General features: G+C 61.4%; 45 protein-coding genes and 1 pseudogene (1 of these 46 cut by a window edge). 28 read left to right on the top strand and 18 right to left on the bottom strand.

The window, feature by feature from the left end:
* Positions 1 to 88 precede the first annotated feature (88 nt).
* The gene (prmB, locus tag QF043_RS07805) at positions 89 to 997 is read right to left on the bottom strand and encodes a 50S ribosomal protein L3 N(5)-glutamine methyltransferase (RefSeq protein ID WP_058420625.1); all 909 of its coding nucleotides are present in this window, start codon (positions 995 to 997) and stop codon (positions 89 to 91) included.
* 240 nt (positions 998 to 1,237) lie between these two features.
* Between prmB and QF043_RS07800 the strand changes: the two genes are divergently transcribed.
* The 3 genes from QF043_RS07800 (at position 1,238) to QF043_RS07790 (ending at position 2,918) form a co-directional block, all read left to right on the top strand.
* Positions 1,238 to 1,828: a cysteine hydrolase family protein gene (locus QF043_RS07800; protein ID WP_307418044.1), complete on the top strand. Its 591-nt coding sequence runs from the start codon at positions 1,238 to 1,240 to the stop codon at positions 1,826 to 1,828.
* A 136-nt stretch (positions 1,829 to 1,964) separates the two neighbouring features.
* A complete protein-coding gene (locus tag QF043_RS07795; RefSeq protein WP_307418043.1) occupies positions 1,965 to 2,285 on the top strand; it encodes a hypothetical protein in 321 nt (106 codons plus the stop codon).
* A gap of 75 nt (positions 2,286 to 2,360) precedes the next feature.
* The gene (locus QF043_RS07790; protein WP_017137833.1) at positions 2,361 to 2,918 is read left to right on the top strand and encodes a Smr/MutS family protein; all 558 of its coding nucleotides are present in this window, start codon (positions 2,361 to 2,363) and stop codon (positions 2,916 to 2,918) included.
* Positions 2,919 to 2,964: 46 nt separating this feature from the next.
* Here the strand turns inward: QF043_RS07790 and QF043_RS07785 are convergent, their stop codons facing one another.
* Together QF043_RS07785 and QF043_RS07780 are read right to left on the bottom strand one after the other, a co-directional pair.
* Positions 2,965 to 3,153, bottom strand: a complete 189-nt coding sequence (locus QF043_RS07785; RefSeq protein WP_307418042.1) for a hypothetical protein — start codon at positions 3,151 to 3,153, stop codon at positions 2,965 to 2,967.
* A pseudogene (locus tag QF043_RS07780) lies at positions 3,150 to 3,880 on the bottom strand (zeta toxin family protein). The gene QF043_RS07785 and the pseudogene QF043_RS07780 overlap by 4 nt, the downstream one beginning before the upstream one ends.
* 176 nt (positions 3,881 to 4,056) lie before the next feature.
* Here QF043_RS07780 and folE point away from each other — a divergent pair.
* A complete protein-coding gene (gene folE / locus QF043_RS07775; RefSeq protein ID WP_019826593.1) occupies positions 4,057 to 4,602 on the top strand; it encodes a GTP cyclohydrolase I FolE in 546 nt (181 codons plus the stop codon).
* Positions 4,603 to 4,703: 101 nt separating this feature from the next.
* Complete coding sequence (locus tag QF043_RS07770) at positions 4,704 to 5,075, top strand: glutathione S-transferase N-terminal domain-containing protein (RefSeq protein WP_017137834.1); 372 nt, start codon at positions 4,704 to 4,706, stop codon at positions 5,073 to 5,075.
* A gap of 122 nt (positions 5,076 to 5,197) precedes the next feature.
* Here the strand turns inward: QF043_RS07770 and QF043_RS07765 are convergent, their stop codons facing one another.
* Genes QF043_RS07765 through QF043_RS07755 form a run of 3 tightly spaced genes read right to left on the bottom strand, consistent with a single transcriptional unit; the run spans position 5,198 to position 8,125 of the window.
* Entirely contained in the window at positions 5,198 to 5,512 is a 315-nt protein-coding gene (locus QF043_RS07765) for a hypothetical protein (protein WP_307418040.1), read from the bottom strand.
* Positions 5,509 to 6,831, bottom strand: coding sequence for an acyclic terpene utilization AtuA family protein (locus tag QF043_RS07760; protein WP_307418039.1), 1,323 nt, complete (start codon positions 6,829 to 6,831; stop codon positions 5,509 to 5,511). Before QF043_RS07760 ends, QF043_RS07765 begins: the two co-directional genes overlap by 4 nt.
* A 1-nt stretch (position 6,832) precedes the next feature.
* Complete coding sequence (locus QF043_RS07755) at positions 6,833 to 8,125, bottom strand: CitMHS family transporter (protein WP_138814543.1); 1,293 nt, start codon at positions 8,123 to 8,125, stop codon at positions 6,833 to 6,835.
* Positions 8,126 to 8,236: 111 nt separating this feature from the next.
* Here QF043_RS07755 and QF043_RS07750 point away from each other — a divergent pair, with 111 nt between their 5' ends.
* Positions 8,237 to 9,133: a LysR family transcriptional regulator gene (locus QF043_RS07750; protein WP_307418038.1), complete on the top strand. Its 897-nt coding sequence runs from the start codon at positions 8,237 to 8,239 to the stop codon at positions 9,131 to 9,133.
* A 69-nt stretch (positions 9,134 to 9,202) separates the two neighbouring features.
* On the opposite strand, the gene QF043_RS07745 is transcribed toward QF043_RS07750, so the two are convergent.
* Both QF043_RS07745 and QF043_RS07740 read right to left on the bottom strand, forming a co-directional pair.
* On the bottom strand, positions 9,203 to 9,805 hold the full coding sequence (locus QF043_RS07745) for a glutathione S-transferase family protein (protein WP_056861112.1): 603 nt from the start codon (positions 9,803 to 9,805) through the stop codon (positions 9,203 to 9,205).
* A gap of 10 nt (positions 9,806 to 9,815) precedes the next feature.
* On the bottom strand, positions 9,816 to 10,982 hold the full coding sequence (locus QF043_RS07740; protein ID WP_307418037.1) for a PLP-dependent aminotransferase family protein: 1,167 nt from the start codon (positions 10,980 to 10,982) through the stop codon (positions 9,816 to 9,818).
* Positions 10,983 to 11,063: 81 nt separating this feature from the next.
* Between QF043_RS07740 and QF043_RS07735 the strand changes: the two genes are divergently transcribed.
* The 3 genes from QF043_RS07735 to QF043_RS07725 all read left to right on the top strand — a co-directional run bounded on the left by QF043_RS07735 (position 11,064) and on the right by QF043_RS07725 (position 13,924).
* The gene (locus QF043_RS07735) at positions 11,064 to 11,498 is read left to right on the top strand and encodes a MarR family winged helix-turn-helix transcriptional regulator (RefSeq protein ID WP_307418036.1); all 435 of its coding nucleotides are present in this window, start codon (positions 11,064 to 11,066) and stop codon (positions 11,496 to 11,498) included.
* 386 nt (positions 11,499 to 11,884) lie between these two features.
* Positions 11,885 to 13,231 carry an NCS2 family permease gene (locus QF043_RS07730; RefSeq protein ID WP_017137842.1) on the top strand — a complete coding sequence of 449 codons (1,347 nt, stop codon included), beginning with the start codon at positions 11,885 to 11,887 and terminating at the stop codon, positions 13,229 to 13,231.
* Between the two features lie 66 nt (positions 13,232 to 13,297).
* Entirely contained in the window at positions 13,298 to 13,924 is a 627-nt protein-coding gene (locus QF043_RS07725; protein WP_307418035.1) for a LysE family translocator, read from the top strand.
* Here the strand turns inward: QF043_RS07725 and QF043_RS07720 are convergent.
* Together QF043_RS07720 and uraH are read right to left on the bottom strand one after the other, a co-directional pair.
* On the bottom strand, positions 13,914 to 19,148 hold the full coding sequence (locus QF043_RS07720; RefSeq protein ID WP_307418034.1) for a dermonecrotic toxin domain-containing protein: 5,235 nt from the start codon (positions 19,146 to 19,148) through the stop codon (positions 13,914 to 13,916). The genes QF043_RS07725 and QF043_RS07720 overlap by 11 nt on opposite strands.
* Positions 19,149 to 19,311: 163 nt before the next feature.
* Entirely contained in the window at positions 19,312 to 19,665 is a 354-nt protein-coding gene (uraH, locus tag QF043_RS07715; protein ID WP_307418033.1) for a hydroxyisourate hydrolase, read from the bottom strand.
* Positions 19,666 to 20,055: 390 nt separating this feature from the next.
* Between uraH and puuE the strand changes: the two genes are divergently transcribed.
* The 8 genes from puuE (at position 20,056) to QF043_RS07675 (ending at position 27,317) form a co-directional block, all read left to right on the top strand.
* Positions 20,056 to 20,982, top strand: coding sequence for an allantoinase PuuE (puuE, locus tag QF043_RS07710; RefSeq protein WP_307418032.1), 927 nt, complete (start codon positions 20,056 to 20,058; stop codon positions 20,980 to 20,982).
* The gene (uraD, locus tag QF043_RS07705) at positions 20,979 to 21,494 is read left to right on the top strand and encodes a 2-oxo-4-hydroxy-4-carboxy-5-ureidoimidazoline decarboxylase (RefSeq protein ID WP_307418031.1); all 516 of its coding nucleotides are present in this window, start codon (positions 20,979 to 20,981) and stop codon (positions 21,492 to 21,494) included. The genes puuE and uraD overlap by 4 nt, the downstream gene beginning before the upstream one ends.
* Positions 21,495 to 21,573: 79 nt before the next feature.
* Complete coding sequence (gene alc, locus QF043_RS07700) at positions 21,574 to 22,569, top strand: allantoicase (protein WP_307418030.1); 996 nt, start codon at positions 21,574 to 21,576, stop codon at positions 22,567 to 22,569.
* A 126-nt stretch (positions 22,570 to 22,695) separates the two neighbouring features.
* Positions 22,696 to 23,199 carry an ureidoglycolate lyase gene (locus QF043_RS07695; protein WP_056861103.1) on the top strand — a complete coding sequence of 168 codons (504 nt, stop codon included), beginning with the start codon at positions 22,696 to 22,698 and terminating at the stop codon, positions 23,197 to 23,199.
* A gap of 51 nt (positions 23,200 to 23,250) precedes the next feature.
* Entirely contained in the window at positions 23,251 to 24,558 is a 1,308-nt protein-coding gene (locus QF043_RS07690) for a urate hydroxylase PuuD (RefSeq protein ID WP_307418029.1), read from the top strand.
* 181 nt (positions 24,559 to 24,739) lie between these two features.
* Positions 24,740 to 26,086 carry a nucleobase:cation symporter-2 family protein gene (locus tag QF043_RS07685; protein ID WP_307418028.1) on the top strand — a complete coding sequence of 449 codons (1,347 nt, stop codon included), beginning with the start codon at positions 24,740 to 24,742 and terminating at the stop codon, positions 26,084 to 26,086.
* Between the two features lie 53 nt (positions 26,087 to 26,139).
* Positions 26,140 to 26,508: a hypothetical protein gene (locus QF043_RS07680; protein ID WP_305454564.1), complete on the top strand. Its 369-nt coding sequence runs from the start codon at positions 26,140 to 26,142 to the stop codon at positions 26,506 to 26,508.
* Positions 26,509 to 26,531: 23 nt separating this feature from the next.
* Complete coding sequence (locus tag QF043_RS07675; protein WP_017137852.1) at positions 26,532 to 27,317, top strand: outer membrane protein OmpK; 786 nt, start codon at positions 26,532 to 26,534, stop codon at positions 27,315 to 27,317.
* 109 nt (positions 27,318 to 27,426) lie between these two features.
* Here QF043_RS07675 and QF043_RS07670 read toward each other — a convergent pair whose 3' ends face one another.
* Both QF043_RS07670 and QF043_RS07665 read right to left on the bottom strand, forming a co-directional pair.
* A complete protein-coding gene (locus QF043_RS07670; protein WP_307418027.1) occupies positions 27,427 to 28,557 on the bottom strand; it encodes a patatin-like phospholipase family protein in 1,131 nt (376 codons plus the stop codon).
* Between the two features lie 29 nt (positions 28,558 to 28,586).
* A complete protein-coding gene (locus QF043_RS07665; protein WP_307418026.1) occupies positions 28,587 to 29,522 on the bottom strand; it encodes a lipid A biosynthesis lauroyl acyltransferase in 936 nt (311 codons plus the stop codon).
* 118 nt (positions 29,523 to 29,640) lie between these two features.
* Between QF043_RS07665 and minC the strand changes: the two genes are divergently transcribed.
* The 8 genes from minC to QF043_RS07625 all read left to right on the top strand — a co-directional run bounded on the left by minC (position 29,641) and on the right by QF043_RS07625 (position 37,857).
* Complete coding sequence (minC, locus tag QF043_RS07660; RefSeq protein WP_056861098.1) at positions 29,641 to 30,378, top strand: septum site-determining protein MinC; 738 nt, start codon at positions 29,641 to 29,643, stop codon at positions 30,376 to 30,378.
* A 200-nt stretch (positions 30,379 to 30,578) separates the two neighbouring features.
* Entirely contained in the window at positions 30,579 to 31,391 is an 813-nt protein-coding gene (gene minD, locus QF043_RS07655; protein ID WP_056861097.1) for a septum site-determining protein MinD, read from the top strand.
* A gap of 3 nt (positions 31,392 to 31,394) precedes the next feature.
* Positions 31,395 to 31,649 carry a cell division topological specificity factor MinE gene (gene minE / locus QF043_RS07650; RefSeq protein ID WP_003175252.1) on the top strand — a complete coding sequence of 85 codons (255 nt, stop codon included), beginning with the start codon at positions 31,395 to 31,397 and terminating at the stop codon, positions 31,647 to 31,649.
* Between the two features lie 95 nt (positions 31,650 to 31,744).
* The gene (locus QF043_RS07645) at positions 31,745 to 32,380 is read left to right on the top strand and encodes an RluA family pseudouridine synthase (protein WP_056861096.1); all 636 of its coding nucleotides are present in this window, start codon (positions 31,745 to 31,747) and stop codon (positions 32,378 to 32,380) included.
* A 188-nt stretch (positions 32,381 to 32,568) separates the two neighbouring features.
* Positions 32,569 to 33,858 carry a M18 family aminopeptidase gene (locus tag QF043_RS07640; RefSeq protein WP_017137857.1) on the top strand — a complete coding sequence of 430 codons (1,290 nt, stop codon included), beginning with the start codon at positions 32,569 to 32,571 and terminating at the stop codon, positions 33,856 to 33,858.
* A 209-nt stretch (positions 33,859 to 34,067) separates the two neighbouring features.
* Positions 34,068 to 34,244 (top strand): hypothetical protein, encoded by a 177-nt coding sequence (locus tag QF043_RS07635; protein WP_164488409.1) that lies wholly within the window; start codon positions 34,068 to 34,070, stop codon positions 34,242 to 34,244.
* 72 nt (positions 34,245 to 34,316) lie between these two features.
* Positions 34,317 to 36,482, top strand: coding sequence for a mechanosensitive ion channel family protein (locus QF043_RS07630; RefSeq protein WP_307418025.1), 2,166 nt, complete (start codon positions 34,317 to 34,319; stop codon positions 36,480 to 36,482).
* 16 nt (positions 36,483 to 36,498) lie between these two features.
* On the top strand, positions 36,499 to 37,857 hold the full coding sequence (locus QF043_RS07625; protein ID WP_307418024.1) for an amidohydrolase: 1,359 nt from the start codon (positions 36,499 to 36,501) through the stop codon (positions 37,855 to 37,857).
* 143 nt (positions 37,858 to 38,000) lie between these two features.
* On the opposite strand, the gene QF043_RS07620 is transcribed toward QF043_RS07625, so the two are convergent.
* The 5 genes from QF043_RS07620 to QF043_RS07600 form a co-directional block, all read right to left on the bottom strand.
* Positions 38,001 to 38,225: an MbtH family protein gene (locus tag QF043_RS07620; RefSeq protein ID WP_056861093.1), complete on the bottom strand. Its 225-nt coding sequence runs from the start codon at positions 38,223 to 38,225 to the stop codon at positions 38,001 to 38,003.
* Between the two features lie 82 nt (positions 38,226 to 38,307).
* A complete protein-coding gene (locus tag QF043_RS07615; RefSeq protein ID WP_307418023.1) occupies positions 38,308 to 39,720 on the bottom strand; it encodes an aspartate aminotransferase family protein in 1,413 nt (470 codons plus the stop codon).
* A gap of 175 nt (positions 39,721 to 39,895) precedes the next feature.
* Entirely contained in the window at positions 39,896 to 40,666 is a 771-nt protein-coding gene (locus tag QF043_RS07610; protein ID WP_307418022.1) for an N-acetylmuramoyl-L-alanine amidase, read from the bottom strand.
* A 123-nt stretch (positions 40,667 to 40,789) separates the two neighbouring features.
* On the bottom strand, positions 40,790 to 42,112 hold the full coding sequence (locus tag QF043_RS07605; protein WP_307418021.1) for an ATP-binding protein: 1,323 nt from the start codon (positions 42,110 to 42,112) through the stop codon (positions 40,790 to 40,792).
* Positions 42,112 to 42,792 (bottom strand): response regulator transcription factor, encoded by a 681-nt coding sequence (locus tag QF043_RS07600; RefSeq protein WP_017134987.1) that lies wholly within the window; start codon positions 42,790 to 42,792, stop codon positions 42,112 to 42,114. Before QF043_RS07600 ends, QF043_RS07605 begins: the two co-directional genes overlap by 1 nt.
* A 163-nt stretch (positions 42,793 to 42,955) precedes the next feature.
* Between QF043_RS07600 and dsbD the strand changes: the two genes are divergently transcribed.
* Genes dsbD through dsbG form a run of 3 tightly spaced genes read left to right on the top strand, consistent with a single transcriptional unit; the run spans position 42,956 to position 46,271 of the window.
* A complete protein-coding gene (gene dsbD, locus QF043_RS07595) occupies positions 42,956 to 44,683 on the top strand; it encodes a protein-disulfide reductase DsbD (protein ID WP_307418020.1) in 1,728 nt (575 codons plus the stop codon).
* The gene (locus tag QF043_RS07590) at positions 44,683 to 45,534 is read left to right on the top strand and encodes a TlpA disulfide reductase family protein (protein WP_307418019.1); all 852 of its coding nucleotides are present in this window, start codon (positions 44,683 to 44,685) and stop codon (positions 45,532 to 45,534) included. The genes dsbD and QF043_RS07590 overlap by 1 nt, the downstream gene beginning before the upstream one ends.
* A complete protein-coding gene (gene dsbG / locus QF043_RS07585; protein ID WP_307418018.1) occupies positions 45,510 to 46,271 on the top strand; it encodes a thiol:disulfide interchange protein DsbG in 762 nt (253 codons plus the stop codon). Before QF043_RS07590 ends, dsbG begins: the two co-directional genes overlap by 25 nt.
* 115 nt (positions 46,272 to 46,386) lie before the next feature.
* Here the strand turns inward: dsbG and QF043_RS07580 are convergent, their stop codons facing one another.
* Positions 46,387 to 57,671, bottom strand: the 3' portion of a protein-coding gene (locus QF043_RS07580; protein ID WP_307418017.1) for a non-ribosomal peptide synthetase. 1,606 nt of this gene lie beyond the right edge of the window; the window shows 11,285 of its 12,891 coding nt (coding positions 1,607–12,891); the start codon falls outside the window, past its right edge — the gene reads right to left on this strand; it ends in the stop codon at positions 46,387 to 46,389.

Here is a 57,671-nt window from a genome sequence, read left to right as displayed (position 1 = left end):
CATCGCTGCGATAGCGGTGTGTCAGTTGCCACCGCTATCGCAGGCAAGCCAGCTCCCACACTGACCGCGTTCCTATTGTGGAATGAAGTTAAACCCGCGCCGCAAACACCGCCTGATGCGCCCGGCACTGCTCAGCCGTCAGCATGAACACACCGTGCCCGCCGCGTTGGAAGTCCAGCCAGGCAAAGTCGACTTCCGGGTACAGCGCTTCGACGTGCACCTGGCTGTTGCCGACCTCAACAATCAGCAAGCCCTTCTCGGTCAGGTGGTCGGCGGCCTCGGCCAGCATGCGCCGCACCAGGTTCAAACCATCGTCGCCGCAGGCCAGGCCCAGTTCCGGTTCGTGCTGGTATTCGTCCGGCATGTCGGCGAAGTCTTCGGCATCCACATAGGGCGGGTTGGACACGATCAAGTCGAAACGCTGGCCCGGCAGGCCATCGAAGCCGTCGCCCTGCACGGTGTAGACGCGCTCATCAACACCATGACGTTCAATGTTCTGGTTAGCCACTTCCAGCGCTTCAAAGGACAAGTCGCCCAGCACCACTTCAGCGTCCTGGAACTCGTAGGCACAGGCGATGCCGATGCAACCGGAGCCGGTGCACAGGTCGAGAATGCGCGCCGGCGGTTGGGCCAGCCACGGCTCGAAGCGGTTTTCGATCAACTCGCCGATCGGTGAACGCGGGATCAACACGCGCTCGTCGACGATAAACGACATGCCGCAGAACCAGGCTTCCTTCAACAGGTAGGCAGTAGGAACACGCTCGTGGATACGCTTGTGCAGCAAGCGCTGCACGTGGGCGACTTCCTCTTCTTCGAGGTTGCAGTCCAGGTAGCTGTCGGCAATTTCCCATGGCAGATGCAAGGCGCCGAGCACCAATTGCCGGGCTTCGTCCCAGGCGTTGTCGGTGCCATGCCCGAAAAACAGGTCTTCCCCATGGAAACGGCTGACAGCCCAACGGATGTGGTCGCGCAACGTGCGCAGGCGAGAGGTAATCACGGGGGCAAGCTCCTGGAAAAAACGACTGGCGATTCTAACAGCCTTCGCCTGTACCGACGATGTACGAAACCCCTTCACCATCCGTCGGATTTCATTCAAATTGCCATCATTGCGCTAAACAAGCCCACCTCTTGACATGGCTGCACGTCAACAACGGCGTACCTTACGATGGTAGCGATTCACAGAACCGCTCAGCCAGTGGACAATGTGACAAAAGCCCCACTCACAGGAGCCCCCAGAATGTCCGTTCCAAAGACGATGTTTCAACTCAGCGGTCGCGGTTACGCAGCAGCCAACCTGAACCATGCGACCCTCGTGATCATCGACGCCCAGAAGGAATACCTCAGCGGCCCACTCGCCCTGTCCGGCATGGGCGCGGCGGTCGACAATATCAAGCAGTTGGTCGCGGCAGCACGTAACGCCGGGCGACCGATCGTGCATGTGCGTCACCTTGGCACCGTCGGTGGCCTGTTCGACCCGCAAGGCGAACGCGGCGAATTCATTCCTGGCCTGGAACCCCAAGGCGATGAAACCATCATCGGCAAATTGCTGCCGAGCGCGTTCCATGGCACGGGCCTGGAGAAACACCTGCAAGACCTCGGCTCCCTGGACTTGATCGTCTGCGGTTTCATGAGCCACTCCAGCGTCAGCACCAGCGTGCGCGCCGCCAAGAACCTGGGCTTTCGCTGCACCCTGGTGGAAGACGCGTGCGCCACTCGTGACCTGCCTTACAAAGGTGGGATCCTGAGCGCCGAACACGTGCAGCATACCGAGATGGCCATCATGGCTGACAACTTCGCCACCCTCGCGTTGACCAAAGATCTGATCTGATCGCCCTTGAGATGAGCGGCGTATTTATTGCCCCGCTCATCCACAAACCCCTCTCATTTGGCGCATTTACCGCTGCTGTCGGAACAACCTGTGTATCTTCCGGTCGAAGGGCCGATACCCTGGAGGAAAGGTCGGAATGAAGATATCCGATGGTTTTGACGCTCGTCGCTTGCGCCCCAAGGGCCCGAGCAATTGGCGTCTGCGCCTGGTAGCCGGCTTTGCCGCGTTGCTGGCGATTGTAGGTTTGCTGTTGGCCGGCGCTGGTGGCGCCGGCCTGTTTGGTCATTCGCCGGCCCTTGGCGAGTTGAATGCCAGCCCCGGTGGCTCAGCTATCCTGGTGGTGATCGGGCTGCTGGTGCTGTGGTTGGGCGTGTGGTTGTGGCGTCGCAGCCGTCGGAAAATGCGTCAGCCACTGTCACTGAACATCGCTTCGCACCTGATGAAAAAGCACGACTGATGGCGCTTGGATAGCGTTTCCTGCGCCCTGGCCGCCGCGATTTAGGTAAACTGCCCGCCCTTCGCGGAGGCTGACATGCAAGACGACGATTTTTCCCTGTTCAAAAACGAGCTGCGCGGCGTCAAGCCGATCAAGCATGATCGTGCCGACACCGGCAAACCCAAGGCCGACCGGGCGCAGATCGCCAAGCTGCGCCAGGCCGCGACCGTACGCACCGACGCCACCACCGTGGACGGCCTGTCGGACCAGTTCGTGATCGATGTAGGCCCGGAAGATGAGCTGATGTGGGCCCGCGACGGCGTGCAGGAAAGCCAGATGCGCAAGCTCAAGATCGGCCAGATCCCGTTCGAAGGCAGCCTCGACCTGCACGGCATGAACGTGGAAAAAGCCCGCGAAACCCTCTGGGCCTTCCTGGCCGAAGCGACCAAATTCGAAATCCGCTGCGTGCGCGTCACCCACGGCAAGGCCGTGCGCCTGGACGGCAAGCGCCCCATGATCAAGAGCCACGTCAACACCTGGCTGCGCCAGCATGCCCAGGTACTCGGCTTTACCTCCTGCCAGGCCCGCCACGGCGGCGCCGGTGCGGTGTATGTGATGCTCAAGCGCACCATGATGGAAGGGCGTGACGAGTAAGCAAAAAAAGCCCAGCAAACAAGCTGGGCTATTGAGCATCATCGCTTCAGTCGTCGAAATGCTCTTTCGCTTTTTTCTCTCTCGCTTGCGAGATCATTGCCCTCTGCAACGTAATCGCGGTGTCGGCAGCGCATCGATAGACCGCACGACGCTCCTCAACGGAACCACTTCGGAAAAAATCTGACATGGCCGTCGATGAATACTTTTCTATAACGTCCTTAACTTCGCCTTTCATAAGGCTACTCCGATCAAAATTTGCTCAAGCTCATCAGGATGGTAGGGCTGCCTGACGAGTTCGTCAATTTCGTCAGCCGATAGGTCGATACCAATTTGCGACTCGCCTGCGTCGGTGTCTTTGATAAGCACATCTACTTGCAGCGCCCCGATAAATTCACGTTTCAGTCGGCATACCGTCGCTTTCGACGCATAAAACTGACGAATGAACTCTTTGCACGGGATATTTCGACCTTCAACAGCTTCACGCGCCAGTACGAATTCCCAAGCCAGTTCAGGTTTTTGGTAAACGTAGATGACTTGTACAGACCTGTTTTCCTTACCGAGGGCTCGCTGGATGTTTTTTCGAGCCACAGCAAAATTCGCCAGTGTTCCATCCAACAAGAAGGACTGGCGCTGCTGATAAACCAAGTCGACAGTCCGCTCGACCATAGCGGTTACGCCACGTTGAAAAAGGCTGGAATTTCGTCCCGTATACTCAGGAAAGTATTCCCTGAAATCATCAGGGTCGATACGTAACGCACGGGATCCCCCTCCTCCATCAAACGAATAAATGATTTTGAGACTTCTGTCTTGCCCGCCCCAGGAGAACCCGCCATGAATACCGAGACCGGATAATTTTCGCCCGGGTAATTAGCCAGACATGCCAGCTCACGTGCAATCCTGGTTCGATTTGCCTTGGCAAAGAACAGTGCGCGCTCAGAAATGCTTCGCTCCAGCGGGGTCATTACGTCCTCCTCAACGGAGGCCGACTCTAACATCGCTATCGCCTGGGAATACAACTGTCGGCCTACCTACGCTACTATGTGCGCCACATCACCCGCCGCTCCTGCGGGCAGGGCAACGCTTCACATTGGTACAGGCATACACCGTACCGTTCTGAAACCCATACGGAAACAGTCCTGTGACATTGGAACAAAATTACACCGCGATCCTCGGCCAGCTCGGCGAGGACGTTTCCCGCGAGGGCCTGCTCGACACGCCAAAGCGTGCCGCCAAGGCGATGCAGTACCTTTGCCGCGGCTATGAACAGACGCTGGAAGAAGTCACCAACGGTGCCTTGTTCAGCTCCGACAACAGCGAAATGGTGTTGGTCAAGGACATCGAGTTGTACTCGCTGTGCGAGCACCACCTGCTGCCGTTTATCGGCAAGGCGCATGTGGCGTATATCCCGAGCGGCAAAGTGCTGGGCCTGTCGAAGGTCGCGCGGATTGTCGACATGTATGCGCGCCGCCTGCAGATCCAGGAAAACCTCAGCCGCCAGATCGCCGACGCGGTGATGCAGGTGACCGGTGCCCTGGGCGTGGCGGTGGTGATCGAAGCCAAGCACATGTGCATGATGATGCGCGGTGTGGAGAAACAGAATTCGTCGATGATCACCTCGGTGATGCTGGGTGAGTTCCGCGAAAACGCGGCCACCCGCAGCGAATTTCTCAGCCTGATCAAGTAACAGGCTGTGTAAGGAAAAGCCGGCGTTCATCGCCGGTTTTTTTTCGCCTGCGAAATTCAGGTAAGCTGCGGCCCCTTCTTCATGGGCAAGAGGTTTCAGCCATGTTCGTCAAAGCACTTCGAGTGGGTCTCGGCCAAATCATCATCGCGGGCGACTTCCTGACTCGCCCGCGCAAAAAGCAGCGTTCCGCCGAGCAACAGGCTCAGGTGAATGCGGCGGCCAAGGAGCTGACGCTGTACCAGTTCCACGCCTGCCCGTTTTGCGTGAAGACTCGCCGCACCCTGCACCGCCTGAATGTGCCGGTGGCGCTCAAGGATGCGAAAAACAACGAACAGGACCGCCAGACCCTGCTGGAGCAAGGCGGCAAGATCAAAGTGCCGTGCCTGCGTATTGAAGAGAATGGCCAGACCACCTGGATGTATGACTCCAAGGTGATCATTGATTACCTCGACAAGCGGTTTGCCGCGGTCTGACAGCCTCTGAAGAGCCCAAGTGGGAGCTGGCTTGCCTGCGATGCAAACAACTCGGTCTCTCAATTGAACAGAGGTGATGCTATCGCAGGCAAGCCAGCTCCCACATTTGTTTGGCTGTGTAATTAAGTCAGTATTACCAAATCCAGCAGGGCTGAGCCCAGGCACTTGCCGTGGGCGTCCAGCGCCAGCGAACGAGTGACGCCGCCGCGCAGGATCCCCGGCAGTACAAAATTCAGCGCCTGCACGTTGGGTAATTCATAACGCCGCACCGGCGCCGCATCCGGCTCACGCAAGCCGGCAAAAAACTCAGCGACGCGCTCGGGCGTGAGCTGCTCGCACAGCAGCGGATAATCCTCTGCGCGGTAGGCGATGATCGAGATGTTCGAGGTGTCGCCCTTATCGCCGGTACGGGAATGGGCCAGTGTGTGCAGCTTCATGCTTCGATCCTCGGGTTGACCGCGCTACGCGGCAGCAGCAAGGAGGCCACTGCCACCACCTGGCGCACGCTTTTACTCGCCCCGCCGCCGCCCGACGGGCCGTTGGTGTAGAGGGTTTCCACTTCATTGCCGACCCGCACCGCCTCACTGCGATCTTCACAGCGGGCGGCCACGCGCAAGCGCACTTCCCAGGGTTCGACGTTGCTGCGGGGGCCGTGCAAGGAGTCCATGCCAATCAGCTCGGCGCGTAAGTCTTGCATCTTCAGCCCCATGAGTGCCAGGCGCTTGAGTACGATATCCCGCGCCAACTCAGCCCGTGCGACAGCGCCCGGGCCGCCGTAGGACATCTGCCCTTCACCGATCCATCCGTCCAGGTAACCTACGCTGACCTTCAACTGTTCAGGCCGCGCCCGGCCATCGGCGCCTTGAGCACTGACGCGATCCACGCCCTCCTCCACAAAGTTCACGTGGGAAAAGTCCGCGGTCACGTCCGGCGTGAGATAAGCCGCCGGGTCGTGCACTTCGTAGATCATCTGCTCGGTGCACGTCGCACGGCTGACCCGCCCGCCGGTGCCTGCGACCTTGGTGATCACAGCTTCGCCATCGGCATCGATTTCGGCCAACGGGAAACCCAGGCGTGCCAGGTCATCCACATCCTTGAAACCGGGGTCGGCAAAATAGCCACCGCTGACCTGCCCCGCGCATTCCAGCAAATGCCCGACCAACGTGCCACGCCCCAGGCGCTGCCAGTCGTCCGCAGCCCAGCCGAACTCAAACATCTGCGGCGCCAAAAACAGCGACGGGTCGGCCACGCGTCCGGTGATCACCACATCGGCATCGGCGCGCAAGGCTTCAAGGATGCCGTCGACGCCCAGATAGGCGTTCGCGGATATCAAGCGCTCGCCCAAAGAACCAACGGTCTGGCCGTTATCCAGGCGTTGCTCGGGCTGTAAAACATCCAGCACGTCATCGCCCACCACCGCCACGACCTTGAGGTCCTGGCCCAACTCGTTGGCAATGCGCCGAACTTCAACGGCCGCCGCCACCGGATTGGCCGCGCCCATATTGGTAATCACCCGCAGGCGACGGCCGCCGTTTAAACCAACAAACGGCAACACGCGGCGCATACGCTCGCTCAGCAGCGGGTCGTAACCGCCCTGCGGGTCGCTGATACGCGCCTGTTGCGCCAGGGCAATGGTACGTTCGGCGAGGCATTCGAACACCAGGTAATCCAGGTCGCCCTGTTCGGCCAGTTCCACGGCAGGCTCGATACGGTCGCCGGAGTAGCCGGCGCCGGAGCCGATGCGCAAGGTTTTCATCTCAAATCACTCCCAGGAGCAATGCGGTCAGGGTCATCAACACTGACGCGGCAAACAGAAACGGAATGGTGAAGCGCTGGTGATCGGCCAGTTCGATCTTGCACAGGCCTACCAGCAGGAAGGTCGCGGGCGTCAGCGGGCTCACCGGGAAACCGGTGGTGTGCACACCCAGCAATGAGGCCTGGGCCACTTGCAGCGGGTCGACGCCCAGGGCTTTGCCGACTTCGGCGATCACCGGCATCACGCCGAAATAGTAGGAATCGGGGTCGAACAGCATGCTCAACGGCATGGAAATAAAGCCCACCACTGCCGGGATCAACTTGCCGTGGCCGGCGGGAATCTGCGCCACCGCCACCTCGGCAATCGCCTTGAGCATGCCGGTGCCTTGCATGATGCCGGTGAACACCCCGGCGGCGAGCAGGATACTGGCCATGGTCAGGGCGGTTTTGGCATGGGCATCGATGCGCGCGCGTTGAGCGTCCACATTCGGGTAGTTGATGCACAGCGCCACCACGGTGCCGAGCATAAACATCACCACCGGGTCGACCCAGCCGGCAATCATCACCACCATCACCAGCACCGTGAGCAACAGGTTGACCCAGAACAGCCGTGGGCGCCGCAGCTTGATGTCATCGTCGCTGAGCACCCGTTGCGGCACCGCATCCACCGAAGAACCGGCGCCCAGGCCCAGGCGTTTTTCTTCACGACGACCCAGCCACCAGGCGCAGGCAAACACGAAGACCAGGCCGACGATTTGCACCGGAATCAGCGGCTGGAACAGGTCCGCTACCGGCACATGCAAGGCCGCCGACGAACGCAGCACCGGGCCGGTCCACGGCAGGAAATTGACCCCGGCGGCCATGGCGCAGACACACGCAAGGATGCGCTTGTCGATGCCCAGCCGCGTATACAGCGGCAACATCGCCGGCACCGTTACCAGAAACGTCACCGCCCCGGAGCCGTCCAGGTGCACCAGCAGCGCGAGGGTCGCGGTGCCGACCACAATCCGCGTAGGACGCGTGCCTACGGTGCGCAGGATGCGATCAATGATGGGATCGAGCATGCCGGCGTCGGTCATGATCCCGAAAAACAGAATCGCGAACACAAACATGCCCACCACCGGGGCGACGTTCTTGATTCCGGTAATGATAAAGGCGCTGGTTTGCAGGCCGAAACCGCCGAGCAATGCGGCAATGATCGGCAAGGCGATCAGCGCCACCAGCGGCGACAGGCGTTTGCTCATGACGGCAGCGAGCAGGCACAGGATGGTAATGACACCCAGGGTAGCGAGCATGGGTTACTCCAGAGCGGCCTTGGTGGCCGGTTATTGTTTTCCCTGGAGTATTGGAAGCGGGTTAGTCTTTGTAAATTGGAATATTCGGCCTGGCACGTTCGGAAAAACAAAATGAAGAACAGCATCCAACACATACAAGCCTTTCTCGCCGTAGCCCGCACCGGCAGTTTCACCAAGGCCGCCAACGAGTTGCACTTGTCGCCCTCGGCCCTGACGGTACAGGTGCAACAACTCGAAGACTGGCTCGGCGTCGCGCTGCTCGATCGCAGCCCGCGCCACGTAAGCATTACCGCCGCAGGCGAAGACGCGCGCGGCCCCATGGAAAAACTGCTGCTGGACCTGGACAACATCGTCACCGGCTCACGAGACCTCGCCGCCCTGCGCCGTGGCGTGGTCAGCATCGCCGCGCTGCCCTCGGTGTGCGCCGGCGCCCTGCCGCCCGCTTTGCGCCTGTTTCGCGAGCGTTTTGCCGGCATCGAAGTGCGATTGCATGACCTGGTGGCCCATCGTATTCATGCGCAGGTACGTGAAGGCGTGGTGGATTTCGGCATCGGCGTGCGTGCCCGGCTGAGCCACGGCCTGGAGTTTTTGCCGGTGCTCAATGATCGGTTGTGTGCGTTTGTGCCACTGGGCCATCCCCTCGCCCACCATCGCCGGCTGACCCTGGAACAATTGGCGGACCAGCCGATCATCCTCACCGGGCGCGACAGCAGTGTGCGCGAGCAGGTGGACTTGTTGTTTGATCAGACGCGGCTGACGATGAATGCCGGCATGGAAGCCAACTACATGTCGACGGTGCTGGCGCTGGTGCGCCAGGGGTTGGGCATCAGTGTGCTGCCGGAGTCGGCGGCGGACAGTTTGGCGGGGTTGAAGCGCATCACTATTGACCACCCCGGCGTGAACCGCGAGATCGGCTTGATCAGTCGCAGCGGCATGGGCCTCAGCCCGGCGGCGCAGCGTTGCTTTGAGCTGCTGAGTATTGAGCTGTCTGGCACAACATCGAACTGAAACTGGACACAGTCCAGGTGGGTGCTGGCTCCCACACAAGCCAGCTCCCACATTTTTGACCGCATAAACTCAATCAAGCATCGCTACATGTTTTGGATGACTGGCCACCCGCGCCAGCCACGCCTGCACCCCCGGATAAGCGTCCAGCTCAAACCCACCCTCCTGGGCCACATGGGTATAGGCATACAACGCCACATCGGCGATGGAGAATTGATCGCCCACCAGATACGGGGTCAATTGCAGTTGGCGCTCCATGACTTTGAGCGCCTTGTAGCCACCTTTGTGCAGTTTCTTGTATTCCTCAAGACGGTCTGCGGGCAAGCCAAGGTAAAACTGGATAAACCGCGCCACCGCAATATATGGCTCGTGGCTGTACTGCTCGAAAAACTGCCACTGCAACACTTGTGTGCGCAGGCGTGGCTCGGCCGGCAAAAACTCGCTGCCATCGGCCAGGAAGTTCAGAATCGCGTTGGACTCCCACAGGCACGTGCCGTCTTCAAGTTCCAGCACCGGGATCTTGCCATTCGGGTTCTTGGCCAGGAACTCGGCGGTCTGGGTGTCGCCCTTGAGGATGTCGACATCGATCCATTGGTACGGGATGCCCAGCAGGTTGAGCATCAATTTGACCTTGTAGCAGTTGCCCGACTTGTAATCGCCATAAACCTTGTACATGGGGCTCCCCTTATGCCGCTTGCGCGTGCTGTGCTTGACGGACTACCGCGGCCAGGCGCTTGAGACCTTCGTCCAGGCGGGCCGGGTCGATATGGCTGAAATTGAGGCGCAACGAGCCCAGGTGTTGGTCGGGCTCGGAAAAGAACGGCTCACCGGGCATGAACGCCACCTCCTGAGCCAATGCTTGCGCCAACAAGGTGCGGGTGTCGAGGGGCTGTTTCAAGGTCAGCCAGAAGAATAATCCACCCTGGGGCAGTTGCCAGTCGGCCAAGTCGCCAAAGTGGCGCTCCAGCGCCGACTGGAATGCATCGCGGCGCTCGCGGTAAAAACTGCGCAATTGCACCAGATGCTGCTGGTATTGCTCGGTGCCGATCCACTGCATGGCCTGCCACTGGCCAATGCGATTGGTGTGCAGGTCGGCCGATTGCTTGAGCTTGAGCAGGTGCGGGAACAAATCCTCGCTGGCGATCAGGTAACCGACGCGCAACCCCGGCAACAGGGTCTTGGAGACGGTGCCGGTGTAGATCCAGCTGGCTTTTTTCAAGCGCCCGGCGATGGGCTGGGCACTGGCGCCGTCGAATGTCAGCTCGCGGTAGGGCTCGTCTTCGATCAGGGTTACGCCGAACTCATCAAGCAAAGCGGCCACGGCTGCGCGCTTGGCTTCGCTGTAGCGCACGGCCGAAGGGTTCTGGAAGGTCGGGATGAGGTAGATGAACGCCGGGCGATGGCGTTCGAGGCTGGTGCGCAGGGCGGCCAGGTTCGGGCCGTCGGCCTCCAGTTGCACGGTGAGGCAATCGGCGCCGAACAGTTGGAAAATCTGCAAGGCGGCCAAGTAGGTCGGGCCTTCCAGCATGACTTGAGTGCCCTTGTCGATGTACAGCTTGGCGGCCAGGTCGAGGGTTTGCTGGGAGCCGCTGACCACCAGCACCTGGCTGGCCTGGCATGGCACGCCCAGGGCGCGGGCCTCGGCGGCGAGCAGTTCACGCAGTTGCGGCTCGCCTTCGCTCATGCCGTATTGGCCGATGTTCAGCGGCAGGTCATCCCAATTCAGTGCCGGCAACATGGCTTCGGCCGGCAGGCCACCGGCGAACGACATCACGTTCGGGCGCTGAGCTGCCGCGAGGATTTCACGGATCAAGGAGCTTTTGAGGCGCGTAACACGTTCAGAGAAGGCCATAGGGTCACCGGTAGCGAAGTCGGGGGCAAATACGTCAAACTGGTTGACCGAAATTACGACGACTTGCGTGGATACGTCAATATGCTTGACCTTAAAAACCAGGGCAGCCAGCAACAAGCCATGGAAGCCTTCTTCTTCGGCTACCAGGCCTTTACCGCCAAGGCCGACGAAATGCTCGAGCGCCGAGGCCTGAGCCGTGTGCATCAGCGCATCGTGTTTTTTATCGCGCGTTACCCGGCCTTGAGCGTGAAGGAGCTGCTGGAATTGCTCGGGGTGAGCAAGCAGGCGCTGAACATGCCGCTGCGCCAATTGCAGGAAATGCACCTGGTTGACAGTGTTGCGTCCGCAGCCGACAAGCGCAAACGCCTGCTGGAACTGACCGAAGAAGGCCAGCGTTTTGAGCAGTCGCTGCGCCGCGAGCAGGTGAAGTTGTTGCAGCGTGCGTTCAGTGAAGCTGGCGAAGAGGCCGTGGCTGGATGGTTGGCGGTGAATCAGGCCCTCGCCGGCCAACCTTGACCCTATGCCGAGCGATCTTGTTGTGGCGAGCAGGCTTAGTGTGGCGAGCAGGCTTGCCCTGCGTTGGGCTGCGTAGCGGCCCCAAAACCTGCCGATGATCTCTAGCTGAAGCCCGCGGTGACTGTTTCAGGGCCGCTTCGCGCCCCAAGGCAGGGCAAGCCTGCTCGCCACAACAAGCCGAAGAAACGCCCCGCATCCGCCTTTCATCCCCTTTCGCAGACAAACTACAAAACATTATTTGCTTTATTTGTATACAAAAGCATAATTCGCTTCGTGCGAGTTCCTGACCTATTGGTCAACAAAACCCGCCAGTACCTCAAAGCGCTGCTGCCCACCTCTGTGACCGGCGCTGGAAATAACAATAAAACTCTTGAGGAGTACTTGCTGTGGATAGCCAAAAAACCGAAGCCCCCACGCTGGACCTCGCCCCACCGCAAGGCGGCTGGCTGGAACGCCTGTTCAAACTGCGCTTGCATGGCACCACAGTGAGAACCGAACTGATTGCCGGCCTCACCACCTTCATCACCATGGCCTACATCATCTTCGTCAACCCCAACATCATGGCCGACGCCGGTATCGATCACGGCGCAGCGTTCGTCGCCACCTGCATCGCTGCCGCGCTGGGCTGCCTGTTGATGGGGCTGTACGCCAACTGGCCGGTGGGTTTGGCGCCGGGCATGGGCCTGAATGCGTTTTTCACCTACACCGTGGTCGGCACCATGGGCTACCACTGGGAAACCGCGCTGGGTGCAGTATTTATTTCCGGCGTGCTGTTCATGGGCCTGACGCTGTCGCGCGTGCGTGAATGGCTGCTCAACAGCATCCCCGTGAGCCTGCGCCATGCCATGGGCGCAGGCGTGGGCCTGTTCCTCGGGGTGATCGGCCTGAAGACCGCCGGCATCATCGTCGACAGCCCGGCCACCTTGATCAAGCTCGGTTCGTTGCACGAACCTGCGCCCTTGCTGGCGGCCGTGTGCTTCCTGTTGATCGCGATCCTCAGCTACCACCGGGTGTTCGGCGCGATCCTGATCAGCATCATCGCCGTGACCCTCGCCGGTTGGGGCCTGGGCCTGGTGCACTACAACGGGATTCTCTCCACCCCACCGAGTCTGGCGCCGACCTGGATGGCCATGGACATAAAAGGTGTATTCAATGTCAGCATGATCAGCGTGGTATTCGCCTTTCTTTTTGTACACATGTTTGACACTGCAGGTACACTGATGGGCGTCGCGCAACGGGCCGGGCTGGTCAATGCCGATGGCAAGATCGATAACCTGTCGCGTGCGCTGAAGGCCGATAGCGCCTCCAGCGTATTCGGCGCCATGGTCGGTGTGCCGCCGGTGACCAGCTATGTGGAAAGTGCTGCCGGTGTGGCCGCCGGGGGGCGCACCGGGCTGACGGCGGTGACCGTGGGCATTCTGTTTGTCGCGGCGATGTTTTTTGCGCCGCTGGCGGGCATGATTCCGGCGTATGCCACCGCCGGCGCGCTGATTTACGTGGCGATGCTGATGATGGCGAGCATGGCGCATATCAATTGGGATGAGGCCACCGACAGCATTCCGGCGATTGTTACCGCGATCATGATGCCGCTGACGTTTTCGGTGGCCGACGGCATCGCCCTGGGTTTTATCACCTACGTGGCGCTCAAGGCCGGCACCGGCAAGTACCGTGAGATTTCTGTCAGCCTGTGGGTGCTGTGCGCGATCTTTATCGCCAAGTTCATCTTCCTGTAGTACGGGAGCGGCTGAAAACCGCCTCACCTTCGGGTGGGGCTTTTTGCATATAAGGAAGGAATGTAGATGAACCTGGATACTTGGCTGTTGTTCAGTGGTGCGGCACTGGTGGTGATCCTGATCCCCGGGCCGCTGTCGCTGTTGATGATCAGCAACAGCCTCAACTACGGCCTGCGCCGTTCGTACCCGGCGTTCCTGGGCGGGGTGTTTGCCTCGATCTGCCTGCTGAGCGCCTCGGCTTTGGGCCTGGGTGCGTTATTGCTGGCCTCCGAACAGCTGTTCAGTGCCTTGAAAATCGTCGGCGCGCTGTACCTGTTTTACCTTGCCTGGCAGAGCTGGCAGCAATCACGGCAACCTGCCCACGGCGCCGATGTGCCGCAGACGCCGCCAGTGCCGCGCTTTCGCGCGCTGTTCGGCCGCGCTTTTGTGCTGGGCGCCAGCAACCCCAAGGACATCCTGTTCTTCGCGGCCTTCCTGCCGCAATTTCTCAGCAGCCAGCAGCCGTTCCTGCCGCAACTGCTGATCATGATCGCTACCTGGACGGTGCTCGACTTGCTCTGCAAGCTGGCTTACGGCCTCGGTGCCCATGGAGCCGCGCGTTACCTGCGCAGCGGCGCGGGCCAGAGCTGGTTCAACCGCATCAGTGCCGCACTGTTCGGCGGCGCAGCCACGGCAGCGCTGGTCAAGGGCTGAACGGCGCGACTTTGGCAAAATACACGCTGGCGGGATCGTCATTACGAACTCGCCACTGAATACCTGCAACGAGCCGGACCATACGGTTTTCTGCCATGGCTTGCTCAATGGCAGCAAACTCCGCCGAGTAGGGCGATTGCGAACGGATACGGTCGTGAAACCAGGCATCGGAGAGTTGCGGGGCCACCCTGGAGCGCAGGTTAACGTTGCGATTTTCGACCCAATTATTCAGCACAAAATAAACCGAATTCGAATGCGGATGAGTGCAGTAAAAGTCACTCATGCTGGCCCCGCCATGCCGCCGCGGGATTCCCCTGACGTTAAATCCATAATGCTCCAGAATCTGCCGGACCGCCGTTTGAACCGCTTGCGAACGAAGTACACCATTGCCGCGGCTACGCCTGAGCAACGATTGGCCAAGGCTGACGGGTGGCGTGAAATCCAGCCGCGTGCCCCCCGGCGCCGTCCCATCGACCCCGATGTTAATGATGTTGGCGCCCGGCTCACCCGCAGGCCTCAGCATGCTCAGCAGATCGGGCATACGGTTCGGGGTTTGCGGTGCCAGCCAACGGTCGAGAGTCGCCCGGATATTCAGTAAATGCGTGGCCGTCACCGTGGGGCCGGTGTCGGCCAACTCAGTGAGCCGCTCGGCCACAAACCGCCTGCTGCCCCGGGTCATCTCGGGAAAAATCCGCCCCAGCGTGACGTCCAGGCGTTCAGTGAACAGCGGTTGATGGGGCGTCCACAGCCCATTGGCCCCCAGGGTCGTCGGTATCGGCTGCTCTGCAACCGCCATGCCCAGCCAGCGCTCCACATCCACGGGTGCCCGGAAGGAAATATCTTGGTTGCGCATAATAAAGACAATGCTCGAAGACGATGCGTTAGTACCTTGGGGCAGCAACCGATAGTAATCCGGCCCTAATCGCAGGAGGTCATAGGCGGCAACACCCGGCGTCGCAGGCACTCGGTATATATGTCGGCCCAAGGGCGGCACTTCGGTCAGAGGGTCTGCACGCCGAAAGCCCCACGCTTGCCAGGCACTGTTGGCCATGGGCGACGCGCGCAACGCCGCTTCCGTGCGCGTGCGCGATGGCGGTGACCAATCCGTTACGCCTCGGGTAGGCGCCCAAGGTTGCCACACGCCTGAACTCGGCCCGGCCACCGGTGCATCGGCGCCTAACAGCCATTCACGGGGCTGTTCGATGTGCAGGATCAGTTCATCTTGCCCTTCCCCCTGGTTATTTTTCAGGCGTAGCCCCTGCTCGTTCTCGCGTCGGTAGACCGGGTAAACGTCGTTACCCTCGCGAATAAACTGCTCGCCATCTTTTACATACCGCCCTTTACCTCCCGGCCCCGCCAATTCAACGGCCCCCTCCAAACCGCCCTGGGCCTGGAAGTGCTCCAGCAAATGACGGGGTTTGAGCGATGCCGGTTTCAGGCCCGCGCGTGTTCCCCGCATGATCCCTTGATGGCGATGCAAACGCCCCAAAGCGACACGCGAAACGCGCGCGCCCTTTGTGGAAGGACCAAAAGATGTCATCACGTCGAAGAACGCAAGCAGTGTCAGGAACGCCACATCCACAGCGTCGTGGGCAGACCCGCTGAAATGAAAGCGCCGCGCGGCAAGCAGCATTTCATAAAGGCTGACGCCAACGCCCAATACTGGAACAAAGCCCAGCAGACCGCGAATCGTCGCGTCGTGCTGCTCGCCCAAACGTTGCTCACGGTAGTGCTCCAGCGCCTGGGAAGACTGGGATTGGGCCTGGGCACGACGTTGCAGATCGAACACCTGCGCGTGGGCCAGCAACGCCAATGCATTGCCATAGGGGGTAGGCGCAGCCGCCAACCAATGTTCAGGCTGCGACTCAATCTGCTCTTTTATCAACGCTTCGACGCTTGCCTGGTCCACTGCCGGCGTCTTTGCCGGGGCCAAGAACATCTCCACAGCCATGGCAATCAAACGATAGAGGCCCAGTTGTCCTGGCTCAAGCGAGTGAGGCCGGCGCGGTTGCACCCGCAAGCCCTCACCGGGGTAGCCGGCAAGCGCCTGCGCCTCCCAGCCGGGCGCCACCTGGCGCGCCAACGCCTGCTGGTTTTCGGCAAGTGCACCGACACGATTCAAGGCCTTCTGCGCCTCGTCCAAACTGGCATACGCGACAATCACCCGGCTCGCCGCAGCCATGGGCCAATACACCACGCAGAGCTTCGATAACCTGTCATGAATGAACAACAGGCCAGTGATGTGCCGATCATGTTCGGGGGTGGCGTCCATCAGGCGCAGCACCGCCAACTGGATATCGAACTCATCTGTTTTCAGGTCACTGGCCGACTCGGCCGCCAACGCCTGGGTAAACAGACGCTGGGCTGTCTCACTCAAGCCTTGCTGCACCGCAGAGTACAGCTGCATCTGGGCGCGCTGTCGCAAAGCCCTATAGACCAGGGCCTGGGACAGGCCCGAAGACTTGGCTTGAGCCGCCGCCGGAGGATAAAAAGCCCCGATGATCAGCTTGTCGTACTCGCCCCCCATGTCGAGCGAAGACAGGGTGTCGATCAGGTAACGCACACTCAAGCGCGCTTTCCAGGCTGGGTCCAGCCAGCGTGCACGATTCAACCGCCAGCGGGTCCAGGGCGCCTTGGGGTCGAGATTATGCAACGCCAATTGCAACAGACTGAACGTGGTTCGCTGTGGGCTGACAGACTTTTTAATATCACGATCGCCCACTGCGCACTGACTCGACCAGCCGCACAATTGGGAACTGACATCATCGGGCAAATCCATCAGCGGTTTGTCGATATCCAGCTCGGGGTAAAAACCGTCCTGCGTCAATCGCGCCATCAGGGCTTTACGGGCGAATGACTCCAGGCTCGGCAAATCCCGCCAGAGTTTGTTCTCCACCGCAAAGGCATTGATCACATAGCGGCGTGACAACCGTTCGTAGTGTTTTCGCTCGCCGGCTGATGCAATGCCCAACCACGATGGGAGTTTTTGCGCTTGAGTGGCTGCTACCTGCAACAGGTTGATATTCACCAAGGCCAGTGTGCGAGCATCATTGGCGGGCACTTGCAGGCACTCGAACAATTCCTGAGCCAGCAACATACGGCTCAACTGCGGATCGCTGATTTCACTGAACAACCTGACACCCTTGCCAATAAGCGTGTCCAACGCGGCGTGATGTCGCATCAGTTTGATGAACAGGTCTTTGAGTGCGGTGCGCTTGATGGCCTCGTAGCTCACCCCCACGGAGGCCTCCTGGGGCAACCCATTGATCGTGGCCCGGGCCGCCTCGCGCTGATCACGTCCAATGCAGCGCCACAACACCGATCCGTCGCGGCTTTTCAGGCTGGCTTGAAGGCCCTTGGCAAAAGCGTTCAAGTTATCAAAGGGCACCAGCCCGCCATACAGGCCCGTGACGCATAACAACACTGAGTGTGGGCCATTCGGCTGGGCCAAGGCTTCATGGGTGGTCACGAGCAACGCGCCCAGCAACGGGTACAACGGACCGGGCGCGCTGCCGACGGTTACCTGCAACGCACAGGTATCAGCAGCGCTGTCGCCGGGCACCCAGGATTCACTTAATACGGTGTTCAATCGCGCTACGTGCACGGAGGGCAACAGGTTCAACTGCTGCTGCATCCGGGCTTCCAGAAGCAGCGCCTGGCGCAGGGCAGTGCCCACCAATGAACCGCGATTAGACGTGCCCAAAGGCTGTTCAAGCCAGAACGCCTTTTGAAACATCCGCTCGTGCGGGCCATGTGCTAATTGAGTCACTGTGCTCACGTGTTTCTGCCACTGGCGCTCAAGGCTCAAAAAGTGTTCATAGGGCGCACTGCTTTCGCTCAGATCCGTGTGATCGAGCAGGGCCATCAGGCCTTTTTCGTAACGATTGAGCTGCGCTTCACGGGTCTTGAGGGCGAGATCCGGCGTCAGGCTTGCACACACAATCTCACCGAGGCGGCGCCGGCGATCCCACTCCAGCAAGTTGTCCAGGCTGTTTCCCAACAGGAGGCTGCGCGCCAGCCGGCGACGGCCTTTTTCGATAAATTTGAGCAAGCGTTGCACATCCGTAACGGCGGGCTGCCCTGCGCCTTGAACCCCCACAGCAGCAGGGTTGATTGACAAGGCACAGGCCACCTCGTTATCCCACTGCGCCTCCAGCAGCTCGGTTGCACTGGCGAGCAACGCGTCTTCCTGGTGCGCACCGATAAGCTGAAGGGCAAATGCCTGCGGCTTGACGTTTGGCGCGTCACACAGCTCATGCCAACGGCGCAGTGGCAAACACTGCCAGAGCACCTGACTCAAAGGGCCATTGACCAGCGCTGGCAGATCACATTGCAGGCGGTCCCAGGAACTGAACTCGTAAAACTCGCGAATCAGACCCGGCAGGTAAATGACATGGGGCGTGTTCCCTGCGACGTCATCGCGATAAATATGCAAAGCGCCCGGCACCGGGACCAGGGCGCGATTTGTGCCAGGCCATGCCACCCTGCTCACTTGAATACTCGCCCACTCGCCTGCGGCCTGACGACGCGCATCAGCGCCAGGGATTTCCATGAGGCTGCGGACCAGCGCAAAGCCGCGGTCCGTCAGTTGATAAACGCGATGGGCCAGCAGTGCATTCTCGGCGAACAACGACTTTCGCAACTGGACCCAATGTTGTTTGCGTGTCAGCCACGATCCATAGGCCAGTTGCTGCCAATATTCTCGTCCAGCCCTCTCGATCTGCCCGAGCAACGCCAAGCCTTTCACGCGTGCCAGCGCATCCCAGGCGGTAAACGGCACCGAGCGTGCGGGATCATCCTTGATACTCAAGGACGTGAACTGGCTAATGTCGAGCGGCACATCGGGTTGAATCAGCAGCCCCAAGGCTTTTTCGGTCAGGTTGTTGACCTTCAGGTGAAGGGGCGCCGGCCGGGATTCGGTGAACAGCAGCGTGTCGGGGTCAAGCGCAAAGGCTTTGCGCAGTGCGCCGCGGATAATGCCCAGCACTCTCGGCGCCCGCCCAATCAAGTTTTTCAGGGATTTTGCCGACGCTCTGGCACTGACTTGTGCTTCGTACAGGCGATTGATTTCATGACTGGGCTGCGAGACCTCGTTAAGCCGTCGGGTCACAAGCGTGCGAATCGCCGCATCACGCTCCGCGTCCAGGGTTTGCGGGTCATCAAAATCCAGCGCTTGGGCCGCAGCGACCTCAGCGGCCAACCAGGCGGTGTTGTCGGTACTCATGGCAGACTCTTCCGTACAGAAAAGCCGAGCCTAGGCACCTCAGCCGCCCCAGGTGCGTTACATAGTTGGGCGGCCCGTAAGCCATCGGGAATAAAAAAAGCCCGCAGTGCAGGCGGGCAAAAAACCAACGAAGAGCTTTGGGGGTGTGAAGCGAGGTGACGACTCAGCTACCGCGATAGGTGGAGTAGCTGTAAGGCGAAATCAGTAACGGCACATGGTAGTGGTCCTGTTCGGCGCTGATACCGAAGCGCAGCACCACCACGTCGAGGAAGGCCGGCTCCGGCACTTGCACGCCACGGGCGCGGTAGTAGTCGCCGGCGCTGAATTGCAGTTGGTATACACCGCTGCGGTAGTCGTCGCCTTGCAGCAGCGGCGCATCGCAACGGCCGTCGCTGTTGGTGGTGGCGGTGGCCACCCGTTCCAGCTGCGCGCCGTCAACGCGATACAGCTCGACCTGGATATTGCTGCCGGGGCAGCCGTGTGCGGCGTCCAAAACGTGTGTGGTCAAACGTCCCATGGCGTCTACGCGCCTCCTTAAGTCAGTAGAAGATAAACCTGCACTTTTTCAGGGCATCAAAAAAGCTGGTGATGGCTGATTAAGACACTTTTTAAAAAAATTGTACACAATAAACATCACAAAGTTTTGGATCACCCAGTCGGCGTTGCTCGGCGGAGCAATTGGCGAGTAAACCTTGCTTTTAAACGACCTTTTGTCCATTAGCTGACCAACCAGGCAAGTTTCTTGCTACACCCTTTTAACCGAGTGCTGCAGAAAAAATGCAGAAATGCAGGCTTACAAAGTGGCCGATAAGTTGTATACAATCACTCATCGCTGTGACGCCACCCAGTCTTTTCACTGCCCGGCCGCCACACACACTTGCTACCACGAACAAGAAGGAAGACTGCAGTGAGCGCTGACTACCCACGCGACCTGATCGGTTACGGCAGTAACCCTCCTCACCCCCACTGGCCGGGCAAGGCACGCATTGCGCTGTCGTTCGTACTCAACTACGAAGAAGGCGGTGAGCGCAACATTTTGCACGGTGACAAAGAGTCCGAAGCCTTCCTCTCGGAAATGGTCTCGGCCCAGCCGCTGCAAGGCGCACGCAACATGAGCATGGAGTCGCTGTACGAATACGGCAGCCGTGTCGGTGTGTGGCGCATCCTCAAGCTGTTTAAAGAATTCGATATCCCACTGACCATCTTCGCCGTGGCCATGGCCGCCCAACGCCATCCGGATGTGATTCGCGCGATGGTCGAGGCCGGCCACGAGATCTGCAGCCACGGCTACCGCTGGATCGACTACCAGTACATGGACGAGGCCCAGGAACGCGAGCATATGCTCGAAGCCATCCGCATCCTCACCGAACTGACCGGCGAGCGCCCATTGGGCTGGTACACCGGCCGCACCGGCCCCAACACCCGTCGGCTGGTGATGGAGGAAGGCGGTTTCCTCTACGACTGCGACACCTATGACGACGACCTGCCCTACTGGGAACCCAACAACCCCACCGGCAAGCCGCACCTGGTGATCCCTTACACCCTGGACACCAACGACATGCGCTTTACCCAGGTGCAGGGCTTCAACAAGGGCGATGACTTTTTCGAGTACCTCAAGGACGCGTTCGACGTGCTGTATGCCGAAGGCGCCGAGGCGCCGAAAATGCTTTCCATCGGCCTGCACTGCCGCCTGATCGGCCGTCCTGCGCGCCTGGCGTCGTTGAAGCGTTTTATCGAATACGCCAAAGGTCACGAACAGGTGTGGTTCACCCGCCGCGTCGATATTGCCCGGCACTGGCACGAAACTCACCCGTTCACGGGAGCCGCAAAATGACTGCGTTCCAGACCCTCAAACCGTCGACCTTGAGCCGCGACGCATTCGTCAAAGCCTTTGCCGACATCTACGAACACTCGCCATGGGTGGCCGAAAAGGCCTTCGACCTGGGCCAGGACAGCTCGATCGACCAGATCGAAACCCTGCACCAGCGCATGAGCGATATTTTGTTGAGCGCCGATCATGCCAGCCAGCTGGCGCTGATCAATGCTCACCCGGACCTGGCAGGCCGTGCGGCCGTCCAGGGCCAACTCACCCAAGCCAGCACCGATGAGCAAGCTGGCGCGGGGATTCACCAATGCACGGCCGAAGAGTTCTCGCGCTTCACCGAGCTGAACGAAGCCTACAAGGCCAAGTTCAAGTTTCCCTTCATCATGGCGGTAAAAGGCAGCAACCGGCACCAGATCCTCGCTGCGTTTGAAACGCGCATTCACAACTCGGCAGACACCGAGTTCAAATGCGCGCTGGCCGAGATCAACAAGATCGCGTTGTTCCGTTTACTGACTCTTTAAGCAACCCTCGCCCGAGCGCTCATGACGCCCAGGGCCTGGCGAGCATCCCAAGCCACTCTATCTAAGGCAGACAAGAAGAATGAAAGCGCAACCCGTACCTTTCGAGAAGTTCGTCAACCTGGCCGACGCGCGTCTGGGCACCAAGATCCTCTCGGTGACCGATGACTGGTTCGCTGACGCCAACCGCCTGTTCCAGCCGACCCCGGCCGTGTGGAAGGAGGGCGTTTTCGATGACAACGGCAAGTGGATGGACGGCTGGGAGTCACGCCGCAAGCGCTTCGAAGGCTACGACAGCGCGGTGATCCGCCTCGGCGTACCCGGCTCGATCAAGGGCGTGGACATCGACACTTCATTCTTCACCGGCAACTTCCCGCCATCGGCCTCCCTGGAAGCCTGCTTCCTGGCTTCGGGCGAGCCGGATGCCAACACCCAGTGGGTGGAAGTGCTGTCGGCGGTGGAGCTGCAAGGCAACAGCCACCACTACCACGAGATCAACAACGACCAGGCCTTCAGCCACCTGCGTTTCAACATCTACCCGGACGGCGGCGTGGCGCGTCTGCGCGTGTACGGCGTGCCGTTCCGCGACTGGTCCTCGGTGGGCGACAACGAACAGGTCGACCTGGCTGCTGCCCTCAACGGCGGTCGTGCGCTGGCCTGCTCCGATGAGCACTTCGGCCGCATGAGCAACATCCTCAACCCAGGCCGTGGCATCAACATGGGCGATGGCTGGGAAACCGCCCGTCGTCGTACGCCAGGCAATGACTGGGTGATCGTCGCGCTGGGCCATCCCGGCGAGATCGAGAAAATCGTGGTCGACACCCTGCACTTCAAGGGCAACTACCCGGACACCTGCTCGATCCAGGGCGCCTTCGTGAAGGGCGGCACCGACAGCCAGATCGAAACCCAATCGCTGTTCTGGCGCGAGCTGCTGCCGGCGCAAAAACTGGAAATGCACGCTGAACACACGTTTGCCGAGCAGATCAAGGCGCTGGGGCCGATTACCCACATCCGCCTGAACGTGTTCCCGGATGGTGGCGTGAGCCGTCTGCGGGTCCTCGGTAAAGTCGCTAAATAAGCGGTGAGCCCATCGCAGGCAAGCCAGCTCCCACATTTGAATGTATTCACAGATCAAAATGTGGGAGCCGGGCTTGCCCGCGATAGCAATAGAACAAACAACACAGAATCCGGATAAGAGACAGCCATGCGCACACTAGTGATCGAACCCCTGACCAAAGAAGCCTTCGCCCCTTTCGGAGACGTTATCGAAACCGATGGCAGCGATCACTTCATGATCAACAACGGGTCGACCATGCGCTTTCACAAGCTGGCCACGGTAGAAACCGCCCAGCCTGAAGACAACGCGATCATCAGCATCTTCCGCGCCGACGCGCAGGACATGCCGCTGACCGTGTGCATGCTGGAGAGACACCCGCTGGGCAGCCAGGCTTTCATTCCGCTGCTCGGCAACCCCTTTCTGATCGTGGTCGCGCCACTTGGCGATGAACCTGTATCGGGCTTGGTCCGCGCCTTCGTCACCAACGGCAGGCAGGGCATTAATTACCATCGCGGCGTCTGGCACCACCCGGTGCTGACGATCGAAAAGCGGGATGACTTCCTGGTGGTTGATCGCAGTGGCACAGGCAATAACTGCGATGAGCATTTTTTCAAAGAGGATGAGCGGTTGATCCTCGCCCCCCACCAATAAGAGAAGGTCTGATCACCCGACAACAAGGGTGACAGGCGAGAGGTAAAGACTGTGGAAGCACATTTGATGGAATGGCTGAACCTTAGCGTGCGCTGGGTTCACATGATCACTGGCGTCGCGTGGATCGGCGCTTCCTTCTATTTTGTCTGGCTGGAAAACAACCTTAATCGCGTCAACCCCAAAGACGGCCTGGCCGGTGACTTATGGGCGATCCACGGTGGCGGTATCTACCACCTGGAAAAATACAAACTGGCCCCGCCGACCATGCCGGACAACCTGCATTGGTTCAAATGGGAAGCCTACTTCACCTGGATGTCGGGCATCGCGCTGCTGTGCGTAGTGTTCTACGCCAACCCGACCTTGTACCTGCTGGCCCCGGGCAGCAGCCTCAGTGGTCCCGAAGGCGTACTGCTGGGCATTGGCTCACTGTTCGTCGGCTGGTTCATTTACTCCTTCCTGTGCGACTCGGCACTGGGCAAACGCCCTGCCCTGCTCGGCTTTATTCTGTTTGTGCTGTTGATTGCAGCGGCCTACGGCTTCAGCAAGGTGTTCAGTGGCCGTGGCGCCTACCTGCACGTGGGCGCGGTGATCGGCACCATCATGGTCGGCAACGTGTTCCGCATCATCATGCCCGCCCAGCGCGCATTGGTGGCGGCCATCGCCGAGCACCGCACACCTGATCCGACGCTGCCGGCCAAAGGCTTGCTGCGTTCGCGCCACAACAACTACTTCACCTTGCCGGTGCTGTTCATCATGATCAGCAACCACTTCCCGAGCACTTATGGCAGCCAATACAACTGGCTGATCCTGGCCGGGATCGCGGTGGCGGCGGTGTTGGTGCGTCACTACTTCAACACGCGGCATAACAGCCAGAAGTATGCGTGGACCCTGCCGGCAGGCGCATTGGCGATGATCTGCCTGGCTTACGTGACCGGTCCCAAGCCTGTTTCGACTGCCCCGGATGTGGCCAAGGCACCCGCGGCCATCGAGTACCAGCCATTGCCGGAAACCGCGTTGGGCGGTGGTTTGAAACCTGCCGCGCCAGCCGCGCCAGCCGCACCCGCTGCAGAACCTGCTGCGGCACCGGCCCAGGCGACGATTGATTTCGACAAGGTGCATGGCGTGATCCAGGAACGCTGCGCCGTCTGCCATTCGGCCAAGCCCACCAGCCCGCTGTTCAGCACCGCCCCAGCCGGCGTGATGTTCGATACCCCGGCGCAGATCCAGCAGCAGGCGGCGCGTATTCAAGCGCAGGCCGTGGCCAGCCAGATCATGCCGCTGGGCAACATCACCCAGATGACCCAGCAGGAGCGTGATTTGATCGGCACCTGGATCAACCAGGGGGCGCGCACTAACTGACAGCCTGAGTAACACAAATCCAAAATGTGGGAGCTGGCTTGCCTGCGATAGCGGTGGCCCAGCAACTCATCTACTGGCTGATACAGCGCTATCGCAGGCAAGCCAGCTCCCACAGGAATTTGTGGTGATTTACAGAGTGCGTTCCGAACAACACAACAATAAAAAAGATCCGAGGTGTTGCATGACCGAGTTAGTCGAACCGCAGATTCCCGCCGCACCCGCCATGGTGCGGCTGCCCCTCTTGCAACTGATTCTGGTAGGCCTGCAACACGTCTTGCTGATGTACGGCGGCGCCGTCGCCGTACCTCTGATCATTGGCCAGGCCGCAGGGCTTAGCCGTGAAGAAATCGCCTTTCTGATCAACGCCGACCTGCTCGTGGCCGGCATTGCCACCCTGGTGCAGTCATTCGGCATCGGCCCGGTGGGCATTCGCATGCCGGTGATGATGGGCGCCAGTTTTGCCGCCGTCGGCAGCATGGTGGCCATGGCCGGCATGCCGGGTATCGGCCTGCAGGGCATCTTCGGCGCGACCATCGCTGCCGGTTTTTTCGGCATGCTGATCGCGCCGTTCATGTCCAAGGTCGTGCGGTTCTTCCCGCCGTTGGTGACCGGCACCGTGATCACCGCCATCGGCCTGTCGCTGTTCCCCGTGGCCGTGAACTGGGCCGGCGGCGGCAGTGCCGCCGCCACCTTCGGCTCGCCGGTTTACCTGGCGATTGCCGCGCTGGTGCTGGCCACCATCTTGCTGATCAACCGTTTCATGCGCGGCTTCTGGGTGAATATCTCGGTGCTGATCGGCATGGCGCTCGGCTATGGCTTGTGCGGCCTGCTTGGCATGGTCGACCTCAGCGGCCTGGCCCAGGCGCCGTGGGTGCAGGTGGTGACGCCGCTGCATTTCGGCATGCCCAAGTTCGAGTTGGCACCGATCCTGTCGATGTGCCTGGTGGTGGTGATCATCTTCGTCGAGTCCACCGGGATGTTCCTGGCGCTGGGCAAGATCACCGGCCAGGAGGTCACGCCAAAGATGCTGCGCCGTGGCTTGCTGTGTGACGCCGGCGCCTCATTCTTCGCCGGTTTCTTCAACACCTTTACCCACTCCTCGTTCGCCCAGAATATCGGCCTGGTGCAGATGACCGGCGTGCGCTGCCGTTCGGTGACGATCATGGCCGGGGCGTTCTTGATTGTGCTCAGCCTGCTGCCCAAAGCTGCCTTTTTAGTAGCATCGATTCCACCGGCAGTATTGGGCGGCGCCGCCATTGCCATGTTCGGCATGGTCGCGGCGACCGGCATCAAGATCCTGCAGGAGGCCGACATCGCCGACCGCCGCAACCAGTTGCTGGTGGCGGTCAGCATCGGCATGGGCCTGATCCCGGTGGTGCGTCCGGAGTTCTTCGCGCAGTTGCCTTTGTGGATGAGCCCGATTACCCACAGCGGAATCGCCATGGCCACCCTCAGCGCCTTGTCGCTGAACATCCTGTTCAACATCCTCGGCGGTTCGGAACGCCCCGCTGTCGCCCACACGCATTGATATGGCCTGTTAGCAAAAAACAACAAAAATAATAACCAACAGGAAATACCCACATGTCCCCCATTCACCTGGGGCCGGCCACAAGCCGCGCCCCATTCTCGCCCCCTGCGCTCTCTAACAGCGCACTTGAGCCAAGGCCTGGGAGCCAGTATTCTCCGCGCCCGCTCGAATCGACTCAAAAAAAAACAGCGAATGTAAAAGCTGACTGCAGGGCCAACTTATCCTGGCCCAATGTCTGCGGCCAACGTGCAGAAAAAACCTCCGGATTCGACTGCATCAAGTGCAGCCGAAGGCCTTTTATTGGCTTTTTAAACACCTTGGCGCAGCTCTTGCTAAAAGCACTAAAGCTGACCAAACAGACGATTTTTGCAGCGAACCAAAAGGCGCCACACCAGAGCGCCTGCGTAGAAAAACAACCATAAAACTTTGACTCGGGAGCAACCGAATGAAACCTATGTTCAAAGGCCTGATGCTGGCAGGATCCCTGCTGGCCGGCGGCCAAGCCGTGGCAGGCGATTTGTTGCAGTGGCAGAACAACAGCCTGACGTACCTGTGGGGCAAGAACTTCACCGTCAACCCGCAGATCCAGCAAACCGTCACCTTCGAGCACGCCGATGCGTGGAAGTACGGCGACAACTTCCTGTTCGTCGACCGCATCTTTTACAACGGCAAGGAAGACGGCAACGTCGGCCCAAGTACTTACTACGGCGAGTTCAGCCCACGCTTGTCGTTCGGCAAGATCTTCGACAAAGACCTCTCATTCGGCCCGATCAAAGATGTGCTGCTGGCCTTCACTTACGAGTTCGGCGAAGGCGATAACGAGTCGTACCTGCTAGGCCCGGGTTTTGACCTGAACATCCCTGGCTTCGACTACTTCCAGCTGAACTTCTACCAGCGCCAGACCGAAGGCAATCGCCCGGGCGATGGCGTGTGGCAGATCACGCCGGTGTGGTCGTACACCATTCCCGTGGGCAACTCCAACGTGCTGATCGACGGGTTCATGGACTGGGTGGTGGACAACGACAGGAACGCCCGTGGCACTTACCACGCCAACCTGCACTTCAACCCACAGGTCAAATACGACTTGGGCAAGGCGCTGCATTGGGGCGAGAAGCAGCTGTATGTCGGCTTCGAATATGACTACTGGAAGAACAAGTACGGGATCGAAGATTCCGGCGCGTTCAAGACTAACCAGGACACGGCGAGCTTCCTGGTCAAGTATCACTTCTAAGCATTGGTGAAAATCAAATGTGGGAGCGGGCTTGCTCGCGAATGCGGTGTGTCAGTCAGCAGATTCAGTGACTGACACACCGCATTCGCGAGCAAGCCCGCTCCCACATTTAGTTCAGCGTCAACCCAAGGAATTTGGACAATTCCTCACGCTTGGCCAGCGCATCTTTCCTGCCCAATTCAATCAACTCGCTGCAATACCCCGCCTCGAACAGCAAGTAACTCAACACCCCCGCCCCACTGGTCTTGGTCGCTCCCGGCCCGCGCAAAAACAAACGCAACGCCGCCGGCAACTCTTGCCGATGCCGCGCTGCGATTTCATCGATCGGCTGGCTGGGTGCAATCACCAGCACCTCCACCGGCGCCAGCCCAGGTGCAACATGGCTGAATTGGTTCAGACGCTCCAACAGTTCGATATCGCTTTCCAGGCTGTCAATGAACGTGCTGTTGAGCATATGCCCACCAATCTGCGCCAAGGTCGGCTCCTGGCCGGTATAGGCACGCTGCATCGAAGGTTCATTGCCCCGCGGGTTGCCGCTCACGCCCACCACCAGCACCCGGCTGGCCCCCAGGTGCAAGGCCGGGCTGATGGGCGCGGATTGGCGCACGGCACCGTCACCGAAATATTCCTGATCGAGCTTGACCGGCGCAAACAGCAAGGGGATCGCGGAGCTGGCCAGCAAGTGCTCAACCGTCAGTTGGGTCGGCACACCGATGCGCCGATGACGCAGCCAGGCATCGATCTTGCCGCCGCCCTGATAGAAGGTCACCGCCTGCCCGGACTCATAACCAAAGGCAGTGACCGCGACCGCATGCAGATGCTTGTTGCGGATCGCCTCATCAATGCCGTGCAGGTGCAGTTTGTCGTTGAGCAAGTCGCGCAACGGCGTACTGTTGAGCAGCGCCACCGGCACCTGAGCGCCGATACCCAGCAGGCTATGGATAAAAAAACGGCTGGCCTGGTGCACCACGCCCGGCCAATCGCTGCGCAATACCAGATGGCTGCGAAAGCCCTGCCAGAACGCGGTAAGGCGTTGGATGGCCGCAGTGAAATCCGTGGCGCCACTGGCCAGGCTCACCGCATTGATCGCGCCGGCCGAGGTGCCGACAATCACCGGAAAAGGATTAGGCGCCCCCGGCGGCAGCAACTCGGCAATCGCTGCCAGTACGCCCACCTGATACGCCGCTCGCGCCCCGCCACCGGAAAGAATCAAGCCTGTGACCGGTTCAGCTGGGCGCATTGCGTCACTCCCTGGAAGAAAAGTAGCGATTACCGGCGGCGCGGTTCGTACAGCTTAGCCTCGCCGGGCGGTCGGCTCTTGAAACGCCGGTGCGTCCACAGGTACTGCTCGGGGCATTCACGCACCGAGGCTTCGACCCATTGGTTGATACGCAGGCAGTCAACCTCGTCGCTCTCACCGGGGAAGTCGCTCAACGGCGGGTGGATCACCAGGCGGTAACCGCTGCCATCGGCCAGGCGCTCCTGGGTGAAGGGCATCACCAGCGCCTTGCCCAGCCGCGCAAACTTGCTGGTGGCGGTCACGGTAGCGGCCTGGATGCCGAACAGCGGTACGAAAATACTCTGCTTGGCGCCATAGTCCTGATCCGGCGCATACCAGATGGCGCGGCCCGAACGCAGCAGCTTGAGCATGCCGCGCACGTCGTCGCGCTCTACCGCCAGGGAATCGAGGTTATGCCGCTCACGGCCACGGCGCTGAATAAAGTCGAACAACGGGTTGCCATGCTCGCGGTACATGCCATCGATGGTGTGCTTCTGCCCGAGCAGGGCCGCGCCGATTTCCAGCGTGGTGAAGTGCAAGGCCATCAGGATCACACCCTTGCCATCCAGATGCGCCTGCTTCAAATGCTCAAGCCCTTCGACATGGGCCAGGCGCGCCAGGCGCGACTTGGGCCACCACCAGCTCATGGCCATCTCGAAGAAGGCGATGCCGGTGGACGCGAAGTTTTCCTTGAGCAGGCGTTTACGTTCCTTGGCGGATTTTTCCGGAAAGCACAGCTCGAGGTTGCGCGCGGCGATGCGGCGGCGATCAGCGGCCACGCGGTACATGCCGGCGCCAAGTAATCGACCAATGGTCAACAATGCACGGTAGGGCAACTGGGTAACCAGCCACAGCAGGCCGAGTCCCAGCCATAACAGCCAAAAGCGCGGGTGAAAAAATACAGCTCGAAAACGCGGGCGATCCATTACAGATTCCGGTAAAGACAAGGGCCGCGCATTCTACAACGTTCGACTCGGCTTGCGGCCCGTGGTTGTTATCGTTATAAGTCTCGACACTTTTCGTGACAAGCCGCTTTTGCCGACCATGAGCCAAACCGAACCGCTAGACCAAGATCCCGTGTTCCAGCTGAAAGGCAGCATGCTCGCCATTACCGTGCTGGAACTGGCCCGCAACGACCTCGACGCCCTGGACCGCCAGCTCGCCGCCAAGGTCGCTTTGGCGCCGAACTTCTTCAACAATGCCCCGCTGGTCCTGGCCCTGGACAAACTCCCGGCCGGCCAGGGCGCGATTGATTTGCCCGGCCTGATGCGCGTCTGCCGCTCCCATGGCTTGCGCACCCTGGCGATTCGCGCCAGCCGTATCGAAGACATTGCCGCGGCCATCGCGATTGAACTGCCCGTATTGCCACCCTCCGGTGCCCGCGAGCGCCCGCTCGAACCGCTGGAAGGTGAAGTGAAGAAAAAACCGGAAAAACCGCCGGAACCTACGGTCAAGCCGACAAAGATCATCACCTCTCCCGTACGCGGCGGGCAGCAGATTTACGCCCAGGGTGGCGATCTGGTGGTGATCTCCTCGGTAAGCCCCGGGGCGGAACTTCTGGCCGATGGCAACATCCATGTATACGGCCCCATGCGCGGACGTGCCCTCGCCGGCATCAAGGGCGATACCAAGGCGCGGATCTTTTGCCAGCAGTTGAGCGCTGAGCTAGTGTCCATCGCAGGCCAGTACAAGGTTTCAGAAGATTTGCGCCGAGATCCGCTGTGGGGGGCCGGGGTGCAGGTCAGCCTGTCGGGCGATGTGTTGAACATCATCCGTCTTTAACGGATACTGCCGCATTTTCCAAGCATCTCTAGACTCTGATAGCAAAGCGAAACCGGCAAGACTTGTGTAGGAATAATTGGAAGTTGGCGTTTCCCCGTGGAAACCACATCTTTTTCCTACAAAGGCTGTCCGCCTGCAGCGAGTTCCAAGAGATGTTTTTCAGGGGCTGAAAAGTCCTTTTTCCTTAGGGGTGAAACACCTTGGCCAAGATTCTCGTGGTTACATCCGGCAAGGGTGGTGTGGGTAAGACCACCACCAGCGCCGCTATCGGTACCGGCCTCGCTCTGCGCGGCCACAAGACAGTCATCGTCGACTTCGACGTCGGTTTGCGTAACCTCGACCTGATCATGGGCTGCGAACGCCGCGTGGTGTACGACTTCGTCAACGTGGTGAACGGCGAAGCCAACCTGCAACAGGCCCTGATCAAGGACAAGCGCCTTGAGAACCTGTACGTGCTGGCCGCCAGCCAGACCCGTGACAAAGACGCGCTGACCAAAGAAGGCGTAGGCAAAGTCCTCGCCGAGCTCAAAGAAACCTTCGAATACGTGGTGTGCGACTCGCCGGCCGGTATCGAGACCGGTGCTCACCTGGCGATGTACTTCGCCGATGAAGCCATCGTCGTCACCAACCCGGAAGTCTCCTCGGTACGTGACTCGGACCGCATGCTCGGCCTGTTGGCCAGCAAGTCCCAGCGCGCCGAAAAAAATCAAGACCCGATCAAGGAGCACTTGCTGCTCACCCGTTACAACCCTGAGCGCGTCAGCAACGGCGAAATGCTCGGTGTTGAAGACGTGAAGGAAATCCTCGCAGTGACCCTGCTGGGCGTGATCCCCGAATCCCAGGCGGTCCTCAAGGCTTCCAACCAAGGTGTTCCGGTCATTCTCGACGACCAGAGCGACGCCGGCCAGGCGTACAGCGATGCAGTTGATCGCTTGCTGGGCAAGACCGTGGAACATCGCTTCCTCGATGTTAAGAAGAAGGGATTCTTCGAGCGTATCTTTGGAGGCAACTAAACAATGAAATTTCTCGACTTCTTTCGCGCCAACAAAAAGCCAAGTACCGCGTCGGTAGCGAAAGAGCGTCTACAGATCATCGTGGCGCACGAACGCGGCCAACGCAGTACCCCGGACTACCTGCCAGCCTTGCAGAAGGAACTGGTCGAGGTGATCCGCAAGTACGTCAATATCGGCAACGATGACGTACATGTCGCCCTGGAAAACGACGGCAGCTGCTCGATTCTGGAACTCAATATCACCCTGCCTGATCGTTAATCGAACAGGCGGCCGCCACGGCGGCTCGATCACCTTGATCCCGTTTGGGAACCGGGTGGCCGAGCCGCCGTTGGCGTTTGTTACGAGGCTGTTTAATGCCGCTGTCCACTATTCATATCCTGCATCAGGACGCCGCCGTCCTGGTGGTGAACAAGCCGACCCTGCTGCTCTCGGTGCCTGGCCGCGCCGATGACAACAAAGACTGCCTGATCACCCGCCTGCAGGAAAACGGCTACCCCGAAGCCCGTATCGTGCATCGCCTGGACTGGGAAACCTCAGGGATCATCCTGCTCGCGCGCGACGCCGACAGTCACCGCGAACTGTCGCGCCAGTTTCACGACCGCGAAACCGAAAAGGCCTACACCGCCTTGGCCTGGGGCCAGCCGGAACTGGACAGCGGCAGCATCGACCTGCCCTTGCGCTATGACCCGCCGACCAAACCCCGCCATGTGGTCGACCATGAGTTCGGCAAGCATGCGCTGACCTTCTGGAAGGTGCTGGAACGTTGTGGCGACTGGTGCCGCGTGGAGCTCACGCCGATCACCGGGCGTTCGCACCAGTTGCGGGTGCACATGCTGTCGATCGGCCATCCGCTGCTCGGTGATGGTTTGTACGCCCATGAACAAGCCCTGGCCGCCTGGCCGCGTCTGTGCCTGCATGCGAGCATGTTGAGCTTTACGCACCCGCAAAGCGGCGAGCGGCTGCGCTTTGAGTGCCCTGCACCGTTCTAACTGCAAACACAGTCAAATGTGGGAGCTGGCTTTTTGTGGCGAGCAAGCTTGCTTGCGCTGGGGTGCGAAGCGCCCCCAAAAAGCCGGCTCCAGCTTCGCTGTCGGACGGAACCAAGCTCCCACATTTTGTTATGTGCAGTTCTCGCCATCGGACGGTAAACTCCGCGCATTGCTGTCTGGAGCTATTTATGCGCGAAGCGTTGAATCAAGGCCTGATCGACTTCCTCAAGGCCTCCCCTACTCCTTTTCATGCCACTGCCGCCCTCGCCCAGCGCCTGGAAGCGGCCGGTTACCAGCGGCTCGACGAGCGCGAAACCTGGGCCACCGAGGCCAACGGGCGCTATTACGTCACCCGTAACGACTCCTCGATCATCGCCTTCAAGCTCGGTAAGCATTCGCCGCTGCAAGACGGCATCCGCATGGTCGGCGCCCACACCGACAGCCCGTGCCTGCGGGTCAAGCCCCAGCCGGAGCTGCAACGCCAGGGCTTCTGGCAGTTGGGCGTGGAAGTCTACGGCGGCGCGCTGCTGGCGCCGTGGTTTGACCGCGACCTGTCGCTGGCCGGCCGCGTGACCTTCCGCCGCGACGGCAAGGTCGAGAGCCAACTGATCGACTTCAAGTTGCCGATTGCCATCATCCCCAACCTGGCCATTCACCTGAACCGTGAAGCCAACCAGGGCTGGGCGATCAATGCCCAGACCGAGCTGCCGCCGATCCTTGCGCAGTTTGCCGGTGACGAGCGGGTGGACTTCCGCGCCGTGCTCACGGAGCAACTCGCCCGCGAGCACGGCCTGAACGCCGATGTGGTGCTCGACTACGAGCTGAGTTTCTACGACACACAAAGTGCTGCGGTGATCGGCCTCAATGGCGACTTCATCGCCGGGGCGCGCCTGGACAACCTGTTGTCGTGCTACGCCGGTCTGCAAGCCTTGCTCACCAGCGAAAACGACGAAACCTGCGTGCTGGTGTGCAACGACCACGAAGAAGTCGGCTCCTGCTCGGCCTGCGGCGCCGATGGCCCGATGCTGGAACAGACCCTGCGCCGTCTTCTACCGGAAGGTGAGGAATTCGTACGCACCATTCAGAAATCACTGTTGGTCTCGGCAGACAATGCCCACGGCGTGCACCCCAACTACGCCGAGAAGCACGACGCCAACCATGGCCCGAAACTCAACGCCGGCCCGGTGATCAAGGTCAACAGCAACCAGCGCTACGCCACCAACAGCGAAACCGCCGGGTTCTTCCGCCATCTGTGCATGGCCCAGGAAGTGCCGGTGCAGAGCTTTGTGGTGCGCAGCGACATGGGCTGCGGCTCGACCATCGGCCCGATCACCGCCAGCCACCTGGGCGTGCGCACCGTGGATATCGGCTTGCCGACGTTTGCCATGCACTCGATCCGTGAGCTGTGTGGCAGCCATGATCTGGCGCACCTGGTGAAGGTGTTGGGTGCGTTTTATGCGAGTCGCGATTTGCCCTGACCTCTGGGGCTGAATGCGGTCAAAACTGTGGGAGCGGGCTTGCTCGCGAAAGCGCAGTGTCAGTTAATTTATCTGTAACTGGCACACCGTATTCGCGAGCAAGCCCGCTCCCACCGTTGGTTTTGTATAAACCTGACCCATATCACTGCCACTTTGCATAATCCGACCTAGACTTGTCAGTATTCCCACTCCGACAAGGCCGTCGCCCCATGATCTCCATGTCTTCGTTCCACGCCATGCTCATTCCCATCATCATCGGCATGATCCTGCTCGCGACCGGCTTCAACTTTCGCGACAAGCCCGTGGGTGTGTTTGGCATGTGGATCGGCATGCTGTTGATTCTCGGCACTGTGGTTTACAAGATCCTCGCCAAACTCGCGGAATAACAAATGCACTCGCATTGGGCATAGCGGCCTCGTACACTCGGTCAATTCGTCGTTTTCAAGGTTGACCGCCTCGTGCTTTCCCGTCTGTTTGCCCTGCCCTGCTATTTTCTGATCGCCCTGCTCACGCTGCTGCCCCTTGCGCCAGCACAGGCCGTGAGCCTGCCCGGCCTGCTGGGCAGCACCAACAAGACCCAGCCCCAGGCCGATGTGCCACTGGGCCAGTCGCTGGACGAGGTGATCAAGACCCTGGAAAACGACCAGCAGCGCACCCAGCTGCTGAGCGACCTGAAGAAGCTGCGCGAAGCCACGCGAAAAGCCCAGCCCGCGGCCGAACAAGGCGTGCTCGGCCTGATCGGCAGCACCCTGGCCGAGCTTGAATCCCAGTTTTCCGGGGCCGACAGCCCACTGGGACGCTGGTCCAACGAGGTCGACCTGGCCAAGGATGAACTCACGGCGTTGATGCTGCCGGCCACCGAATGGCTGCCGATCATTTTCGGTTTTGCCGTGATCCTGGCAGTGTGGAGCCTGCTGGCCGCCGCGCTGATCTGGCTCAGCCACCGCGTACGTGAACGTTTCGGCCTGCCCGAAGAGCTGCCGCAACACCCGCGTACCTGGGACATGGTGCGTTTCGCCCTGCGTAAATTGGGGCCATGGATGATTGCGTTGATCATCACGGTTTACCTCAGCTACGCGTTGCCTTCGTCCCTGGGCAAGTCCCTGGCGATGGTGCTGGCCTATGCGCTGGTGGTCGGCACCTGTTTCTCGGCCATCTGCGTGATTGCCTTCTCGGTGCTCGATGGCCCGCACCGTCACCGGGCGCTGTATATCCTGCGTCATCAGGCCTTTCGCCCGCTGTGGTGGATCGGCAGCTTTGCCGCCTTCGGTGAAGCCTTGAGCGACCCAAGGCTGGTTGCGGCGCTTGGCCCGCACCTGGCTCACACTGCCGCGACCGTCGCCAATGTGATGGCGGCGCTGTCCACCGGCGTGTTTATCCTGCGCTTCCGCCGCCCGATCGCGCACCTGATCCGTAACCAGCCGCTGTCACGCCGCCTCACACGCCGCGCCCTCACCGACACGCTCTCGATTATCGGCTCCTTCTGGTACATCCCGGCGCTGTTGCTGGTGGGTATCTCGCTGTTCGCCACCTTCCTGTCGGCCGGCGACACCAGCACCGCACTGCGCCAATCGCTGCTGTGCACGGTGTTGCTGGTGCTGTGCATGGTGATCAACGGGCTGGTGCGCCGCCATGCGCTCAAGCCGCAACGTGGGCACAAGCGCCACGCGCTGTACTCCGAACGCCTGAAAAGCTTCGTCTACACCCTGGCCCATCTGATGGTGTGGCTGGTGTTTATCGAGCTGGGCCTGCGCGTGTGGGGCCTGTCGATGATTCGCTTCACCGAAGGTGACGGCCATGAAGTCAGCGTCAAACTGTTCGGCCTGGGCGGCACGCTGCTGTTTGCCTGGTTGATCTGGATCCTCAGCGACACCGCGATCCACCATGCCCTCACCCGCTCGCGCAAAGGCCTGGCCAATGCGCGTGCGCAGACCATGATGCCGCTGATCCGCAACGTGCTGTTCGTGACCATTTTTATCATCGCCGCCATCGTCGCCCTGGCCAACATGGGCATGAACGTCACGCCGCTGCTGGCCGGTGCCGGTGTAATCGGTATCGCCATCGGTTTCGGCGCACAGTCGCTGGTAGCCGACTTGATCACCGGCCTGTTCATCATCATCGAAGACTCCCTGGCGATTGATGACTACGTGGATGTCGGCGGCCACCTCGGCACCGTCGAAGGCCTGACCATCCGCACCGTGCGCCTGCGCGACATCGACGGCATCGTGCACACCATCCCGTTCAGCGAAATCAAGAGCATCAAGAACTACTCGCGGGAGTTCGGCTACGCGATCTTCCGGGTAGCGATCCCCTTCAACATGGAAATCGACGACGCCATCAAACTGATGCGTGATGTTGGCCAGAAAATGCGCAACGACCCACTGCAACGCCGCAATATCTGGTCGCCGCTGGAGATTCAGGGCGTGGAAAGCTTTGAGTCCGGCAGCGCGATCCTGCGGGCGCGCTTCAAGACCGCGCCGATCAAGCAGTGGGAAGTGTCGCGGGCGTTCAACCTGTCACTCAAGCGCCAGCTGGATGAAGCCGGGCTGGACCTGGCGACACCGCGCCTGAGCGTGCAGGTGGTGACCGCCGGTACGGTGCAGGAGAAAGATCAACAACAATAAACAAGGAGAGGTCTGTATGCGTTTGAACGGTCTGACACACCAATGGGTTTTCGGCATGCTGTGCGGGCTCGCCAGCAGCGCGGTGATTGCCGCCAGCAATGGCCAGGGCAATGACCTGGAGAGTGCCCGGGAAGAAATCGCCACCCAGGCCAAAATCCTCGAACCGGCGTTGCTGGAAACCCGCCGCGATATCCACGCCCACCCCGAGCTGGGCAATACCGAAACCCGCACCGCCGAACTGGTCGCCAAACAACTGCGCGACCTGGGCCTTGAAGTCAAAACCGGCGTGGCCCGCACCGGCGTCGTCGCCATCTTGAAAGGTGCGCGGCCCGGCCCGACCGTGGCCCTGCGCGCCGACATGGATGCGCTGCCGGTCAAGGAAGTCGCCGACCTGCCCTTCGCCTCCAAAGCCAAAGGCACCTACCTGGGCAAGGAAGTCGACGTGATGCACGCCTGCGGCCACGACGCCCACACCGCCATTTTGCTCAGCACGGCGAAAATCCTTACTGGTATGCGCGAGCGCCTGCCCGGCACCGTGGTGTTTTATTTCCAGCCGGCCGAAGAAGGCCCGAGCGACTTTATCCCCGACGGCAAAAACACCTGGGGCGCGAAAATGATGGTGCAGGAAGGCGTGATGAAAGCGCCCAAGCCGGACGCGGTGTTCGGCCTGCATGTCTGGGCCGGTGTGCCTGCCGGGCAGATCGCCTATCGGCCGGGCCCGACCCTGGCCAGCTCCGATGACCTGCGCATCAAGATCCTCGGCAAACAGACCCACGCCGGCCGCCCGTGGGATGGCATCGACCCGATCACCGTCGGTGCACAGGCCATTGTCGGTTTGCAAACCGTGGTGAGTCGGCGCACCGACATCTCGTCATTTCCGTCAGTGGTGAGCATCGGTACCATCAATGGCGGCACCCGCTACAACATCATCCCCGAGTCGGTGGACATGAGCGGCACCATCCGCTCCTACGACTACGGCATTCGCCAGAAGCTGCACGCGGACGTGCGCCAGACCGTGGAGAAAATCGCCGAAAGCGGCGGTGCCAAGGCCGAGGTCACGATCATCGAAAAATACGACCCGACCATCAACAACCCCGCACTCACCGAGAAAATGCTGCCAAGCCTGCGTTGGGCGGCCAAGGATGATGTGGTGCAAGGCCCACTGGTGGGCGGCGCCGAGGACTTCTCGTTCTACGCCAAGGAAGCGCCGGGGCTGTTTGTGTTTCTGGGCGTGACGCCGAGGGATCAGGACATGAGCAAAGCGGCGCCGAACCATAATCCGGGGTTCTTCGTGGATGAGTCGGCGTTGGTGGTGGGGGTGCGGACGCTGGCGTCGTTGGCGACGGATTACCTGTATACCAACACACCGCAGTAAGGTTTATGTGGGAGCGGCGGTGCGACGATTCGACTTGCTCGCGAATGCGGTGTATCAGGTAACGCAAATATTGACTGATCCGACGTATTCGCGAGCAAGCCCGCTCCCACACAAGCCCGCTCCCACAGTTGATATGGGGTGTGTCAGCCGGCCAGCGCAGCGCCATCCATCTTCTGGCGCAGGCTCAGCGGGCGCATGTCAGTCCAGACTTCTTCGATGTAAGCCAGGCACTCTTTCTTCATGCCGCTCTTGCCCACGGTGCGCCAGCCCTCGGGCACCACTTTGTAGTCGGGCCAGATGGAATACTGTTCTTCGTGGTTGACCACTACCTGAAACAGGATGTCGTCGCGGTCAAATACTGAGGTCATTGCTGTTCTCCATCGCTAAAAAACTGGCTGCGCACCACGCGCAGCGCTGATATCTGTAGAAACGTACCAGGCCCGCTAAAAATTAGAGGCTGGCGACGGCTGCCGCCAAGGCGCGCCCGAAGATCTCGGCCACGCGGTCGACTTCAGCGGCGGTGATCACCAGCGGCGGCAGGAAACGCACCACGCTGCCGTGCCGGCCGCCCAGCTCCAGGATCAGGCCACGCTTGAGGCATTCGCGCTGCACCAGCGGCGCCAGTTGGCGATGCACCGGCGGGTGGCCCTGGGTATCGGGCGTGCCGTTGGGGTCGACCAGCTCAACGCCCAGCATCAGCCCGCGCCCACGAATATCGCCCAGGTGCGGGAAGTCGCGCTGCAGGATGCGCAGGTGCTCAGCCAGGCGCTCGCCCATGGCTGCCGCGTGGCCGGCCAGGTCGTGTTCCTTGAGGTAGCGCATCACCGCCGAGCCTGCCGCCATCGCCATCTGGTTACCCCGGAAAGTCCCGGCATGGGCGCCCGGCAGCCAGGTGTCGAGCCAGTCGCGATACACCACCACCGCCAGCGGCAAGCTGCCGCCGATGGCCTTGGACATCACCACCACATCCGGGATGATGCCGGCGTGTTCAAAGGCAAACATCTTGCCGGTACGGCCGAAACCGCTCTGGATTTCATCCACGATCAAGGCCACACCGGCCTGTTCAGTGATGCGGCGCAGGCCGCGCAACCAGTCAAGATCGGCCGGGATCACGCCGCCCTCGCCCTGTACCACCTCGACAATCACCGCCGCTGGCAACAGCACGCCGGCTTCCGGGTCGTTGAGCAGGTTTTCCAGGTAATGCAGGTTGACCCGCACGCCTTCCGTGCCGCCCAGGCCGAATGGGCAGCGGTAGTCATAGGGGTACGGCAAGAATTGCACGCCATTACCCAGCAGAGCGCCCAAGGGCTTTTTCGGCCCCAGGCTGCCCATCAGGCTCAGCGCGCCCTGGCTCATGCCGTGATAACCGCCCTGGAACGACAGCACGGTGCTGCGACCGGTGGCGGTGCGCACCAGCTTCAACGCGGCTTCCACCGCGTCGGTGCCGGTGGGGCCGCAAAACTGGATTTTCGCTTCCTGCGCAAGCGCTGCCGGCAACAGGCCAAACAGATCCTGGACGAATTGGTCTTTGACTGGCGTAGTGAGGTCGAGCGTGTGCAGTGGCAGCTCGTCGCTCAGCACCTGCTGAATGGCTTCGATCACCACCGGGTGGTTGTGGCCCAATGCCAAGGTGCCAGCACCGGCCAGGCAGTCGATGAAGCTACGGCCTTCAACGTCTTCCACGTAGATGCCCTTGGCCCGCTTGAGCGCCAGCGGGATACGCCGAGGGTAGCTGCGGGCGTTGGACTCTTGCTGGCGCTGGCGGGCCAGCAACGGGGTTTCTTCGAAGTGGTAGAGCGTTTCCACCGGTGCTGCGCCTGCATGCACCGGTGCGTCTTCGATACGGCTGGTAGCGACTGACATCTCTCGATCCCTCAATACGCGGGTAGGGGTGACCAAACGGGCGATCCGCGTATGTGCGGATTTCATGTTCTGGAAACGCACCAGCGCTGGGGGGATTTAGGCTTGTTGTGGTTTTTGATCGAAAGCGGGACCCGCAGCGTCCCAGGCGGCATTCCCGCGCGGAGCGCAGGAACGATCAACAGATCCCTCTATACCGCTCATTCAACGCATACAAAATCGCACACGTCTCGCCATCCAACACCCCACCATAATCGCGCGGCCGAAAGTGCATCTGAAACGCCCGCGTCCTCCATTCAAACGCCTGCCGGTTCCAGGCCGGTTTATACCCGCACCGCTGAAATGCGCGCTCCACCTCTACTTCCGGCGGCAACCCAAGACAAAACCGTCGCTGGTACATCCTGCGCGTAATCTCATCAAACCAGGCGCCGATCCCGGCCTCGAACAAGCACCGCCAAGGCAACCGAGGCCCCGGATCACTCTTGCGCCAATACGCCACATCCGAATGCCCGAGCACATCCAGAGGCCCCACCTGCGGATAACGCCCAAGTATGTCGCGAACCAACGCGATCAACGTATCAACCTGCTCCCGGCCATAGTCGGGGAAGGTAAAAACCCCGGCATCATCGCGCGCCAAATTGACGATCTCGATGCCAATCGCACGGTTGTTGAGGTTATCCAGCCCGCCCCAATGGCTCGCCCCGGCATGCCAGGCCCGTTTGTCCTCGTCCACCAGGCGAAACACCCGCAGTTCGTCATAACCGGCAGCGCCATAGCTGGCTTCATCAGGGTCAGGAAGCAAATAGTGAGCGCTGACGCCACCTTGGGTCAGGGTACGCAAAGACGACGCAAAGGGCGCCGCGGTGTAATGCAGGATCACCTGCCGCACAGCCTCGCCATTGCGTTGATTAAAATCTTTAGCGGGGAAACTGCTGTCGATCACCAACATAAGAACCGTCCTTTTCAATACAGGCTGAGTCATTCAGCCCGTTCAAACGCAAAAAAATTACCGCCATCCTGAAGGGATCAATTTCAGGCTGGCGGTAATTATTTAGTGCTTGAAGAAAAGTCCTCAGCGTCGCAGCGGCATCCCCAGATCGACCCGCAGGCCATCGGCCTGGCTGTCGAATTTCAGCGAGCAGGAGCAACGCTGCACGATGGCCTGCACTATCGCCAACCCCAAGCCACAGCCTTCACTGCTGCCGTTGCGCCAGAAACGTTGGGTCAGGTATTGCAGGTCTTCGGCAGAAATCTGTTTGCCATGGTCGCGCACGCGAAACACCACGGTGTCGGCGCTGGTGAACACGCTCAGCTCCACGCGAGTGTCACACGGCGTATGGCGCAACGCGTTATCCAACAGGTTGCGCAGGGCCGCTACCGCCAACGCCACCGGCATTTCCACCGGGGATTGTGTGAGGTCTTGCGCCAGGATCAGGTCGATACGGCGGTTATCACCCGCATTGGCATCCTGAATCGCCAGCCGCGCCACTTGTTCGGCGCTTGATTGCAAGCCATCGTCAAACGACAGGCTGCCCTCGACCCGCGCCAGCAGCAGCAATTGCTCCAGGGTGCGATGCAAGCGGTCGGCGCCTTCTTCGGCGTGGGCCAGGGACTGGTCGCGGGCCGCGCCGTCGGTCATGCGGGCCACTTGCAGGTGGGTCTTGATCGCCGTCAGCGGGCTGCGCAGTTCGTGGGCGGCATCGCCGGTCAGGCGGCGCTCGCGCTCAATGGTCTTGGCGATGCGCTGCAACAGCTGGTTCTGGGTGTCGAGCAGCGGCTTCAATTCGCTGGGCAGCGGGTGAATCTGCAGCGGTTCAAGGGAATCGGCACTGCGGCGCATCAAGGCATCGCGCATGCGGTTAAGGGGCAGCAGGCTTTGGCCGATGCCCAGCCACAACAGGCACAGGCAACCCAGCAGGGCCACGCCCACCGGCACCGAAGCCGCCAGCAGGATCGACAGGTTCAAGGCTTCGCGCTCCACCTGGCGGTCGGCGGTGGTGATCAGCAGGTCGCCACGGGACAAGGTGAAGCTGCGCCAGCCCACACCGTCGATAATCTGGTCGCGAAAGCCACTTTTGCGTGACTCCAGGCCCTCGTCGGGGGTCATGTGGCTGCGCGCCAGGATTTCCCCGCGCAGGGAGCTGACCTGGCAGGCCATGCCGCCTGGTACGTTGAGTTGTTCAGTGCGCAAATGCGTAGGCGCGCCGCTCACACTGGCCAGACCCGGCATTTGCTCGGTCAGCCCGGCCACCATGCGCGCCGATGCCACCAGGCGCTGGTCGAGGGAAAACATCATCTGGTTGCGCAGATCGTTGAGCATCCAGGCGGCAGCCAGGACCCAGATCAGCACAAAAGCAGCGCCCAACTTGAACGTCAGGCGCAGGCGCAAACTCATCACGACGCGTCCTCTCCCCCATCCGCCGTGCCCAGGCGATAACCCAGGCCGCGCACGGTTTCGACGATGCCGTTACCCAATTTGCGCCGCAGGTGGTGGATGTGCACGTTGAGGGCGTTGCTTTCCAGTTCGTCGTTGAAGCCGTAGACGCTGTCTTTGAGTTGTTCGCTGGACAGCACGCGGCCCTTGTTATGCAACAGGGCCTGCAACAAGGCTTGCTCGCGACGTGAAAGGTCGACCGGCTGGCCGGCCAGGAAGGTCTCGCGGCTGCTGGGGTCGTAGGCCAGTTGGCCATGTTCGATCAGGTTGACCCGGCGCCCCGCCACCCGACGCAGCAATGTTTGCAGGCGTGCGGCCAGTTCACGCAGGTCGAAGGGCTTGAGCAGGTAGTCGTCGGCACCGGCTTGCAGGCCGTCGACACGGTTGGTAACCGAGTCGCGGGCGGTGAGGATCAGCACCGGGATTTCCAGGCCCTGGCTGCGCTGTTGTTGCAGCAACTTGAGGCCGTCTTCATCGGGCAAGCCCAGGTCGAGCACCATGATGTCGAACGTGGCGGCCTTGAGCATCGCGCGTGCGGCGGCGGCCGAGGCCACGCGCTCGACGGTAAAACCCTGGGCGCCAAGCCCGGCCACAATGCCGCTGGCGATCAGTTCGTCGTCTTCACAGACCAGTACGTGCATGGTTAACCCTTCATGAAAGATGGGGGAATTAAAGGTTGGGCGGATTAAGCGCCGATTATGCCGTGAAAACCGACAGGCTCAGTTTAGAATAGCGCCCGGTTAATCATCGGTTAATCAACACCACACATTGTGTGCCTAACTTGCATCGAACTAAGGCTTGACCATGCGGCATCTGTTTACCTTTCTGCTGGTGTTATTCGCAGGGTTCGCCCAGGCCGCGCCGGGCAATCCATTCGAGACCAAACCCGATTTCCTGCCGGTGGGCAAAGCGTTCACCTTTACCTCCGAACGTCTTGAAAGCGGCGAAACCCAGCTGTACTGGCAGATTGCCGACGGATATTACCTTTACCAGCAACGCATGAAGTTCGACGGCCTGGCCGAAAAGCCCGTGCTGCCCCAAGGCGAAGCCCACAGCGATGAGTTCTTCGGCGAGCAGCAAGTGTACCGCCAGGGCCTCGAAGTGAAGATCCCGGCCGGTGCCAGCGGGCAGGTCAAGCTGGGCTGGCAGGGCTGCGCCGATGCGGGCCTGTGCTACCCGCCGCAATCAATCACCGTGGACCTGGGCGGCAACCCGGCCGTAGCGGCCACCGCGCAAGCCCAGGACCAAAGCCTGGCCAGCGGTCTGCAACAGCGCAGCCTGGGCTGGAGCCTGCTGGTGTTCTTTGGCCTGGGCCTGCTGTTGGCATTTGCCCCGTGCTCGCTGCCGATGCTGCCGATCCTCGCCGGCTTGGTGGTGGGCAGCGGCGCCAGCCCGCGTCGTGGCTTTGCCTTGGCCAGCAGCTACGTGGTGTGCATGGCGCTGGTGTATGCGGCGCTCGGCGTACTGGCCGCGCTGCTGGGCGGCAACCTTGCCGCCCTGTTGCAAACGCCGTGGATCCTTGGCAGTTTTGCCGCGCTGTTTGTGATTCTGGCCTTGCCGATGTTCGGCTTCTTTGAACTGCAACTGCCGGCCTTCCTGCGTGACCGTCTGGATAACGTCAGCCGCCAGCAAAGCGGCGGCAGCCTGGTCGGCGCCGGGATTCTCGGTGCGCTGTCCGGCCTGTTGGTCGGCCCGTGCATGACCGCACCACTGGCCGGCGCCCTGCTGTATATCGCCCAGAGCGGCAACGCGTTGCACGGCGGTTTGATCCTGTTCGCCATGGGTATCGGCATCGGTATTCCGCTGTTGCTGCTGGTGACGGTGGGCAACCGTTTCCTGCCCAAACCGGGCACCTGGATGAACGTGCTCAAGGGTATCTTCGGTTTCCTGTTCCTCGGCACCGCCGTGCTGATGATTCGCCCGGTGGTCGGCGAAAGCCTGTGGCTCGGCCTGTGGGGCGTCTTGGCGCTGGTGATGGCCTACTGCGGCTGGACCCTGGCCCGCGAATACGGGCTGGCGGCCAAGGTATTCGGCGCCGGTTCCCTGGTACTGGGCCTGTGGGGCGCAGTGCTGGTAGTGGGCGCGGCCGGTGGCAGCGACGACCTGTGGCAACCGTTGAAGGTCTACAGCGGCTCGAAGATGGCTGCTGCGCCCAGCGCCCACGACGCCTTCATGACCATCAACGACCCGGCCGTGCTGCAAAGCCAGCTCGACAGCGCCAAGGCCCAGGGCCAATGGGTGCTGGTGGACTACTACGCCGACTGGTGCGTGTCATGCAAGATCATGGAAAAACAAGTCTTCGGCCAACCCCAAGTAATGGACGCCCTCAAAGACGTGCGCCTGTTGCGCCTGGACGTCACCGCCGACAACGCCGCCAGCCGCGAGCTGCTCGGGCGCTACAAGGTGCCGGGGCCACCGAGCTTCGTGTGGATCGGCCCGGACGGTGAAGAACGTCGCGCCCAACGCATCACCGGCGAAGTGGATGCCGCCGCCTTCCTGCAACGCTGGACGCAAACCCGAGACGCGCGCTGATGCTGACCCTGACCATCGGTACGTTCGCCATCGCCCTGAATCACATCCTGCTGATCAGCGCGCTGATCCTCGCCACGCTGGTGGGTTGGCGCGTGGCCAAGCGTGGCGGTGAAAACCCCGAATCGGTGCTGTTCAGCCTGTTTTTGCTGGGCATGCTGGTGGCACGCTTAAGCTTTGTACTGATGTACTGGAGCGACTACAGCCACGACCCCCTGCAAATGGTCGACCTGCGCGACGGCGGTTTCCTGGCCTGGCCCGGCGTGATCGCCCTGGTGCTGGGCGCCATGTTCTACGGCTGGCGCCGCCCGGCCATGCGCACTCCGCTGAGTGCCGGGGTGGTCACCGGGCTGGTGTTCTGGGGCCTGACCAGCGTGTCCCTGAGCCTCTACGACAAAGGCGCACAACTGCCGGACATCACCTTGCGCAACGCCAATGGCGACGTGGTGCAACTGGCCGACTACAAAGGCGGCCCGCTGGTGATCAACCTCTGGGCCACCTGGTGCCCGCCGTGCCGCCGCGAAATGCCGGTGCTGGAGCGCGCGCAACACCAACGCCCGGACGTGACCTTCCTGTTCGTCAACCAGGCCGAAAGCATGCAAAGCGTCAGCACCTTTCTCGCCACCCAGGGCCTGACCCTCGACAACGTGCTGTTTGATGCCAGCGGCCGCCTCGGCCAGGCCGTGGGTTCGATGGCCTTGCCGACAACCCTGTTCTACCAAGCCGATGGGCGCCTGATCAACAGCCACCTGGGCGAGTTGTCCCAGGCCAGCCTGGCCCGTGCCATGGAACCCTTCGACACTGCCCCTGCTGCCACAAGGAAACCGACATGCCAAGACTCCGCCACCTGCTGACCCTGCTGCCGCTGACGCTTGCGGCCACACTGGCCCAGGCCGAAGACTGGCCGGCGCCGATCAAACAGATCGAAGCCAAGGGTGCCAAGATCCTCGGCAAGTTCGACGCGCCCAGCGGCCTCACCGGCTACGCCGCGCAATACCAGAACCGTGGCATGGCCCTGTACCTGACCGCCGACGGCAAAAGTGTGCTGGCCGGTAACCTGTACGACGCCCAAGGCAATGACCTGAGCAGCGCGCCACTGGAAAAACTGGTGTACGCGCCGATGGCCAAGGAAGTCTGGGCCAAGATGGAACACAGCAACTGGATCCAGGACGGCGACACAAACGCACCGCGCATCGTCTACCTGTTCAGTGACCCCAACTGCCCGTACTGCAACATGTTCTGGGAACAGGCACGCCCGTGGGTCAAGGCCGGCAAGGTGCAATTGCGCCACATCATGGTCGGCATCATTCGCGAAGACAGCCCAGGCAAATCCGCCGCGCTGCTGGCCGCCAAAGACCCGCAAAAAGCCCTGGAAGCACACGAAGCCGCCGGCAAGGGCAGCAAATTGCAGGCACTGGACAAGATCCCGGCAGATATCGAAGCCAAGCTCGATGCCAATATGAAGTTGATGGAAGAGCTGGAACTGTCGGCGACGCCGGCAATTTTCTATCGCGATGACAAGGGCGGCTTGCAGCAACAGCAAGGCGCGCCGTCGCCGGACAAGCTGGTGAAGATTCTCGGGCCTAAATAAGCGGCGCCAGGGCCGACGCATACGCGAGCAAGCCCGCTCCCACCTTTTGAATTGTGAATACATTCAAGTGTGGGAGCGGGCTTGCCTGCGATGAGGCCCGCACAGTCAGCGAAGATTACAAACCCTCCAACTCCGCCATCAAATCACTCAACCGATCGACCTTCTCCGCACTGATCTGATTGGCCGCCAGCCCGTCGATATACTCGGCCAACTCCGCCACCGTGCTGCATTCGAACATCGCCCGCAGCGGCACATCCCGTTGCAGGGTTTTCTGCACCCGCGAGGCAATCTGTGTGGCCAGCAATGAATGCCCGCCCAGCTCGAAGAAGTTGTCCTGCACGCCTACCCTTTCGACCTTCAACACCTCAGCCCAAATCGCCGCCAAGGTAGCTTCCAGTTCGTTGCGCGGCGCCAGGTAGTCCTGACTGTGCAGTTGGCCTATCTCCAGGGCCGGCAGAGCGTTGCGGTCCAGCTTGCCATTGGCGTTCAGCGGCAAGCGGTCAAGCCATAACCAGTGCAGCGGCACCATGTATTCCGGCAATTGCGCGCGCAGGCGTTGCTTGATACGGTCCATGCGCTCACCTGGGTTCAAGGCTTCATCGGCCGCCACCAGGTAACCCACCAAATGCTTGCCGTTGACGCCTTCCTGCACGCCGACTGCCGCATCCCGCACTTCTGGCTGTTCATGCAGGCGGGCTTCGATTTCACCCAATTCGATGCGGTAACCGCGAATCTTCACCTGATGGTCGATACGCCCGACATATTCCAGCACGCCATCGCTGCGGCGACGCGCCAGGTCGCCGGTGCGGTACAGCCGTTCGCCCGGCGCACCAAACGGGTTCGGCACAAACACCTGGGCGCTGCGCAAGGGGTCGCTGACATAACCACGCCCTACGCCCGTGCCTGCCACACACAACTCGCCCACCGCACCTTGCGGCACCAGCTCCAGCGCGCCATCGAGCAGGTACAAGCGGTTGTTGTCGGTTGGCGCGCCAATCGGCAGGTACGTGCCACGGGTCGACGCCAGGTCAACGCGGAAGAACGCCACGTCATCCGAGCACTCCGCCGGGCCATAAGCGTTGACCAAACCGATCTCGGGGTAACGCAGCAACCACTGGTGCGCCAGCTCCGGCGGCATGGCTTCACCCGTCGGCAACATCCAGCGCAAGCCATCCAGGCTCATGCGTTCTTGAGCGAGCATGCCCTGGATCAGCGACGGCACACTCTCCAGCACAGTGATGCCTTGGGCCTGCACATGCGCCAGCAAACCCTGCGGATCGTGGGCGATACTGTTCGGCACAATATCCACCCGCGCGCCAAACAGCGGCGCGGCGAGGAACTGCCACACGGAAATATCGAAGCTCTGCGAAGCGGTCTGCGCGATCACATCTGCCTCGCTCAGTTGCAGATACGGCACCTTGCTCAACTGGTTATTGAGCATGCCGCGCTGTTCCACCATCACGCCTTTGGGCAACCCCGTGGAGCCGGAGGTGTAGATCACATAGGCGAGGTTATCCGGCGTGCTGTAGATGCCCGGGTTTTGCCCACGGCCAGGCACTTCTTCCCAGACCAGCAACTGGCAGTCGGTGCCGTCCAGCAATTCAATCGCCTGCTCGCGGCACGCCTCGGTGCACACCAGCAACGGCGTGCGGCTCAGGTCGATGATGCGGCTCAGGCGCTGGCTGGGCAGGCCTGGGTCCAGCGGCAGGTAACCGGCACCGGCCTTGAAGCTGCCGATGATCATGCCGAGCAAATCCAGGTTACGCTCGGCCAGCAGCGCCACCGGTTGATCCAGCCCGACACCGGCCTCGATCAGCGCGTAGCCCAGGCCGTTGCTACGGCGGTTCAATTCATCGTAGGTCCATTGCTGGTCCAGGCAACTGGCGGCGATGCGCTGCGGATGCTGCGCCACCTGCGCTTCGAACAACTCGACGTAACTGCGCTCCAGCGGGTAGTCATGCTCGCTCTGGTTGCAGCCGTCGACCAGGAACGCCCGCTCCTGCTCACCGATCAGCGGCAAGTCCGCCATGTCGCCATGGAAGCCCTGCACCAACGCCAGCAGCAAGCGCTTGAACTCGCCGAGCATGCCTTGCACGGTGGTTGTATCGAAATAACGCTGGTCGTAGGACAGGTGCAAGCCGAGGTCATCGCCCGGATAACACACGGCCGTCAGCGGGAAGTTGGTGTGGGTGCGGCCGGAATCCGAGGTGGCGTTCAGGCTTTGCGCACGGTCCAGCACCGAGACTTCCACCGGCGCATTTTCAAACACAAACAGGCTGTCGAACAGCGGCTGGCCCTTGGGCAGTTCGCTGTGTTCCTGGATAGTCACCAGCGGCAGGTATTCGTATTCGCGCAATTGCATATTGCTGTCGAGCAAGTTGCTCAGCCACTGGCGCACGCTGCAAGGCTGGTCGTCTTCCGGCAGTTTCACCCGCAGCGCGATGCTGTTGATAAACAGGCCGACGGTGCGTTGCATCTCGGGCATTTCCACTGGGCGCCCGGCCACCGTGACGCCGAACAACACGTCTCGATCACCGCTCAATCGGCGCAGCACCAAGGCCCACGCCGCCTGGGCGAAGGTGTTGACGGTGAGTTGATGGGCCTGGGCCAGTTCGCGCAATTGCGCACCGTCGCGGGCATCCAGGCGGGTGTAGCAATCGCCCACCACCATGCCGCCGCTATGACCTGCGTGGTCACGCAGGAACGGCCGGTCGCTCGGGATCGGCGTGGTGCGCTCGAAGCCTTGCAGGTTCTGTTGCCACCACTGACGCGCTTCATTCAGGTTCTGGCGTTGCAGCCAGGCGATGTAATCACGGTAGCGTGGCGGCGTGGCCAATTGTGCATCGCGGCCCTCGCCCAAGGCCATGTAGATATCGAAGAAATCATTCATCAGCAACGAGCGGCACCAGGCATCGATGAGGATGTGGTGGTTGCTCATCATGAACCAGTAGCGCGCCTCGCCCACGCGGATCAGGCGCAGGTGGAACGGCGCCTGGTTGAGCAGATCAAAACCGGCTTCGCGCTCGGCCTTGAGCAAGGCTTGCAGGCGCGGCTCCTGCTCGGCTTCGGGGTCATGGCTCCAATCCAGGTACTCGATCGGCGTGTTGCCCGGCTTGTGGATCACCTGCAGCATGTCCTCGCCGACGTTCCAGCAGAACGACGCACGCAAGGCTTCATGCCGGGCGATCACCGCCTGCCAGGCCTGGGCGAAACGCTCGGGGTCCAGAGCGCTGTTGATGCGGTAGCGGTCCTGCATGTAATAGAGGCCGGTGCCCGGTTCCAGCAAGGTGTGCAGCAGCAGGCCTTCCTGCATCGGCGTCAGCGGGTAGACGTCTTCAATGACGTTGGCCGGCACCGGCAAGCTGTCGAGCTGCGTTTGAGTCAGGTGCGCCAGCGGGAAGTCGGACGGCGTCAGGCCACCCGCCTCGTCGTTGAGGCAATGCGCGATCAGGCTTTGCAGCTCGCTCAAGTACGCCCCCGCCAGTTCACGGATGGTCTGCGGGTCATGGCGCTCACGGCTGAAGGTCCAGCGCAGCAGCAACTCACCGCCATACACCTGGCTGTCGACACTCAGCTCATTGGGCAGCGGCGCATCCGGGTCGTGGGCCAGGCCAGCCGACTCATCCAGTGGGTGGAACAGTGCATCGGCGCCGAAGCTCTGGTCGAACTGGCCGAGGTAGTTGAAGGTGATCTGCGCCGTCGGCAGCTCGGCCACGGCCTGCTTGCACTGATCGTCTGCCAGGTAACGCAGCACGCCATAACCCAGGCCTTTGTGCGGCACACCGCGCAGTTGTTCCTTGATGGCCTTGATCGATTCGCCCTGCCCGGCGTGCGGTGTCAGGCGCAGCGGGTAAGCACTGGTGAACCAGCCGACGCTGCGAGTCAGGTCGATTTCATCGAACAGGGTTTCACGGCCATGGCCTTCCAGTTGAATCAAGGTCGAGGCGTGCCCCGTCCAGCGGCACAGCACGCGGGCCAAGGCGGTCAGCAGCAGGTCGTTGACTTGAGTGCGATACGCGCTCGGCGCCTGTTGCAGCAACTGGCGGGTGTGTTCGGCACCCAGGCGCACGCTGACGGTTTCAGCCTCGCGGTTGCGCAGCGAACCCTGTGGACGCGCCACTGGCAGTTCCACCGCAGGACCGGCCAGTTGGTCTTGCCACAGGCTCAACTCTTCACGCAGGGACTCGCTGCCGGCATAAGCGCGCAAGCGCGCCGCCCAATCGCGCAATGCGCAGGTCTTGGCCGGCAGGCTGACGGACTGGCCGTCGCTCAGTTGGCGATAAACCGTTTGCAGGTCCTCCAGCAGTACGCGCCACGACACGCCGTCCACCACCAGGTGATGAATCGCGATCAGCAGGCGTTGCTGGCCTTGCGGGCCGTCCACCAGCAAAGCCCGTAACAGTGGGCCATGCTCAAGGTCCAGGCTGCGTTGAGTGTCAGTGAACAGTGCGGTGCAATCCTGCATGTCGCGCACTTGCGCCTGCATCAGCAAACCGCCTTGGGGCACGGCCAAGTGCTCGGCATGCCAGTGTGCGTCGCGCTTGGAGAAGCTCAGACGCAAGGCGTCGTGATGCTCCAGCACCGCCAGCAGCGCTTGCTCCAGGCGATGGGGCGCCAGCAATTGCAGTGGCTTGAGCAGCAATGCCTGGTTCCAGTGCTGACGGTTGGGGATCTCGGTAGCAAAGAACCAGTGCTGGATCGGCGTCAGCCCCGAACTGCCGGTGAGCAGGCCTTGCTCGGCAGTCACCTGTTCGCTACGCGTGGCCACAGCGGCCAGGGTTTGCACGGTTTGGTGCTGGAACAAATCCCGTGGGCTGAAATGAATCCCGGCCTGCCGCGCACGGCTGACCACCTGGATCGACAGGATCGAGTCGCCGCCCAGCTCAAAGAAATTATCGTCCAGGCCGACTTGTTGCACGTTCAACACCGCGCACCAAATGGCCGCCAGGCTTTGCTCCAACTCATTGCGTGGCGCCACGTAGGTTTGGCGATTGGCCTCAGGGTCCGGTTGCGGCAAGGCGCGGCGGTCGAGTTTGCCATTGGCGGTCAGCGGCATGCTGTCGAGCACGATCAGGTGAGCAGGCACCATGTAGTCCGGCAGTTGCGCCTTGAGGTGCGCCTTGAGTGCATCACGCAAGGCGGCAGGGTCGGCGTCGCTGACCAGATAGGCCGCCAGCTGTTTACCACTGGCTGAATCCAGCGCCAGCACCACGGCTTCGCGCACGGCTGCGTGCTCCAGCAGACGGGTTTCAATTTCGCCCAGTTCGATACGGAAACCGCGAATCTTCACTTGATGGTCGATACGGCCCAGGTACTCCACCAGGCCGTCGGCGCGTTGGCGCACCAAGTCGCCGGTGCGGTACAAACGGCCGCCATCGGCAGCAAACGGATCGGCGACAAACCGCTCGGCCGTCATGCCAGGGCGTTCGTGATAACCCTGGGCCAGACCGGCGCCGCCCACATACAACTCACCCGTCGCGCCTTGGGGCACCAGCGCCAGATCGGCGTCGAGGATATAGGCCACGCGAGCGCCGATGATGCTGCCGATCGGCACGCTGGCGGCGCCCTCTTCCAACACCTCCGGCGCCAGGCTGGCCAGCGGCATCACCACGGTTTCGGTCGGGCCATAGGCGTTGAAAAACAGCTCGGGCTGGAACGCCGCACGAATCCGCTGCAAGTGCTCGCCGGTCAGCGCCTCGCCGCCGGTGATGCACATGCGCACCGGCAAGGTCTGCTGCTGGGTTGCCAGCCATTGCGCCAACTGGCTGCCGTAGCTGGGGGTAAAGCCGAGGATATTGATGCCATGGGCGCGGATCAGCGCACAGATTTCTTCGGCATCCCACTGGCCTTGGGCGCGCAACACCACCTGCGCACCGCTGAGCAGCGGCACCAGCAAACGCTCGGTGGCGGCGTCGAAGTTGATGGAATAAAAGTGCAGCTCGCAATCATCCGCGCGCATGCCAAAGCGCTCGATCACGGCCTGGCAATGCATGGCGATTTCACCGTGGGACACCACCACGCCTTTGGGTTTACCGGTGGAGCCGGAGGTGTAGATCAGGTACGCCTGATGTTGCGGCAGGCTGATAAGGGGCAGCGCGTCGGCGGGGTAGTTGGCCAACACCGGCAAGTCATCTTCCAGGCACCAGCACGCGACCTTCGCCGGCAATTCGCCAAGGGCTTCGAACATCGCCGCATCACTGAGCAGCAGGCCAATGCCGCTGTCTTCGATCATGTAGTGCAGGCGGTCGAGCGGGTATTCCGGGTCCAGCGGCACATAAGCGCCGCCGGCCTTGAGGATCGCCAGCAGGCCGATGACCATTTCCAGCGAGCGCGGCAGCGCCAGGCCGACCCGCACCTGCGGGCCAACGCCGCGCTCACGCAGCATCCACGCCAGGCGGTTGGCGCGCTCATCCAGTTCGCGGTAGCTGAGCGTCACCCCGGCAAAGGTCAACGCTGGTGCATCGGGGCGGGCCAAAGCGTGTTGGCTGAACAGCGGGTGAATGCACTGGTCCAGGCGGTGTTCACCCGCCTCGATACCCAGGCTGCTCTGCAAGGCGCGCTGCTCAGTGGCGGTCAGCAAGGGCAACTCGCTCAGACGCTGTTGCGGATTGGCGATCAACGCTTCCAACAGGTTTTGCCAATGTGCGGCCATCCGCGCAATACGCGGCTCGTCGAACAAGTCGGTGCTGTAGGTCAGGCAGCAACCCAGGCGATGGTCGAGGTCGGTGACTTCCAGGTTGAGGTCGAACTTGGTCGCCCGCGCATCGTTGACCAGGTACTCGACGGTCATGCCCGCCAGTTGGCGGCTCTGCTGGAATTCCCAGCGCTGCACGTTGCACATTACCTGGAACAGCGGGTTATACGCCGCGCTGCGCGGTGGCTGCAGGGCTTCCACCAGATGATCGAATGGCAGGTCCTGGTGCGACTGGCCTTCGATCACGGTATGGCGCACCTGCTCGAACAACTCGGCCACATTCATCTGCCCATTGAGCTGGCAACGCAGCACCTGGGTGTTGAGGAACGCACCGATCAGCCCTTCGCTTTCCGGGCGAATGCGGTTGGCGACCGGCGCGCCGATGCGCAGGTCGGTCTGGCCGCTGTAGCGGTAGAGCAACACCGCCAGAGTGGCGGTCATGGTCATGAACAACGTCAGGCCGTGTTCGGCGTTAAAGGCACGCACGCGAGCGGCCAAGTCATCGCTCAGGTCAAAGCGGTACAGCTCGCCCTGATGGCTTTGCACCGGCGGGCGTGGGCGGTCGGCGGGCAGTTCAAGCAACGGATGCTCGTGGCCCAGCTGTGCGGTCCAGTAGTCCAGTTGGCGCTGGCGCTCGCCAGCCTCCAACCACTGGCGTTGCCATACGCTGTAGTCCAGGTATTGCACCGCCAGTGGCGCCAGCGGCGAGTCACGCTCGTCGATAAACGCCTCGTACAGCGCGCCGAGTTCACGGGCAAAGATGTCCATGGCCCAGCCTTCGGTGACGATATGGTGCAGGGTCAGCACGAAGTAGTGCTCCTGCTCGCCAGCCTTGACCACGCAGGCGCGCAACAGCGGCCCGGTTTCCAGATTGAACGGGGTGTGAGCTTCCTGATCGGCGAAATCTTGCAGGCGCTGCTGACGCTCGGTTTCATTGAGCGCGGAGAAATCCTGCCAGTCCATGCGCATGCCGGTTTGCGCCGCGACCTTTTGGTACGCCACGCCATCGATGCTCGGAAAGGTGGTGCGCAGGGTTTCGTGGCGCATGATCAAGGCTTGCAACGCGGCCTCAAAACGCCCCACATCCAGCACGCCGCGCAGGCGCGCCATGCCGCCGACGTTGTAGGCCGGGCTGTCGGGTTCCATCTGCCAGAGGAACCACATGCGTTGTTGGGAATAGGACAATGGCACCGGCGCGCTGCGGTCGACCCTGGCAATAGCGGTTTGCTGATTGCGTTGACCAGAGGCCTGGATCAAGCCGACTTGCTCGGCAAACGCACCCAGCTCGCTGGCTTCGAACAAGGTGCGCAACGGCAATTCGACGTCACAGGCCTGGCGGGTGCGCGAGATGATTTGCGTGGCCAACAACGAATGGCCACCCAGGGCGAAAAAGTCGTCGCGCAGGCCGATACGTGGCTGGCCTAACACCTCGCGCCAGATCGCGGCAATTTGTTGTTGCAGCGGCGTTGCAGGCTCGATGTGTTCACGGGTTTGCCACACCGGTTCGGGCAAGGCCCGGCGGTCGAGTTTGCCGCTGGGGCTCAGGGGCATGGCGTCCAGGCGCATCAGTAATGCGGGCACCATGTACTCCGGCAACTCGGCGGCCAGGGCGGTTTTTACCGCTTGCTCGTTAAGCTGCGCATGCGCGGTGTAGTAGCCGATCAGTTGTGCATCACGCACCAGCACCACGGCTTGTGCGATGCCGTCCAGCGCCAGCATCCGGGCTTCGATTTCTTCGGGTTCTACACGAAAGCCACGCAATTTGACTTGTTGATCGAGGCGGCCCAGGTACTCGAGCACGCCATCGGCGCTCCAACGCACGCGGTCACCGGTGCGATACAGGCGTGTGCCGGGCTCGCCCAACGGGTCGGCGACAAAACGCTCGGCGGTTAGCCCGGCGCGGCCCAGGTAACCGCGCGCCAGGCCGATGCCACCGATGCACAGTTCGCCCGGCACACCGGCCGGCAACGGGTTGAGCTGCTCATCCAACACGCGGCAGATCACATTGCCCAGCGGACGGCCGATGGGCGAGCGCTCGCCATCCTCGGCGTGACAATGCCAGTGGGTCACGTTGATCGCGGTTTCGGTCGGGCCATACCGGTTGTGCAGTTGCACCGCCGGCAACTGCGCCAGCACGCGGTTACGCAGCTCGGCAGGCAAGGCTTCACCGCCGGAGAACAGACGCCGCAGGCTGGTGCACTCGGCCACCAACGGCTCATCGATAAACAGCTGCAACAGCGGCGGCACAAAGTGCAGCGTGGTCACGCCATGTTCCTGTACCAACTGCGCGATGCGGTGCGGATCGCGATGCTCGCCAGGGCCGGCCAGCACCAGGCGGCAGCCGGTGATCAGCGGCCAGAAGCATTCCCACACCGACACGTCAAAGCTGATCGGTGCCTTTTGCATCAGCACGTCGGTGTCGTTGAGTTGATAGGTGGCCTGCATCCACTGCAAGCGCTCGGCCAGCGCCGCATGGGTATTGCCCACGCCTTTGGGCTGGCCGGTGGAGCCGGAGGTGTAGATCACATAAGCGAGGTTGTCGCCGTTCAAATGCAGGCCCGGCGCCTGGGTCGGCCAGCTGTCCAGGTGCAGGCTGTCCATGGCAATCACGCACACGCCTTCGGTGGCCGGCAGCAGTTCAAGCAGTGCGGTTTGGGTCAGCAACAGGTGCACGCCGCTGTCCTTGAGCATGTAGGCCAGGCGGTCGGCGGGGTAATCCGGGTCGAGCGGCACATAGGCGCCACCGGCCTTGATGATTGCCAACAGGCCGATCAGCAGCTGCGGCGAACGCTCGGCGGCGATGGCCACGCACACATCCGGGCCGACACCTTTGTCACGCAGGTAGTGGGCCAGGCGATTGGCCTGGGTGTGCAGTTGGGCGAAGGTCAGGCTGCCGCCTTGCCAGACCAGCGCGGTGCTGTCCGAAGTCTGTTGGCCGAGCAGTTCGGGCAGCCACTGCCGGGCCGGGGCACACGGAGCTTCGCTCCATGGCTGCTGCTCGTCTGTGTGCATCAGTTTGAGGTCGCCGATGGCTTGCTCCGGCTGCTCGCACACCGCATGCAGCAGGCTGATGAAGTGCTCGGCCAGGCGCTGGATGGTCGCGCTGTCGAACAGCTCATCGGCGTAGTCGAACGCCAGGCTCAGGCGCCCGTTGCGGTCTTCTTCAGAGTGCAGTTGCAGGTCGAACTTGGCTTCGCGGCTGTGCCATGGCAGCTCTTCGGCAAGCATGCCCGGCAAGCGGCGCAAGGCGCTCAAGTCGCGCTGCTGGTGGTTGAACATGACCTGGAACAGGCCTTGTTCGCGGGCCTGGGGGAAGGCTTCCAGCAGTTGTTCGAAGGGCAGGTCCTGGTGGGCCTGGGCGCCCAGTGCAGCCTGGCGCGTGGCAGCCAACAGCTGATTGAATGGCAGGCGCCCGTCCAGTTCGGCGCGCAGCACCAAAGTGTTGATGAAGAAGCCAATCAGGCCTTGGGTTTCCTGGCGCGGACGGTTGGCGTTGGGCACGCCGATGCGGATATCGCGCTGGCCGCTGTAGCGGTAGAGCAGGCTCTGGAACGCCGCCAGCAGCAACATGAACGGGGTGGACTCATGGGCTTGAGCCGCCTGGCGAATGGCTTCGCTGAGCGCTGCGTTCAGACGCACGCTATGGCGCGAGGCGCTGTTGATGCGCTGCGCAGCGCGTGGATGGTCGGTGGCCAGGCTCAGGGTCGGGTGCTCATCACCCAGTTGCGCCTGCCAATAGGCCAATTGCCTCTGGCCTTCGCCTTCGGCCAGCCATTGGCGTTGCCAGCTGCCGTAGTCGGCGTATTGCAGGGCCAGTGGCGGCAGTTCCAGGCTTTGGCCCTGGATCGCGGCGGCATAAAGGCGCGAGAATTCGTCGATCAGAATGTTGAGCGACCAACCGTCGGCGATGATGTGGTGCAGAGTTACCAGCAGTTGGTGATCTTCATCGTCCAGGCGCACCAGCGTCACCCACAGCAGCGGGCCTTTTTCCAGGTCGAACTGGGTGCGGGCTTCGTCTTCGCGGATCTGCTGCGCACGGGCTTCGCGTTCGGCGGCTGGCAGGTCGCTGAGGTCGATCACTTGCAGCTCGAAACCCGTGTTGGCCTCGACGCGCTGGAAGGCTTGGCCATCGCGCTCATAGAAGCGTGTGCGCAAGGCTTCGTGGCGCTGGATCAATTGCTGGAAGCTCGCACGCACGGCATCTTCGTCCAGCTCGCCGCGCAACCGCAGGGCGCCGGGAATGGTGTAGGCGCTGCTGTGCGGGTCCAGTTGCCAGGTGATCCACAGGCGGTTCTGTGCCAGGGATTGCGGCAGCTCGTCCTGGCGTGACAAGGAAAGGATCGCGCCCTGGGCAATGCCGCCGTCTTGCTGTAGCTGCGCCACATTGGCGGCGAACGCCGAGAGCGTCGGCGCTTCGAACAGCAGGCGCAGGTTCAGCTCCAGGCCCAGGGTTTCACGCAGGCGCGCGACCACCTGGGTGGCGGTGATGGAGTTGCCGCCGAGCAAGAAAAAATGGTCATCAGCCGCGACCGTTGCGACCTGCAACTGCTCGCACCAGATCGCGGCAATCTGCTTTTGCAGCTCGGATTCAAGCAGCGCGTCACTGGCCTGGGCTTGCAGATCCGGGAACTGCGCGTAGCTGTCGAGGCTGCCATCGGCATGACGAAGCGCGCAGGCCGAACGCTGCACCTTGCCGCTGGAGGTCT

It is taken from the genome of Pseudomonas sp. W3I7 (assembly GCF_030816095.1).
Taxonomy (GTDB): Bacteria; Pseudomonadota; Gammaproteobacteria; order Pseudomonadales; family Pseudomonadaceae; genus Aquipseudomonas; species Aquipseudomonas salomonii.
Note: the sequence above shows the minus strand (reverse complement) of the source record. Positions and strands in the feature narration are given on the sequence as shown.

Bases quoted from the DNA above. Each gene is read 5' to 3' on its own strand.
- QF043_RS07800 (WP_307418044.1), top strand. From the start codon at position 1,238: ATGTCCGTTCCAAAGACGATGTTTCAACTCAGCGGTCGCGGTTACGCA.
- QF043_RS07795 (WP_307418043.1), top strand. From the start codon at position 1,965: ATGAAGATATCCGATGGTTTTGACGCTCGTCGCTTGCGCCCCAAGGGC.
- QF043_RS07790 (WP_017137833.1), top strand. From the start codon at position 2,361: ATGCAAGACGACGATTTTTCCCTGTTCAAAAACGAGCTGCGCGGCGTC.
- QF043_RS07785 (WP_307418042.1), bottom strand. From the start codon at position 3,153: ATGAAAGGCGAAGTTAAGGACGTTATAGAAAAGTATTCATCGACGGCC.
- QF043_RS07770 (WP_017137834.1), top strand. From the start codon at position 4,704: ATGTTCGTCAAAGCACTTCGAGTGGGTCTCGGCCAAATCATCATCGCG.
- QF043_RS07765 (WP_307418040.1), bottom strand. From the start codon at position 5,512: ATGAAGCTGCACACACTGGCCCATTCCCGTACCGGCGATAAGGGCGAC.
- QF043_RS07760 (WP_307418039.1), bottom strand. From the start codon at position 6,831: ATGAAAACCTTGCGCATCGGCTCCGGCGCCGGCTACTCCGGCGACCGT.
- QF043_RS07755 (WP_138814543.1), bottom strand. From the start codon at position 8,125: ATGCTCGCTACCCTGGGTGTCATTACCATCCTGTGCCTGCTCGCTGCC.
- QF043_RS07750 (WP_307418038.1), top strand. From the start codon at position 8,237: ATGAAGAACAGCATCCAACACATACAAGCCTTTCTCGCCGTAGCCCGC.
- QF043_RS07745 (WP_056861112.1), bottom strand. From the start codon at position 9,805: ATGTACAAGGTTTATGGCGATTACAAGTCGGGCAACTGCTACAAGGTC.
- QF043_RS07740 (WP_307418037.1), bottom strand. From the start codon at position 10,982: ATGGCCTTCTCTGAACGTGTTACGCGCCTCAAAAGCTCCTTGATCCGT.
- QF043_RS07735 (WP_307418036.1), top strand. From the start codon at position 11,064: ATGCTTGACCTTAAAAACCAGGGCAGCCAGCAACAAGCCATGGAAGCC.
- QF043_RS07725 (WP_307418035.1), top strand. From the start codon at position 13,298: ATGAACCTGGATACTTGGCTGTTGTTCAGTGGTGCGGCACTGGTGGTG.
- QF043_RS07720 (WP_307418034.1), bottom strand. From the start codon at position 19,148: ATGAGTACCGACAACACCGCCTGGTTGGCCGCTGAGGTCGCTGCGGCC.
- uraH (WP_307418033.1), bottom strand. From the start codon at position 19,665: ATGGGACGTTTGACCACACACGTTTTGGACGCCGCACACGGCTGCCCC.
- uraD (WP_307418031.1), top strand. From the start codon at position 20,979: ATGACTGCGTTCCAGACCCTCAAACCGTCGACCTTGAGCCGCGACGCA.
- alc (WP_307418030.1), top strand. From the start codon at position 21,574: ATGAAAGCGCAACCCGTACCTTTCGAGAAGTTCGTCAACCTGGCCGAC.
- QF043_RS07695 (WP_056861103.1), top strand. From the start codon at position 22,696: ATGCGCACACTAGTGATCGAACCCCTGACCAAAGAAGCCTTCGCCCCT.
- QF043_RS07685 (WP_307418028.1), top strand. From the start codon at position 24,740: ATGACCGAGTTAGTCGAACCGCAGATTCCCGCCGCACCCGCCATGGTG.
- QF043_RS07680 (WP_305454564.1), top strand. From the start codon at position 26,140: ATGTCCCCCATTCACCTGGGGCCGGCCACAAGCCGCGCCCCATTCTCG.
- QF043_RS07675 (WP_017137852.1), top strand. From the start codon at position 26,532: ATGAAACCTATGTTCAAAGGCCTGATGCTGGCAGGATCCCTGCTGGCC.
- QF043_RS07670 (WP_307418027.1), bottom strand. From the start codon at position 28,557: ATGCGCCCAGCTGAACCGGTCACAGGCTTGATTCTTTCCGGTGGCGGG.
- QF043_RS07665 (WP_307418026.1), bottom strand. From the start codon at position 29,522: ATGGATCGCCCGCGTTTTCGAGCTGTATTTTTTCACCCGCGCTTTTGG.
- minC (WP_056861098.1), top strand. From the start codon at position 29,641: ATGAGCCAAACCGAACCGCTAGACCAAGATCCCGTGTTCCAGCTGAAA.
- minE (WP_003175252.1), top strand. From the start codon at position 31,395: ATGAAATTTCTCGACTTCTTTCGCGCCAACAAAAAGCCAAGTACCGCG.
- QF043_RS07645 (WP_056861096.1), top strand. From the start codon at position 31,745: ATGCCGCTGTCCACTATTCATATCCTGCATCAGGACGCCGCCGTCCTG.
- QF043_RS07640 (WP_017137857.1), top strand. From the start codon at position 32,569: ATGCGCGAAGCGTTGAATCAAGGCCTGATCGACTTCCTCAAGGCCTCC.
- QF043_RS07635 (WP_164488409.1), top strand. From the start codon at position 34,068: ATGATCTCCATGTCTTCGTTCCACGCCATGCTCATTCCCATCATCATC.
- QF043_RS07625 (WP_307418024.1), top strand. From the start codon at position 36,499: ATGCGTTTGAACGGTCTGACACACCAATGGGTTTTCGGCATGCTGTGC.
- QF043_RS07620 (WP_056861093.1), bottom strand. From the start codon at position 38,225: ATGACCTCAGTATTTGACCGCGACGACATCCTGTTTCAGGTAGTGGTC.
- QF043_RS07615 (WP_307418023.1), bottom strand. From the start codon at position 39,720: ATGTCAGTCGCTACCAGCCGTATCGAAGACGCACCGGTGCATGCAGGC.
- QF043_RS07610 (WP_307418022.1), bottom strand. From the start codon at position 40,666: ATGTTGGTGATCGACAGCAGTTTCCCCGCTAAAGATTTTAATCAACGC.
- QF043_RS07605 (WP_307418021.1), bottom strand. From the start codon at position 42,112: ATGAGTTTGCGCCTGCGCCTGACGTTCAAGTTGGGCGCTGCTTTTGTG.
- QF043_RS07600 (WP_017134987.1), bottom strand. From the start codon at position 42,792: ATGCACGTACTGGTCTGTGAAGACGACGAACTGATCGCCAGCGGCATT.
- dsbD (WP_307418020.1), top strand. From the start codon at position 42,956: ATGCGGCATCTGTTTACCTTTCTGCTGGTGTTATTCGCAGGGTTCGCC.
- QF043_RS07590 (WP_307418019.1), top strand. From the start codon at position 44,683: ATGCTGACCCTGACCATCGGTACGTTCGCCATCGCCCTGAATCACATC.
- dsbG (WP_307418018.1), top strand. From the start codon at position 45,510: ATGCCAAGACTCCGCCACCTGCTGACCCTGCTGCCGCTGACGCTTGCG.